At 35.4% G+C, this 57,671-nt stretch carries 56 protein-coding genes and 2 pseudogenes (2 of these 58 only partly in view); 38 read left to right on the top strand and 20 right to left on the bottom strand.

The window, feature by feature from the left end; genetic code table 11:
* From C1724_RS08085 to C1724_RS08060, 7 genes are all read left to right on the top strand, one after another.
* A protein-coding gene (locus C1724_RS08085; protein WP_102346171.1) for a sensor histidine kinase crosses the window boundary here: on the top strand, window positions 1–1,286 show its 3' portion. It extends 121 nt beyond the left edge of the window; 1,286 of the gene's 1,407 nt are visible here — the last part of the coding sequence; the start codon falls outside the window, past its left edge; the stop codon is at window positions 1,284–1,286.
* A 17-nt stretch (window positions 1,287–1,303) separates the two neighbouring features.
* Complete coding sequence (locus C1724_RS26045; RefSeq protein WP_258000310.1) at window positions 1,304–1,435, top strand: hypothetical protein; 132 nt, start codon at window positions 1,304–1,306, stop codon at window positions 1,433–1,435.
* 276 nt (window positions 1,436–1,711) lie between these two features.
* Window positions 1,712–2,626, top strand: a complete 915-nt coding sequence (locus C1724_RS08080) for a C40 family peptidase (RefSeq protein WP_102346170.1) — start codon at window positions 1,712–1,714, stop codon at window positions 2,624–2,626.
* A gap of 145 nt (window positions 2,627–2,771) precedes the next feature.
* Window positions 2,772–3,872: a GerAB/ArcD/ProY family transporter gene (locus tag C1724_RS08075; RefSeq protein ID WP_102346169.1), complete on the top strand. Its 1,101-nt coding sequence runs from the start codon at window positions 2,772–2,774 to the stop codon at window positions 3,870–3,872.
* A complete protein-coding gene (locus C1724_RS08070; RefSeq protein ID WP_258000309.1) occupies window positions 3,869–5,419 on the top strand; it encodes a spore germination protein in 1,551 nt (516 codons plus the stop codon). The genes C1724_RS08075 and C1724_RS08070 overlap by 4 nt, the downstream gene beginning before the upstream one ends.
* Window position 5,420: 1 nt before the next feature.
* Entirely contained in the window at window positions 5,421–6,587 is a 1,167-nt protein-coding gene (locus tag C1724_RS08065) for a Ger(x)C family spore germination protein (protein ID WP_180994176.1), read from the top strand.
* A complete protein-coding gene (locus C1724_RS08060; protein ID WP_102346167.1) occupies window positions 6,587–6,793 on the top strand; it encodes a hypothetical protein in 207 nt (68 codons plus the stop codon). The genes C1724_RS08065 and C1724_RS08060 overlap by 1 nt, the downstream gene beginning before the upstream one ends.
* Before the next feature lie 91 nt (window positions 6,794–6,884).
* Here the strand turns inward: C1724_RS08060 and C1724_RS25530 are convergent, their stop codons facing one another.
* The 10 genes from C1724_RS25530 to yidC form a co-directional block, all read right to left on the bottom strand.
* Complete coding sequence (locus C1724_RS25530; RefSeq protein ID WP_180994175.1) at window positions 6,885–7,049, bottom strand: hypothetical protein; 165 nt, start codon at window positions 7,047–7,049, stop codon at window positions 6,885–6,887.
* Complete coding sequence (locus C1724_RS08055) at window positions 7,049–8,296, bottom strand: Ger(x)C family spore germination protein (RefSeq protein WP_102346166.1); 1,248 nt, start codon at window positions 8,294–8,296, stop codon at window positions 7,049–7,051. Before C1724_RS08055 ends, C1724_RS25530 begins: the two co-directional genes overlap by 1 nt.
* The gene (locus tag C1724_RS08050; RefSeq protein ID WP_102346165.1) at window positions 8,293–9,384 is read right to left on the bottom strand and encodes a GerAB/ArcD/ProY family transporter; all 1,092 of its coding nucleotides are present in this window, start codon (window positions 9,382–9,384) and stop codon (window positions 8,293–8,295) included. The genes C1724_RS08055 and C1724_RS08050 overlap by 4 nt, the downstream gene beginning before the upstream one ends.
* 16 nt (window positions 9,385–9,400) lie before the next feature.
* Window positions 9,401–10,846: a spore germination protein gene (locus tag C1724_RS08045; protein ID WP_102346775.1), complete on the bottom strand. Its 1,446-nt coding sequence runs from the start codon at window positions 10,844–10,846 to the stop codon at window positions 9,401–9,403.
* Between the two features lie 411 nt (window positions 10,847–11,257).
* Complete coding sequence (locus C1724_RS08040; RefSeq protein ID WP_258000308.1) at window positions 11,258–12,226, bottom strand: copper resistance D family protein; 969 nt, start codon at window positions 12,224–12,226, stop codon at window positions 11,258–11,260.
* A gap of 132 nt (window positions 12,227–12,358) precedes the next feature.
* Window positions 12,359–12,961: a copper resistance CopC family protein gene (locus tag C1724_RS08035; RefSeq protein WP_102346163.1), complete on the bottom strand. Its 603-nt coding sequence runs from the start codon at window positions 12,959–12,961 to the stop codon at window positions 12,359–12,361.
* Between the two features lie 733 nt (window positions 12,962–13,694).
* Window positions 13,695–13,787 (bottom strand): hypothetical protein, encoded by a 93-nt coding sequence (locus C1724_RS26365; protein WP_374703446.1) that lies wholly within the window; start codon window positions 13,785–13,787, stop codon window positions 13,695–13,697.
* A 69-nt stretch (window positions 13,788–13,856) separates the two neighbouring features.
* Complete coding sequence (locus tag C1724_RS08025) at window positions 13,857–15,242, bottom strand: HAMP domain-containing sensor histidine kinase (RefSeq protein ID WP_102346162.1); 1,386 nt, start codon at window positions 15,240–15,242, stop codon at window positions 13,857–13,859.
* Window positions 15,239–15,910, bottom strand: coding sequence for a response regulator transcription factor (locus C1724_RS08020; protein ID WP_102346161.1), 672 nt, complete (start codon window positions 15,908–15,910; stop codon window positions 15,239–15,241). Before C1724_RS08020 ends, C1724_RS08025 begins: the two co-directional genes overlap by 4 nt.
* The gene (gene yidC, locus C1724_RS08015; RefSeq protein ID WP_180994174.1) at window positions 15,907–16,587 is read right to left on the bottom strand and encodes a membrane protein insertase YidC; all 681 of its coding nucleotides are present in this window, start codon (window positions 16,585–16,587) and stop codon (window positions 15,907–15,909) included. Before yidC ends, C1724_RS08020 begins: the two co-directional genes overlap by 4 nt.
* 323 nt (window positions 16,588–16,910) lie before the next feature.
* Between yidC and pfkA the strand changes: the two genes are divergently transcribed.
* Both pfkA and C1724_RS08005 read left to right on the top strand, forming a co-directional pair.
* Window positions 16,911–17,870 carry a 6-phosphofructokinase gene (pfkA, locus tag C1724_RS08010; protein WP_102346159.1) on the top strand — a complete coding sequence of 320 codons (960 nt, stop codon included), beginning with the start codon at window positions 16,911–16,913 and terminating at the stop codon, window positions 17,868–17,870.
* Between the two features lie 189 nt (window positions 17,871–18,059).
* Window positions 18,060–19,541 (top strand): aldehyde dehydrogenase family protein, encoded by a 1,482-nt coding sequence (locus C1724_RS08005; protein ID WP_102346774.1) that lies wholly within the window; start codon window positions 18,060–18,062, stop codon window positions 19,539–19,541.
* Between the two features lie 79 nt (window positions 19,542–19,620).
* Here C1724_RS08005 and C1724_RS08000 read toward each other — a convergent pair whose 3' ends face one another.
* The gene (locus tag C1724_RS08000) at window positions 19,621–21,246 is read right to left on the bottom strand and encodes a helix-turn-helix transcriptional regulator (RefSeq protein WP_258000370.1); all 1,626 of its coding nucleotides are present in this window, start codon (window positions 21,244–21,246) and stop codon (window positions 19,621–19,623) included.
* Between the two features lie 309 nt (window positions 21,247–21,555).
* Here C1724_RS08000 and C1724_RS07995 point away from each other — a divergent pair, with 309 nt between their 5' ends.
* From C1724_RS07995 to C1724_RS07960, 8 genes are all read left to right on the top strand, one after another.
* The gene (locus C1724_RS07995; RefSeq protein ID WP_102346157.1) at window positions 21,556–22,341 is read left to right on the top strand and encodes an SDR family oxidoreductase; all 786 of its coding nucleotides are present in this window, start codon (window positions 21,556–21,558) and stop codon (window positions 22,339–22,341) included.
* 21 nt (window positions 22,342–22,362) lie between these two features.
* On the top strand, window positions 22,363–23,409 hold the full coding sequence (locus tag C1724_RS07990) for a zinc-dependent alcohol dehydrogenase (RefSeq protein ID WP_102346156.1): 1,047 nt from the start codon (window positions 22,363–22,365) through the stop codon (window positions 23,407–23,409).
* A 35-nt stretch (window positions 23,410–23,444) separates the two neighbouring features.
* Window positions 23,445–24,314 (top strand): transketolase, encoded by an 870-nt coding sequence (locus C1724_RS07985; protein WP_102346155.1) that lies wholly within the window; start codon window positions 23,445–23,447, stop codon window positions 24,312–24,314.
* Window positions 24,314–25,279 carry a transketolase family protein gene (locus C1724_RS07980; protein ID WP_102346154.1) on the top strand — a complete coding sequence of 322 codons (966 nt, stop codon included), beginning with the start codon at window positions 24,314–24,316 and terminating at the stop codon, window positions 25,277–25,279. Before C1724_RS07985 ends, C1724_RS07980 begins: the two co-directional genes overlap by 1 nt.
* A 185-nt stretch (window positions 25,280–25,464) precedes the next feature.
* Entirely contained in the window at window positions 25,465–26,460 is a 996-nt protein-coding gene (locus C1724_RS07975; protein WP_102346153.1) for a sugar ABC transporter substrate-binding protein, read from the top strand.
* Window positions 26,461–26,569: 109 nt separating this feature from the next.
* A complete protein-coding gene (locus C1724_RS07970; protein WP_102346152.1) occupies window positions 26,570–28,048 on the top strand; it encodes a sugar ABC transporter ATP-binding protein in 1,479 nt (492 codons plus the stop codon).
* A gap of 16 nt (window positions 28,049–28,064) precedes the next feature.
* Window positions 28,065–29,072, top strand: coding sequence for an ABC transporter permease (locus C1724_RS07965; RefSeq protein ID WP_102346151.1), 1,008 nt, complete (start codon window positions 28,065–28,067; stop codon window positions 29,070–29,072).
* Window positions 29,073–29,076: 4 nt separating this feature from the next.
* Complete coding sequence (locus tag C1724_RS07960; protein ID WP_102346150.1) at window positions 29,077–30,027, top strand: ABC transporter permease; 951 nt, start codon at window positions 29,077–29,079, stop codon at window positions 30,025–30,027.
* Window positions 30,028–31,973: 1,946 nt separating this feature from the next.
* Here C1724_RS07960 and C1724_RS07950 read toward each other — a convergent pair.
* The gene (locus C1724_RS07950) at window positions 31,974–32,774 is read right to left on the bottom strand and encodes an SDR family NAD(P)-dependent oxidoreductase (protein WP_180994173.1); all 801 of its coding nucleotides are present in this window, start codon (window positions 32,772–32,774) and stop codon (window positions 31,974–31,976) included.
* 185 nt (window positions 32,775–32,959) lie between these two features.
* Between C1724_RS07950 and C1724_RS07945 the strand changes: the two genes are divergently transcribed.
* A complete protein-coding gene (locus C1724_RS07945) occupies window positions 32,960–33,862 on the top strand; it encodes a LysR family transcriptional regulator (RefSeq protein WP_102346147.1) in 903 nt (300 codons plus the stop codon).
* Window positions 33,863–34,222: 360 nt separating this feature from the next.
* On the opposite strand, the gene C1724_RS07940 is transcribed toward C1724_RS07945, so the two are convergent.
* A complete protein-coding gene (locus C1724_RS07940) occupies window positions 34,223–34,693 on the bottom strand; it encodes a nucleoside deaminase (protein ID WP_102346146.1) in 471 nt (156 codons plus the stop codon).
* A gap of 226 nt (window positions 34,694–34,919) precedes the next feature.
* Here C1724_RS07940 and C1724_RS07935 point away from each other — a divergent pair, with 226 nt between their 5' ends.
* The 5 genes from C1724_RS07935 to C1724_RS07915 all read left to right on the top strand — a co-directional run bounded on the left by C1724_RS07935 (window position 34,920) and on the right by C1724_RS07915 (window position 40,679).
* Entirely contained in the window at window positions 34,920–35,981 is a 1,062-nt protein-coding gene (locus C1724_RS07935) for a YeiH family protein (RefSeq protein WP_180994172.1), read from the top strand.
* Between the two features lie 231 nt (window positions 35,982–36,212).
* The gene (locus tag C1724_RS07930; protein WP_258000307.1) at window positions 36,213–37,925 is read left to right on the top strand and encodes a WG repeat-containing protein; all 1,713 of its coding nucleotides are present in this window, start codon (window positions 36,213–36,215) and stop codon (window positions 37,923–37,925) included.
* Between the two features lie 269 nt (window positions 37,926–38,194).
* On the top strand, window positions 38,195–38,902 hold the full coding sequence (locus C1724_RS07925; RefSeq protein ID WP_102346143.1) for a DNA alkylation repair protein: 708 nt from the start codon (window positions 38,195–38,197) through the stop codon (window positions 38,900–38,902).
* Between the two features lie 100 nt (window positions 38,903–39,002).
* Window positions 39,003–39,596, top strand: coding sequence for a YdeI/OmpD-associated family protein (locus tag C1724_RS07920; RefSeq protein ID WP_102346142.1), 594 nt, complete (start codon window positions 39,003–39,005; stop codon window positions 39,594–39,596).
* A gap of 168 nt (window positions 39,597–39,764) precedes the next feature.
* Window positions 39,765–40,679, top strand: coding sequence for a VOC family protein (locus C1724_RS07915; protein WP_102346141.1), 915 nt, complete (start codon window positions 39,765–39,767; stop codon window positions 40,677–40,679).
* A 136-nt stretch (window positions 40,680–40,815) separates the two neighbouring features.
* Here the strand turns inward: C1724_RS07915 and C1724_RS07910 are convergent, their stop codons facing one another.
* Window positions 40,816–41,178 carry a winged helix-turn-helix transcriptional regulator gene (locus C1724_RS07910; protein ID WP_102346140.1) on the bottom strand — a complete coding sequence of 121 codons (363 nt, stop codon included), beginning with the start codon at window positions 41,176–41,178 and terminating at the stop codon, window positions 40,816–40,818.
* Between the two features lie 154 nt (window positions 41,179–41,332).
* Here C1724_RS07910 and C1724_RS07905 point away from each other — a divergent pair, with 154 nt between their 5' ends.
* On the top strand, window positions 41,333–42,547 hold the full coding sequence (locus C1724_RS07905; RefSeq protein ID WP_102346139.1) for an MFS transporter: 1,215 nt from the start codon (window positions 41,333–41,335) through the stop codon (window positions 42,545–42,547).
* Window positions 42,548–42,589: 42 nt separating this feature from the next.
* The gene (locus C1724_RS07900) at window positions 42,590–43,432 is read left to right on the top strand and encodes an aldo/keto reductase (RefSeq protein WP_102346138.1); all 843 of its coding nucleotides are present in this window, start codon (window positions 42,590–42,592) and stop codon (window positions 43,430–43,432) included.
* A gap of 167 nt (window positions 43,433–43,599) precedes the next feature.
* Here the strand turns inward: C1724_RS07900 and C1724_RS07895 are convergent, their stop codons facing one another.
* Entirely contained in the window at window positions 43,600–44,124 is a 525-nt protein-coding gene (locus tag C1724_RS07895; protein ID WP_258000306.1) for an MSMEG_1061 family FMN-dependent PPOX-type flavoprotein, read from the bottom strand.
* 53 nt (window positions 44,125–44,177) lie between these two features.
* Window positions 44,178–44,567 (bottom strand): annotated as a pseudogene (locus C1724_RS07890) (FecCD family ABC transporter permease); the annotation flags it as partial.
* 1 nt (window position 44,568) lies between these two features.
* On the opposite strand from C1724_RS07890, the pseudogene C1724_RS07885 reads away from it, so the two are divergent.
* The 3 genes and pseudogenes from C1724_RS07885 to C1724_RS07875 form a co-directional block, all read left to right on the top strand.
* Window positions 44,569–44,994, top strand: a pseudogene (locus C1724_RS07885) (ABC transporter ATP-binding protein); the annotation flags it as partial.
* A 190-nt stretch (window positions 44,995–45,184) separates the two neighbouring features.
* A complete protein-coding gene (locus C1724_RS07880; RefSeq protein WP_102344757.1) occupies window positions 45,185–45,730 on the top strand; it encodes a helix-turn-helix domain-containing protein in 546 nt (181 codons plus the stop codon).
* Entirely contained in the window at window positions 45,631–46,557 is a 927-nt protein-coding gene (locus tag C1724_RS07875) for an IS3 family transposase (RefSeq protein WP_142386531.1), read from the top strand. The genes C1724_RS07880 and C1724_RS07875 overlap by 100 nt, the downstream gene beginning before the upstream one ends.
* 93 nt (window positions 46,558–46,650) lie before the next feature.
* Here the strand turns inward: C1724_RS07875 and C1724_RS07870 are convergent, their stop codons facing one another.
* Window positions 46,651–47,829, bottom strand: coding sequence for a SpoIID/LytB domain-containing protein (locus tag C1724_RS07870; RefSeq protein ID WP_258000369.1), 1,179 nt, complete (start codon window positions 47,827–47,829; stop codon window positions 46,651–46,653).
* Window positions 47,830–48,093: 264 nt separating this feature from the next.
* Between C1724_RS07870 and C1724_RS07865 the strand changes: the two genes are divergently transcribed.
* The gene (locus tag C1724_RS07865) at window positions 48,094–48,288 is read left to right on the top strand and encodes a DUF6440 family protein (RefSeq protein WP_102346135.1); all 195 of its coding nucleotides are present in this window, start codon (window positions 48,094–48,096) and stop codon (window positions 48,286–48,288) included.
* 480 nt (window positions 48,289–48,768) lie between these two features.
* Here C1724_RS07865 and purF read toward each other — a convergent pair whose 3' ends face one another.
* Complete coding sequence (purF, locus tag C1724_RS07860) at window positions 48,769–50,148, bottom strand: amidophosphoribosyltransferase (protein ID WP_180994171.1); 1,380 nt, start codon at window positions 50,146–50,148, stop codon at window positions 48,769–48,771.
* 294 nt (window positions 50,149–50,442) lie between these two features.
* Here purF and C1724_RS07855 point away from each other — a divergent pair, with 294 nt between their 5' ends.
* The 6 genes from C1724_RS07855 to C1724_RS07830 all read left to right on the top strand — a co-directional run bounded on the left by C1724_RS07855 (window position 50,443) and on the right by C1724_RS07830 (window position 53,620).
* Window positions 50,443–50,667, top strand: coding sequence for a hypothetical protein (locus C1724_RS07855; RefSeq protein WP_102346134.1), 225 nt, complete (start codon window positions 50,443–50,445; stop codon window positions 50,665–50,667).
* Window positions 50,668–51,032: 365 nt separating this feature from the next.
* On the top strand, window positions 51,033–51,494 hold the full coding sequence (locus C1724_RS07850; protein ID WP_102346133.1) for a UPF0158 family protein: 462 nt from the start codon (window positions 51,033–51,035) through the stop codon (window positions 51,492–51,494).
* 116 nt (window positions 51,495–51,610) lie between these two features.
* A complete protein-coding gene (locus tag C1724_RS07845) occupies window positions 51,611–51,901 on the top strand; it encodes a plasmid pRiA4b ORF-3 family protein (protein WP_102346132.1) in 291 nt (96 codons plus the stop codon).
* Entirely contained in the window at window positions 51,876–52,148 is a 273-nt protein-coding gene (locus C1724_RS07840; protein WP_102346131.1) for an IS1096 element passenger TnpR family protein, read from the top strand. Before C1724_RS07845 ends, C1724_RS07840 begins: the two co-directional genes overlap by 26 nt.
* Before the next feature lie 717 nt (window positions 52,149–52,865).
* Window positions 52,866–53,042: a glycine zipper family protein gene (locus C1724_RS07835; protein ID WP_258000305.1), complete on the top strand. Its 177-nt coding sequence runs from the start codon at window positions 52,866–52,868 to the stop codon at window positions 53,040–53,042.
* A gap of 182 nt (window positions 53,043–53,224) precedes the next feature.
* Window positions 53,225–53,620 (top strand): VOC family protein, encoded by a 396-nt coding sequence (locus C1724_RS07830; RefSeq protein ID WP_102346130.1) that lies wholly within the window; start codon window positions 53,225–53,227, stop codon window positions 53,618–53,620.
* A gap of 132 nt (window positions 53,621–53,752) precedes the next feature.
* Here the strand turns inward: C1724_RS07830 and C1724_RS07825 are convergent, their stop codons facing one another.
* Window positions 53,753–54,265, bottom strand: coding sequence for a DUF2269 family protein (locus C1724_RS07825; protein WP_102346129.1), 513 nt, complete (start codon window positions 54,263–54,265; stop codon window positions 53,753–53,755).
* 657 nt (window positions 54,266–54,922) lie between these two features.
* Between C1724_RS07825 and C1724_RS07820 the strand changes: the two genes are divergently transcribed.
* From C1724_RS07820 to C1724_RS07810, 3 genes are all read left to right on the top strand, one after another.
* Window positions 54,923–55,348 (top strand): DoxX family protein, encoded by a 426-nt coding sequence (locus tag C1724_RS07820; protein WP_102346128.1) that lies wholly within the window; start codon window positions 54,923–54,925, stop codon window positions 55,346–55,348.
* Between the two features lie 78 nt (window positions 55,349–55,426).
* A complete protein-coding gene (locus C1724_RS07815; protein ID WP_308410494.1) occupies window positions 55,427–56,275 on the top strand; it encodes a DUF3231 family protein in 849 nt (282 codons plus the stop codon).
* Between the two features lie 153 nt (window positions 56,276–56,428).
* Window positions 56,429–56,998 carry a dihydrofolate reductase family protein gene (locus tag C1724_RS07810; protein ID WP_102346126.1) on the top strand — a complete coding sequence of 190 codons (570 nt, stop codon included), beginning with the start codon at window positions 56,429–56,431 and terminating at the stop codon, window positions 56,996–56,998.
* Window positions 56,999–57,524: 526 nt separating this feature from the next.
* On the opposite strand, the gene C1724_RS07800 is transcribed toward C1724_RS07810, so the two are convergent.
* Window positions 57,525–57,671, bottom strand: partial view of a DUF1398 family protein gene (locus C1724_RS07800; protein ID WP_180994170.1) — the end only. 237 nt of this gene lie beyond the right edge of the window; only the last 147 of its 384 coding nucleotides appear in the window; the start codon falls outside the window, past its right edge — the gene reads right to left on this strand; it ends in the stop codon at window positions 57,525–57,527.

Genomic DNA, 57,671 nt, shown 5'->3' with positions numbered 1-57,671 from the left:
TGTACGAACGTATTGATGACTTATCAGCAAAATATGCTAGGTCTATTGATGATATCTATGATCCTACCTTTTCTAGCTTTTTTAATGCAATTGCTGAGTTGACAGATACGGAAATTTTAATTATATCTTCCGATCGTAAAATCATTTCTAGCTCAGGTTTCTCCGAATTTACACAAGGACAAGCATTACCAGAAAGTCATCCATTTATGAATGATTTAAGAGTTGACGAACCAGGACAGTACAAGGACAGAGTCACAGATAATCATTATTTGTATTCAGGAAAACAAATAAAAAATGATAATGTAGTGCATGGTGTAATTCTTGTATTTACTTCGTTGGAAGATATTTATCAATCTATTGCTTTGTTTCGTCAGTCATTGATGTTATCTGTTACGGGTGCAATTATAATAGCATTGGGTTTCACTTACATCGTTTCAAATAGGTTATCGCGTCCGTTGCTTGAGATGGAGAAGGCAACAAGAAATCTCGCTAAAGGAAAGTTACATACGAGAGTAGTAAGTCAATCAAAGGATGAAATCGGTTTATTAGCGGACGCGATCAATGATTTAGCAGTAGAATTATATGATTATCGGGAAAACCGAAAGGAATTTTTAGCATCTATTTCACATGAACTTAGAACCCCTATGACTTATATAAAGGGGTATGCCCAAGTCATTCGAAATCAATTATATGAAACAGAGGATGAGAAAGAGCGATATTTACTAACCATTGAACAAGAATCGGAAAAAATGTCTCGGTTAATTGAAGATTTATTTGAATTATCAAAAATGGAATTAAATAAACTCGATATTCAAGTTGAATGGATAGATGTGATCGAGGTCATGGAACGTGCCATTTGGAAAACAAAACAAAAAGTAAGTGAGAAGAATCTTAAACTAAAGTTTAACTTTGAGCCGAATGTAGCACTTTTACATGTGGATGGATTTAGATTAGAGCAGATTTTTATAAATTTAATTGAAAATGCTATCCGCTACACGAATCAAGGACAAATTGATATTAATATTTGGCAGAGTAAGAAATCTGTAAAAATTACAGTGCAGGATACGGGAAAAGGAATACCAGAAAAAGATTTACCATTCATATTTGATAGATTTTATCGAGTAGAAAAATCACGTTCGAAGGAATATGGGGGAACAGGACTCGGCTTAGCAATTGTAAAAAATTTAACCTCGTTAATGCATGGACAGATTGAAGTGAAAAGTGAATTAAGCAAAGGAAGTTGTTTTACGTTTACTTTCCCTGTGAAAATGGAAGAAAACAATTAATTTTCTGAGGTGATCGTGTGTTTACTAACAGTAATCGAACAATTTCAATGGTTGATATTGTGAATAAACTAAAATTAAAAGGTATTAAAGTAGAACTTACAAAAACTAAAGCCCATATCATAAAAATAGATAAAAGATTAGTAAATTAAATACTATATTACGGATTCTATATTTTAACCATCATAACTCTAACTTTTGTTTGCGGTGTGATGGTTTCTTTTTTGTATAATATTTTCTAGTAAATATTTGAATGAGAGCGGAAGATAGAAAGAATCATGATTGGAAAAAAATATGAGGCGATTTTAAAAAATTTACAAGAATGTTACAAATATAAGAAATTCTCGTTTCTTACAAAATTTCTTCACATTTTTCTGATAGAATAATAGATAATTCAACAACAAGAAATTTGGAGGTGATCACCGAAGATGAAGAAGATATTTTCACTTGTCGTAATGGCTATTACAATTTGTTTTTCTACTACAATCGTTAACGCAGAAAGTACAGCTGACAGCCTCATTAAAAATTCAAAAAAATATATAGGCACACCTTATGTATTTGGTGCAAAGTCACCATCAGCTGGGTTTGATTGTTCAGGGTTTGCTCAATATGTGTTTGAGGAAAAAGGCATTCAATTGCCAAGAACTACAAGCCAGCAATTTAAGGCAGGTAAGGCAATAAATAAAAAAGATTTAATAAAAGGGGATTTGGTGTTTTTTCAAACATATAGAACTGGTCCATCTCATTTAGGGATTTACATAGAAAACAATAAGTTTATTCATGCATCAACTTCTAAGGGGATAACAATATCTTCACTGAATGAAAGTTATTGGAATTCACGGTACATAGGGGCCCGAAGAGTATTAACTTCACAACAGATCATAGATGTTGAGAAAATTTTTAATGACGTATCATCGCAATATTGGGCTTTTGATGAAATTAAGGACTTAAAAGAAGATGGAATTGTTAGCGGTGATGGGAATGGGTTTAATCCTGAAGACCCCATTACGTATGAACAAGTAAAGACAATGATCACTAGATCATTAGGTGAGAAAGAATTCCCAAGTGATATTGAGTTAGAAGAGAAAGATTCTACTGATCAATTAACTAGGGAAGAAGTATCGGCTATAATTAATACGGCATATGAATTGGAATCAAATTCAAATAATGAAAATGATGTTGAATTTAATGATATAAATGAATCAGATAAGTATTATAGTGATGTTCAAAAGGCAATCTCAAGTGGATATATTGGTGGCTATTCCGATAATACCTTTAGACCACATAAATTAATCACAAGAGCAGAGTTTGCGGTTATCTTATCAAGAGTAAAGAATATCTAAGTTTCTAGATCAGAGGGACAGGTCCATTGGCTCAACAAACGAGCCAATGGACCTGTCCCTCTGGTTTTTATTTTGTTGGGATTAATCTAAGTATTTAATGACTATAACTAGTAGTACTAACTTAACTAAGTATTGAGGTGCCTTCATGGAAAAGATCAAAATTACTAAGATACAAGCCTTAATGCTAGGAATTTCAAGTATTACAGTAACTGGCCATCTTTTGTTTATTCCTGTAATAATTGGCCATGCTGGTCGAGATAGTTGGATTTCTTTAATACTTGCTATAATTCCGGCCATCCTAACTGGTTTTATTGTCGCTCTTTTATCACAACGTTATCAAGGTTGTACTATGGTTGAGTATTGTCAATTGATACTTGGAAAATGGTTGGGTAAATTGGTCGTAATCACTTTTTTGATATATTTTCTTCATGAAGCTAGTTTATCTATTAGAGGATTTGGAGATTTTTATACTACTGCGGTTACACCGCGAACACCTATTTTAGTTTATTTAATCGCTATACTAATACTTGCTGGATATGCGGTGCGCTGTGGTCTTGAAGTAATTGCGAGAACGAATCAGGCGATCCTTGTCTTTTTAATACCCATAGGGATTTTGGCCTCTATCCTTACACATAAGGATAAGGATTATCGTAATTTCCTGCCAATTCTAGAAGACGGAATGGGTCCTGCATGGAATGGCACTCTTTCAATTATTTCATTATTTACCTCGATTTTTGTTTTAGGTATGGTTTTTCCTTTTGTGAATGACACAAAACAACTAAAAAGGTACTCCATCATTACAATGTTACTCCTGATTATTATGTTTATTGGTCCAGTTACGGGCGTTGTTGCAATTTATGGGGAAGAAAGAGCACAGGGCCTTTACTTTCCTACCTTCCTACTATTAAGAGATATAGAAATAGGCGCATTACAAAGATTGGACATCTTAGGGATCCTTCTTTGGTCATTAGGATCTTTCACAAAAGTGTCTTTATTTCTGTATGCCATTGTTCTTGGTATAGCCCAGTTATTTAAGATGGAAAACTATAAAATTTTGGTCGTTCCTATTGGAGCACTGCTTGCCATCGTTTCTATAGTAAATAGTGAGGATTTGATAGGAGTTTTCCGCTTTTTAAAAGATTACTATCCTTATTATGTTACATTTGTTGGATTTATTTTACCTCTTGTCTTACTAGTTATAAGCCAGTTTAAAAAGGCAAAAAGAAAGGTTAGAGGGGCGGAATGATGATGTTTAGGAATTGGGAAAAAGCTAAACAAACGAATTATAAAAACTCTAAAAGCGATCAAGAAAATCCATTACTCCTGTCTGAGCTTGATAAAAATATTAAAAGATATAAAGAATTATTTGGTGATGATTCTGATTTTTCCATTAGGTATCTGCAAGGTGATAATCGGACAATTGCAATTATGTTTATAGATAGCCTGGTGGAAAAAGATACAATCGACCACTATGTAATCCATCCCTTAAATCGTCAACTTACTAGTGAAGTATTTACTTTTGACAATCTTATTTTGTCTATAACTAAATTGAAGGAATTGACCAAACATAAAGAACTAGTTGAACATCTATTACTAGGCTATACAATTATTTTGATGGATGGACAAACAAGAGCTTATGCTGCAGAAACGACAGGTGGGGAAAGAAGACCTGTTTCAGAATCTACCGTAGAGACGGTTGTCCGCGGACCCCGTGAATCTTTTAATGAATCGATGATATCCAGTATTGGATTAATTAGAAAAAGGTTAAAAACACCTAAGTTAAAGGTATATAAGAAATCCATTGGTAAGGAAACTAAAACTTCCATAGCTGTCCTTTCAATAGATGGAATAGCCAAAGATAAAATTGTCAAAGAAGTTATTTCACGTATAGACAAGTTAGATATAGATGGCATCCTTGAATCACTTTATATAGAGGAGATGATTGAAGATCCTAACGGTTATACACCATTTCCAACGGTTTTTAACTCAGAAAGACCCGATCGAATCGCAGCTGGTTTATTGGAGGGTAGAATTGCCATAATCGTTGATGGAACTCCTGTTGTACTATTGGTTCCTGCAACAATTGGTCTTTTCTTAACATCTAACGAAGATTATTATCAACGTTATGATTTTGCAAGCTTTATGAAAATGTTGAGGGGATTTACTTTTATACTATCATTTATTTTACCAGGATTATATGTAGCTTTACTCACTTACCACCAAGAAATGATACCGTCTCCATTATTAATAGCGATCACTGGACAGCGAGAAGGGGTACCCTTTGGTATTGCAATAGAAATTGCAATAATGGAGTTTACCTTTGAAGTTTTAAGGGAAGCGGGGCTAAGATTGCCGAAAACCGTTGGTGCAGCGGTTTCGATTGTAGGTGGTTTAGTACTTGGCCAAGCGGCAGTTGAAGCGGGTCTGGTTGGTCAAGCAACCGTTATTGCAGTTTCGCTAACGGCTATATGTTCCTTCACAACACCTTCTTACAATATCGCAATCACTGCAAGATTAATAAGATTTATCTTATTAATTTTATCTGCTGTTTTAGGGGCATTTGGTCTGATTTTCGGATTACTCCTCTTATTCATTCATTTAAATTCTTTACGATCATTTAGCGTACCTTACTTATCACCTGCAGTTCCTTTTCATAAGGAAGATTGGAAAGATTTATTTATTAGAGTTCCTTGGTGGGATATGAATCAAAGACCAGATGAGATTACAGATGATAATCAAAATAGGATGCCAAACCCAAGCGAAGACCATCATTTTAACGGGAGAAATAGATAGTATGAAGTATAAGAATTGTTGGTTAGTTGTTTTCTGTTTATTCTTTTTAAGTGGTTGTTGGGATAAAAAGGAATTAAATGAAGTAGCTGTGGTGATGGGGGTAGGTGTTGATAAGGTGGAAGAAGAATATAAAATAACAGCTCAAGTTATTAAACCACCTTCTGGAGAGAAAGGTGGTAGTGGCTCCGAGTTGCCTACCTGGAGTGTTTCTGCAACAGGAAATACAGTTATGGGTGCGATTAGAAACTTAAATGAGTTGTCTCCACGTCGTTTTTATTGGGCGCACTTACAAATAATTATTTTCGGTGAAGAACTAGCAAAAGAGGGAATAGGGCCAGTAATTACATGGTTTGAAAGAGATAGTGATAGTCGGGCAGGAGCACTGGTTATTGTGACCCAAGGTACTGCAGAGGACTTATTAAACAACAAAATAGAGCTAGGCGATGTTCCAGCAAAATCGATGGCTGATCTGATCGAAGGATCGACGTTGAGACAAATAAACGTAATGGAGGTTAAGCTAAGAGACTTGATGACAATTCTCGCGACCCCCGGTATAGAGCCGGTACTAGATGTAATTAATCCAAAGAAAATTCGGGGAGAAGTAGAAACGTTTGAGTTAGATGGTGTTGCGATCTTTAACCATGATAAGTTAAAAGGTTATGTTACTGGACCTGAAACATTAGGGATAGAAATCATAAATAACAAGTTGAATTTCTCTATAATTGAAGGTATATGCCCTGAGAGTCAAAAGGAAGATGAGTTCTTTGCATTTCAAATTACTGATTTTCAAAGCAATGTTCTACCACAAGTGAAAAGCGAAAAAATTATTTTTAAGGTAGATGTAACTTTGGAGGGGAATTTGCTTGACCAGACATGTAACATCGACTTGTTAAGGAAAGAGCAATTAAGATCAGTGGAGAAAGAAATTGCTAAAAACCTAGAAGAGAATGTAGTTAACGAATTTCAAATTGCTAAAGATATGGATTCTGATATATACGGGATTGGGAGAGAGTTAAGACGATTCTATCCTGATTATTGGAGCGAAATCCGTGATTCGTATGCATACTTAGATCGTGTGGAGTTTGATATAAAAGTGAAGTCTAATGTAAGGAGAACTGGGTTAATCATTGAGCCAACACAAGTAAAACTTAAGGATGTGCCTGAGTAATGGACACTTTTTTATTATTCATCCTCTTTATCTCCATCTCCTTTATGGATTATCGCCGTATGATGAAGGCAAGAAAGGTGAAGGCATTGGTTATTTATACATGCTTCTTAAGTTTTGCCTTTATCATGAGTGAATTACACATTTTAGAGGTGAAGGTAATTGGTTTAAACCAGATTGTTTCTTCCGTAGTCGAATTATTTATTTAAATAGCACCACATAATGCTATTCCTTTTCCGAGTGCCTAGTCACTTTAATTGGATGAACTGTGCATTGGGGGGAATCCCCCCTAATATCTTTTCATACTGTCAAGATTATGTATGGACAAAAGAGCGCAACGAGGATTAGAACGATGATTGTAATCCCGCCAACTTTATTTTTTTCCTTGAACACTTTTATGCAATGTATGCTTGTATATATAACAACAACTATACCTATAACATACGTTAAAAATGCTAACATCATTAGTCTTGTACCTCCGAAAAATTAGTGCTTCTTAATAACTTTCCGAACTTTAATTTTTCTAATTCGACCTCAATTATAATGTTTGCATTAGGGTAGATCTTCTTATTCCAATCAGCTTGTTCATACTCTTCTATGGATGTGAAATATTTTCTTATATAGAGAGACCAATAAAATGGTTCTGTTTTATATTCTTCTTGTGTTTTTTCAATAAACTCTTCATATTTTTTCTTTAGAGTCTTTTCTATTGTTTGTTTCAGCAATTCTCTATTTTCTTTATTAGATGAATAATCGATTAAGCTAGGAACTGCCAATATTTCGATTTGAATTGGAACCTTTACCTTTATTTCTGAAGGTTTATCTTTATGATAAAAAACTTTAATGTCAGTATCTTCCTTTTTGGTGAACCTTGCTGCTATCTGATATTTTTCATTTTTCGGGTCTGGGTAAGTGGCTAATACATCCTGCATTTCTACTGTATTATCTAAAATGTTTGCAATACGTGTCTCTTCACCAGTTATACTATCGATCATTTTACCTTCTTTAAATACTGCAGATCCCATAAACTCAGTATTATTTCCACCTTTGTGTGGAATTTCACCTGCTTTGTAATCGTCCTCATATCTATCTTTTTTATAATTTTTTTCTGTTGTGGCATATATGGCCAGGAATAGGTCTGCGTCTCCTTCTGTAATTTGAAAAAAACGGTGGACGGTGGATTCAGGGATTATTCCTGTTTCTCTTGCCCGTTCGATCATGAACTGGAAATACTTATGCGGTCTCGTTTCCGTTTTAGGTTTATTATTTTTCAAAAATGCACTAGCCTTTTCTTTTGATACAATTATACTTACGTTTTCTCTTAATTGTTTTGTTCGAGCTGCTGTTTCCATTATTTTTAAAAACTCCTCTGAGCGAGCTAACTCTTCCGAAACTACTAGTACTTTCGCAAAGTCCAGAGTAATTTTTCTGCTTACAAATGAGTTTGCAGTATTTTTGGCTGTTACGAAATCATTTGCGGGCAAGGTTACGGTTTCTCTGGACGGTTCATCAGCCCCTCCGCCTTGAGCAGATGTCCCTACTTCCGGGTTTGCTAACTGAAATGTAATGTCGAATAGCCCTTTTTTTCCTGCTGCTTGATCCAATCCTAAAGCGACAACATAGGATTGTTGTTCAAGTTCAATTTTATCGTAACAGCCGGACAACAGGAGTGATATGGATAGAAGTATAAATAGAATTGATGTACTTTTCATGTTCTAGTCAACTCCCCTTTGAATTTAGCAACTACCCATAACATTACCGGGAATAAAACAAAAAAAGGGGTAATAATATTCAAAAAGTTCTCTCTTAGGGTTAGCGTATTTATAATCGGACCATTAGGTAGCATACCAACAGTTAGTGAGATGAATCCTAAGATAAAAACCAAAGGTTCGAATTCTTTAATTTTAAAAATCGCGCCAAAGATCCATGCAGCTACATAAAGGTATAAAATGAAACGAATAAATGCAGCCAGAATCCAAAAGGTCATAAAAAATGTTTCCAAATTCGTGAAAAATGTCCCCACGTTAACATACTGTGTAATCTCATGATAGGGAAACGCAATTTTTGCGATGGATTTATAATCAAAAAATGTACAATAAATTAAATAAAATAACGTTAACTCAAACAAAGCAAAAAATGTTCCAAATAAGTATCCTTTGTGGAAACTTTTTGTATCTTTTACAAGAGGATAGGCTATTGTAATGATAAACAAATCACCGAAGATAGCTCCTTTTTTTACACCATCCATTACAATGTCCTTAAATCCACCTCCAAAAATAGGGAATATTCTTAACCAAACCACATCTTTCATAACAATAACAATAAGGAGAAGGAGGGATATTTTGATATAAGGCAATACAGCCCAAGCGGTACTACCTATAGTTTCAAATCCTTTCTTAGCTCCAAATGCGCATATAAGCATAAAAGTTAAATATAATGCTATCTCAGGAGACTCCTCAAAATACAAGATACTTAGTGTTTCAACATAATTTCTACTGTCAATGGAAAGGGCGGAAAAAGTTGTAAGAAAAAAAATAAACGAAACGAAACTTCCGATCTTTGAACCTAAAATATGTCGGGTTAATTCAACAAGATTTTTGGTTTTATACCTTTCTAGCAATTTTAATAGTAATAAAACAGAAGGGAATATGATGACGAAAGAAATAATAGGCATCAACCAAAAACTATTTTTCCCTGTTTGCGCATATATAGTTGGTGTCATGTCAGAAAGCTTAATGCCGATTAATATTGATATGATGGCAAACATCTCACGTGCTTTTAGAGTTCCTTGTGCTTTCATGGAATTATCCTTCCCTTTATTGCTTCCTCATGTCCTTTGGTCTGATATTCCCAGGTCTCCAAAGTTCATTGCCAATTAACTTTCGAAGTAAGGTATCGTTTGATGATTTAAAATGTGGAGTTAAGGGTGATAGATAGGGTACACCAAACGACTTAACAGAAATTAAATACATAACCCATAATAAAAAACAACCTGTCAAACTAAAAATGCCAAAAAGCATAGAAGAAAAGATGAACAGGAAGCGTGTGATACGAACTGAATAGTTAAAGCTAATATCTGGAATGGCAAACGATGAAAGACCGGATAAAGCTGCAACAATCACAATAATTGGACTAATTATATTTGCCTCAACTGCTGCCTGCCCTAAAATTAATGCACCGACTATTCCAATTGTAGGACCTAATGGAGAAGGTATTCGGAGCCCAGCTTCTCTTATTAATTCAAAAGCAAACTCCATAATTAACACTTCAAAGGCGACAGGGAAGGGAACCTTTTCTCTGGAACTAGCAATTGCCAACAATAGATCTGGTGGTATCATCTCGCTATGAAAATTCGTTAAAGTTATATAGATGGATGAAATAAACATTGTAATGAACATCGCTGTAAATCGAATCAACCTGGCAAAGTTTCCAAACATAAAACGTAAATAGCGGTCCTCTGGTGAATGAAAAAAGGACCAGAACGTAACAGGCAATATTAAGCAAGCTGACGAATTTTCCATGAGTAGAACAATATAGCCATCTTCTAAATAGGAAGCAGCTCTATCAGGTCTTTCTGTATAAAGCAAGGTAGGTAAGATAGAAAAAGGTTTATCTTCTATGTATTGTTCAAGTATTTCTATATTTCGTACACTATCTGTGTTAATCCGTTTTATTCGACTTTTTACTTGGCCCAACACTTCACCATTCGCAAGGTCTTTTATATACATAACTGTAACATTTGATTTAGAACGCTTACCAACACTTACTTTTTCCGCTATTAAATCGTTGTCATGGATCCTCTTTCTTATTAGAGATAGGTTAGTATTTAGAGATTCTGTGAATGCCTCTTTTGGGCCTTTAACAAGATTCTCATTTTGGGATTGCTCAATATTACGATGTTTAAAGTTGGAAACATCAAGGACATATGCCTTTTTTTCATCTCCTTCTCTAAACAAAATGGCTTTACCATTAATCAAGCCCTCTGCAATATCCTCGAAATCATATGCCTCTTCTATCTTTTCAATCGTTACGATGGAGTGTACATCGTTTTTGTATTGTGCAAACAAGAGTGGTTTTATGATGTTGTTTTCTATTTTTACAGTATCCACTGTGGATGAGTAAAAAAACAAAACATGTTTCTGATTACTTGTAAACTCCCGCATTGAAAAGTCTGTATTCATACCGTAGGAGAATATATCTTTCACCTGGTCAACATTGGTTTCCATGTTTTTGTCCAAGGGTGATTCTAAATTTTCGTTCATCGATTCTTGACTCTTTCTAAATGAAAACAATATTCTTCACATCCTGAAGTTAATCCAATCCTACATTTTTAGTATCTTTCAAAACACAATTTTTATGTTGAAAGATTACAATCTCCTAAAGAGACCACAGGGACAGGTCCCGTAGTCAGTTAAGAATTATATAAACGCTCCAGATTACTTATCCCTTATGAGGTTTACATTTTTTATCAACTGTAAAACTCTTGAAAAGGGCCGATAGTAAAGAACAAATTTAAAAAAGCTCAGTTATAAAAGTGAAATACTGAATGGAGTTGTAGTGGGAGATAGTATGAGAAAAACATTAACGTAACGGGCATGGCGCTTCCCTTTAGGCACCGCTTTACAGAATTTTTACTCCAGGGGGGTAGGGTCAGTGGACCTGTCCCCCTGGTACTAGATTAAATGAATGCTGAGGATTAATGATAGGTAAACACAAACCACTAGTAGAATACTCGTCAAGAATGAGACTATGGCTGGCATTTTTTTGATATAAGACATCACAATCATAGCGCAGGAAAGAGCTGCTAAAACGCATAGAGAAAGGCTAGTTGGGTTGGGTTCAAGTTGAACAGTCGTTTCTGGCTGAAACTGACCTTGATATAACAACAAAAATATTCTAGAAACCTCTTCGCTTGATACGTTCATTTCGTGGGGCGGTGATTGTTGTCCTAATACCGATGTTACTGAAAAAATAAGCAAGATGATCATACTTTCGGTTCTTGCCCAAGGTATTGGATTATATTGTACATCATTCATTAATTTCTTTTTAATAAGAAAACCGTTTATCATTGCATAGGTAAGTAAAGGGATAATCAAGATATGTTTAATTAATAATGCTTGTCCATACGGAATCATCCAAGAAGTAGGGTACTCTTTCAAATCAACTACGAAAGTCATGATAATAAGCCCTGTTACAATAGTGCAGACAAGGCAAATTACTGCAACAGGGGTGTACCATTTTAAAAAATTCAACCAATTCGTGTGATTAAATGAAAACCAACTAATGACAAATAGTATCCCGATCCAAACACTAACAGCAGTAAAATGTGTAGTGTGATTGAAGAAACCCCATAGCTGTTTATAGGCGGTGGCATGACTTGACCAACCCAATGCAAGAATTAATATGAATGTAAGAAAAATTCCAATCCAAGCATTTAAAGGTTTATTGCGATAATCAAACCAAATGACAAACAGGAATAAAATGATCGATGGTATAAAAGTAAATAGCCATGCTTTTCCGACTTCAAATGTTAGAAGGATAGATGTCAATGTTTGTATAAATCCAATGTTTGGAGATAAGTATAAAACTAATTGTAAAACGGGAAAAAATGAAAAAATAGCTATCCCAACTATAGATGCCAATATAGTACCCTTTGGTATATTAAAATCTGGTCGATGTGTGTTCGGTACAAGGTATAAAATAAAACTACCCAAAGTTATTGAAAAGCAAAGGTATAACAAAGCCTGACTAATGAATCCAATGAAAAGCATCTGCTATTTCTTCCTTTTTAAAATAATGATAAAGCTGCCTACAACAAGAATAATTAATAAACCGATTAAAATTGGAATGATATTTGATGGCTTTTCAGTACTCTCCGTTTCTGACTCTGTTTCCTCATTTACTGTATCTTCTTGAGTTTCCTTCTCAGGGTCTTTTACTATATCTTTTTGAGTTTCTTCATCATTTGCAGGGGTCTGTGTTTCTTCTTCAGGATTAACCTGCTCATCTGCATTTGTTTCAGTAATAGGTAACTGAACAGCAAAAGAAAATTCTCCTTCAATCGGGTGACCGTCAGCACCAATAATGTCCCAATTTACATGGTATTGTCCATTCTCTAACGGGTTGGCTAGTTGTCCTACCATTGTATTCTCATTGATCACGATCTCTTCTACATCAAAAGTATTTCCAACTGAATTAATAAGTTCAAATGTACTGCCTTGTTCAATCTTTGTTTCAAAAGTTAAAGCAATCTGATTCAATTTCTCTTTAATGACTTCACCATTTTGAGGTGAAGAGCTTTCTAATCCAGTGTGTGCAAAAGAATTATGTACAAATGCAAGGAAAAACACACAGGTAAATAATAATACTTTATTCATAGTAGATCCTCCAAATAGTAGTAATAATTGAACTTATTGTATCAAAGGGAAAAGTAATATACAAAAATTTAGAGCAAATCATTTTATCGGTCGAAATTAGGAAGAGGAACGAAATAGAAAATAGTAGGCACGTATTCAGAGTTTTATAAAACTCTGAATACGTGCCTAGAGTAATGATCTAAGGATATTTAGATGTAAATCCGGTGACTTACATAGATAATAAGTTAAGATTTATGACTAAAATAACTGTCCATTAAAGATTGGAAGATTTCTATTGATTGAAAACTGAATAGTGATAATGCAGTTAATGAGAAAAAGCCTATGGCAATAAAACGAAAAAGCATCAATTCCATTCCCTCCTTGGCATTATAAGGCCTACAATTATAAGTTCGGAACTGTATTCAGAAATAATAATTATAGACAAGCATTAAAATGAGTTAAGATAAAAATCTTATATATTTATTAAACATTATTAATATGAAAAACTATTTAAAAGAAGATTAGAATTAGATTAGAAATTAATATTGAAAATTTAATTTTGGAATTAATGGTAAGGGGGAAGTCATTGGAAAGTGAATCTGTTATTTTCAGAAAATATCAGAGGTATGAATAGTCATACCTCTATTCTGTACTTAATTTAATGGGGGCATCCCTTGGCGTAATTGATCTACCATTATGGCTATCGAAGTTAGCTGTTCATCATTGAGATTAAACGCATCTTTAATTTTCGTTTCTAAATTATCTTTACTCTTCGTTTTCCCACCTCAATTAAAGCAATTAGTGCAAAGCTGCATTGCACTGTTTTTGCAAATTCTCGTTGGGTCATGTTGTATTTATTTCTAATAAATTTAATAATTTCTTTGTTCAATATAAACTTCCTTTCAATCTTTGTTACTTATTTCATATGAATTGGAAAACCAAGAATGACTGTTGTTCCTTTGTTTAACTCACTCTCAATCGTGATTGTTCCGTCAAAGTTTTCAACGATTTTTTTAGCTATTGATAGACCTAGACCATTCCCACCTTTGGCACGACTTCTCGCTTTATCCACTCGATAAAACCGGTCAAAAACAAATGGCAACTCTTCCTTTGGAATACCCTCACCATGATCACGCACATATAGAAATAATTTTTGATTTTTAACTTCAGAATCTACGAGTATCCTTTTATTACTTTGCGAGTACTTTATAGCGTTGTCCAAGATGATGATCAATAATTGTTCAAAATGTTGTTGTACTCCGTGAAACTCTACATTTGTTTTTTTATAATCCATAATAAATTTAAAATCAGGATAAAGCGTTATAAAGCTATGAATAACATGGTCAATAATAAAGTTTGGGTTAAAGGTTTCTTTTTTTATTTGAGTGGATTCAACTCTTGTCAAATCCAATAAATTTAAAACTAAGTCTTTTAGACGTTTTACTTCATAGAGGGATGATTTTAACGATTCATCTAAAATTTGGGCATCTTTCTTTCCCCATCTTTGAAGCATTGACAAGTGACCTTCTAAAATTGAAATGGGAGTACGCAGTTCATGTGAAGCATCTTCAACAAATTGTTTCTGTTTATTAAAAGAGTTTTCTAAATCATCCATCATCTGATTAAAAATTCTAGTTAATTCAGTTATTTCATCTTTTGTATGAAATTCTGGAACTCGTTGTTTTAATCCTTTAGCTTTAATTTTTTGCATGATTGCACTTAAAACTTTAATGGGCTTCAAAATTTGATTGGCTATGATTATTCCACCGATACTACTTAGCAAGATGGCACCAAGAACTGCAAGCACCATCATGATCGATAGATGATGGAATAAACGAGTATAGCTTTCTAAATTCCTAATAATTTCAACAGACCCGTGAAAATCATGGTGGTTAATATCTTCGGTATAGATAATATAATGATCGGTCTTGTTTTTTATAAATGTTACTTCATTCAATTTAGGTATATATGACAATCGTTCTAAAAATGGATCATCTGTAATAGTGAGAATGGTGTTATCGTTTTGGTCTACAATTTTTATAAGTTCATTTTTTTCATTAACATTTTCTAATAGCTGTTTACTTTGGATAATGGTTTCTTTACTTAATTCGTCATGAGCTAATACGTAAGCTTGTACCTCACGCATTTTTTCAATAATTAATGTCTTTTCATGATTTAACATCCAATTTTTCAAGAAAAAGTACTGAAAGATTGCAAAAAATGAAAATAGTAAAAATAATACTACTGACGTCCAAATCGTGATTTTCCACTTAATTGGAAAGCGAGAAAGGTATGTTTTCATGACCGCATCACATAGCCAGTGCCTCTAACCGTTTGGATGATACTTTCTTCATCTTTATAGTCGATTTTACTTCGTAAATAGCGAATATAAACATCGACAACATTTGTTTCAGCCGCAGCATCATAGCCCCAAACTGTTTCTAACAAGATTTCTCTTGTTAGAACTCGGTTAATATTTTGCATGAAAACAAGCAGTAAATCATACTCACGTTTTGTCAATTCGATGATTTGCTTTCCGCGTTTAACAATACGTGCATCTATATCAATTTCGATATCTTTAAAAGATAGGACTTTGTGTTGATGCGAATCTTGTTGTTTCCGTCTTATAACAGCACGAATTCTAGCTAATAATTCCTCAATTGCAAAAGGTTTAGAAATGTAATCGTCAGCTCCAGCATCAAGACCCGAAACACGATCTAATACACTATCACGCGCAGTAAGCATAATTATGGGTGTTGTCTTTGAGGCGCGTATTCTTCTACAAACTTCCATTCCATTTAGTGAAGGCAACATGAGGTCTAATAAAATGACATCAAAGTCTTCATTTAAAGCCAGATCTAGGCCAACTCTACCATCATAAGCAGTTTGGCTTGTATAGCCTTCGTAATTTAATTCTAGCTCAATAAACCGAGCCATATTTTTTTCATCTTCTATGATTAGTATGTTCATGCGTTCTCCTCATTTTTAAGTGATAATGCTTTTCGAAAAGGACCTATAGAAAATATATATAATTGAAGGAAGTAAAATAGATTTCCGGTTATCCAATATAACACTAGTGCAGCAGGTGCTTTTAATGCAAAGAATAGAATCATAATTGGCATCACATACATCAAGGTTTTAATATTTGTAGGATTTGAATCTTCTCCACGTCTCAATGCTTTAGTTTGAATGAATGTTGTAAATGCTGCTAAGAATGGCAGAATAAAAAGTGGATCGGGTGTGCCTAATTGAAACCACAAAAAGCTATGTGTTGCTATTTCTTCAGTTCCTCTAATTGCATAAAAAAAGCCCATTAGGATAGGCATTTGAACCAATAATGGTAAGCAGCCTGAGTTTAAAGGGTTAAAATTATTTTGTTTATATAGTTGCATAAGCTCTTGTTGAAGTAGCAATTGCTCTTGTGGATCTTTGGAAGAATGTTTTGTTTTAATTTCCTGTAATTGTGGCTGCATCTTTTTCATTTGAAGTTGTGTTTTTTGTTGATTAATTGTAATAGGCAACAATACACAACGTATCAGGATCGTTAGAACTATAATACTCATTCCGTAATTATCGTGGAAAAAGGCAGCAAAAAAATTAAGCAAGTGTGAGAATGATTGCACAAAATAATGTTCAAAAAACTTCATAGGTTTCTCCTTCTTTTTAATCATCATAAGAAAAAAACTTAAAAAGAACATGAAAAAAAGATTAGAATTTAATGAGAAACCATAAAAATATCCGTTACATAAGTCCTACTATAATCTTTCACCTTATTGTGTCCAATAATGATTTAGATATCAATGAAAATTAAATGACTTTTAAAGAGGTGAAGAGAAAAGGATGCCGTTAAATGATCTAGAGTTTTATAAAAAAAACACACCTATTTAGCAAGTTAGCTCATTGTTCAAGTTAATCATTTAAAATATAATCACAATATTTAAATCTTTTTATGTTGTGAGGTGAAGGATGTATGAAAAAAATTGCTGTGTTAACAAGTGGCGGTGATGCTCCAGGAATGAATGCTGCGATAAGAGCAGTAGTCAGAAAAGCTTTATTTCATAGTATTGAAGTTTGTGGAATTTATCGCGGTTATTCTGGTCTGATTGATGGTGAAATTGAGTTATTCAATTTAGGATCAGTGGGGGATATCATCCATCGTGGTGGGACGATTTTGCATAGCTCAAGAAGTGAAATGTTTAAAACAGTGGAGGGGCAAAAGCGAGCAGTTGAAAATTTATATAAGCACGGGATTGAAGGTGTAGTTGTAATTGGTGGCGACGGATCTTATCGAGGAGCTAAAGCGCTGAATGAATATGGAATTGCTACAATAGGCGTACCTGGAACAATTGATAATGATATTGGTGGTACTGATTTTACGATTGGGTTTGATACTGCACTAAATACAATTATTGATGCCATTGATAAAATTCGAGATACTGCGATGTCACACGAAAAGACCTTTCTTATTGAAGTGATGGGACGTGAGGCAGGGGATTTAGCATTGTGGAGTGGATTAGCAGGTGGAGCAGAGTCCATATTAATTCCAGAGAGTCCAATTCGTATAGAAGAAATTATTGAAAGACTTGATTATGGGATGAAACGAGGGAAACATCATAGTATTATTATTGTTGCAGAAGGAGTGGGCAGCGCTGCAGAAATAGGTGAACGAATTAATAGCCTAGCAGATTTAGATACCCGTGTCACCACACTCGGTCATATTCAAAGAGGGGGAAATCCCACTGCATTTGATAGAGTTCTAGCCAGTAGACTTGGAGCTTATGCAGTAGAATTATTAAAGGAAGATAAATCCGGTTTAGCAGTGGGAATAGAAAAAAATGAATTGGTATATTATTCGTTTGATGCTATTCTCACAAAAGTTCATAAACAGACAGCAGATCTGTATAATTTAGTCCGTCAGTTATCCATCTAATATAAAAACAGACACCTATTCCTAAAAAAAACACACCTAGCCTGAATTAATTTTCAGTATAATCAAAATATACAAAAAACGTATAGAAATATCCATATACTTACGTAAAAGTATGTTTAGTTCTATAACGTATGTAAGCGTATACAATATTATTTTGAAAGGGTGGTTGAATTGCAAAACACAGAAAGTATGAACAAAAGTAAGAATGAATGGCAAAACTTTGAAAGTATCAACAAAAGTTTTATTAATGGAGAATGGACTGCAGGGGAGAGCAATCGAACATATGATATTACTAATCCTTTTGATGACTCATTAATAATGACAGTCCCTTTAGCGACGAAAGAGCAATTATCACAAGCTTTTGAGGTTGCAAAGGAAGCTCAAAAAGCATGGGGAAAGAGCACAGTAGAAGAACGTCGTGATGTTTTGCATAAAGCTGCTGACTATTTAAAAGAAAATCGTGATGAAATTGTTAGTATAATAAGTCGTGAAACAGGTGGCACCATTTTAAAAGCGAATGTTGAGTTGCATTTAACGCTTGAATTCCTTGAAGAATCTATTAAATATGCAGATGAAATCCATACATTTAAAGAAGTACCAGGTCATGTAGAAGGAAAGCTAAATCATATTCATCGTATTCCGTTAGGTGTTGTTGCTTCTATTTCACCATTTAATTTTCCTATGAATCTATCAATGCGTACGATTGCACCCGCCCTTGCTTTAGGTAATAGTGTGGTTCATAAACCAGATATTCAAGTTGGTCTAAGTGGCGGAATTATCCTTGCAAAAGCGTTTGAACATGCAGGGCTACCAAAAGGTGTTCTTAACGTAATAATGACAGACATTGAAGAAATTGGCGATGAAATGTTAACGAATGCTAACTCTAAATTAATCAGTTTTACTGGTTCTACAGCTGTAGGACGTAAAATTGGTGAAATTGCTGGACGTAACTTAAAACGTGTTGCTCTAGAGCTAGGTGGTAATAGTCCACTTATCGTATTATCAGATGCGGATGTTGAGCGCGCTGTTGATGCAGCAATTTTTGGAAAGTTCATCCACCAAGGCCAAATTTGTATGATCATTAATCGTATCATTGTTCATCAAGATTTACATGATGAGTTTGTTGCGAAGTTCGTAGAAAGAGCAAAAGCACTTCCTTACGGAGATACGAGCGATCCGAAAACTGTAATTGGTCCACTAGTTAACAAAACACAAATGGTTAAAGCGCTAAACTTTATTGAGGAAGCGAAAGCAGAGGGAGCAACAGTTGCACTAGAGGGACAACGCATTGGAAATGTATTGACGCCTTATGTCTTCACGAATGTTAATAATTCTAGCAAGCTTGCACAAAGTGAATTGTTTGCACCAATTGCAACTATTATCAAAGCAGAAACAGATGAGCAAGCGATTGAAATTGCCAATGATACAGAGCATGGTTTAAGCTCAGCCATCTTTACAAGTAATTTAGAACGCGGAGAAGAGATTGCATTACAAGTTGATGCAGGTATGACGCATATTAATGATCAAACAGTAAATGATGCGCCATTCATTCCATTTGGAGGAAACAAAGCTAGTGGCTTAGGCCGTTTTGGTAATCCATGGGTAGTAGAAGAATTTACTGTAACCAAATGGGTATCAGTTCAAACAAAATATCGCCAATTTCCTTTCTAAGTAATTGAAATGCGCAAGAGCTAAATTGGCCCAATTAGTACAAATTTTAATTTTTAATATACAGTAAAAGGAACGATTACTAAATCGTTCCTTTTATTGTGACGAATTCTGTTTTTCCATGTATTTTTTTATACTGCATAGGAGTTAGGCCTGTTACCTTTTTAAAAGTTTTAGAAAAATGTTTAACTTCAAAAAAGCCAACCTTAGCAGCGACCTCAGCTACTAACAAATCGTCAGAAGATGAAATTAACTCTTTTGCTTTTTGAATTCTATAGGCAACAAGGTATTTGATCGGACTAATCCCCATTTCCTTTGTAAACATTTGACTTAAATAGGAGTTGCTAATATTTAAACGTTCAGCAATTAAGTTAACCGTTATATCATCCGCATAATGATTATGAATAAATTCAATTGCTTGGAGAACAAAGGAGTTTTTGACCATCGAGCTATTAGAAAGTTTACCTTTGAGTAATAGTATATTTTCGATAGTATCATTACACATTTGTTCGATCGACATATAAAATAATTCTCGGGGGGAATAGCTATCGCCAAGATTTTTGTTATATAAGCTATTAAATTTGCTTGTCAGTGCACTTAAAAGGGAGGTTTGACAGTAATAAAATAAATTATAGCTTAGACTTGGTTTTACATATTCTAAAAATAGTTTTCTCGTTAATTCAATTAGTGCAGGATCAGCGATATTAAGATGAATTAATTCTTTTATTTCTCTAAGAATTTCATCAATGACCTTATAGTCAATTTCCTTTTTTACAGAGTGGATGTACTCTTGAGTAATTAAAGGTGCATCTTGGCAAAAGAAATAATAAATTTGTAGTCGATAAAACGCTTCATATCCATCTCTAATATCTTCAATATTTTTAATATAGTTACTTCTAAACTTTAAAGCTGTTTTCATGTCCAATACTTTATTAAGTTTATTCGTAATTTCTGAAAGAACTTGCTGTCGAGTGGCTTCGCTCTTTGAACGATCAGCGTTAATGATAATCCCTATTAAAAGCGGATTAATATAAAACGCTTCTCCTCCATGATACGAATCCAAAACATTCTGACATTCCTTTACAAATTCTTCTCCTACAAAATAATAAATGTTTTTATTAAGATCATGATCTGAATATTCAATATCCATTAAATTACAAATATACAAATAATATCCTGAGCATTTTAGATTAAGATTTGCTTTTTTCTTATAATATAGGAATTCATCATATGTAGCTCCTCGCAAAATGTCCTTAAGATACTCTGCTTTTTCTAATGTTTTAATCCTAGTATTCATAATCAGATTTGAATCTTTTGCTCCGCCAATGGTATTAAACTTACAATTATATTTTTCAATTAAAGACAGCTGAAAGAAATGTTTTAAACGGTTAAGTAGATGTTGATTTGGGATGCTAGTAACCGAGAAAGCGATTTCATTTTCAGGATTTAAATGAAATGCAAGTAGGGTTGGAGATATATTGGCGTGCATTAAATCAACAAAAAGATTTTGAACTTTGCAAATGGGATGGGTGAGTTGAAAAATAATTATATCAGCTTTTAATTCAATTGCTTTATCAATGCAATTCTCATAGCAACTAGTGGTGTAAGAAATAGAAAATTCTTTACTATTTATAGCAGCGTACTCATTAATGGTTGATGAAATTTCCTCATCGGCGCACAGTATGATTGATAGACTGATATGGACCACCTCCAAATAATAAATTTATTTTACAATAGATTTATTATTTTTTCTATAGTGATAAAAGTTTAAATTATCCCAAAATTTAAAAAATGACACTTATTCCTAAAAAATGCACACCAGAATTAAATAAAAATTCAGTACAATAAATTTAACAACAAGTTACAGTAATGCAAAAAGTAATTAAGAAGTGTTGTCAAGAATGCAAAAAGTTAATGTTTATCAATACAATGTAAACGCATTCATTTGTAGCGAAAAATAGCAGCAGCAACCATTATTTCTTTGTAGAAAAAAACCAAGAAAACGGGGAGGTTAAGTATGGAAAATAACATACGTGATTTTTCATTAGATCTATTTTCATTAAAAGGTAAAGTTGCAATTGTAACGGGTGCTAATCAGGGACTAGGAATGGCATACGCAGTAGCATTTGCAAAGGCTGGAGCGGATTTATTTATACCTCATCTAACAGATGATGTTTCAGAAATTACAAAATTAATTGAAGAAACTGGACAGCAAGTAAAGTTTCTACAAGGTGATTTGACAGATAAAGATTATATTCAAGACATAGTTGATACATGTATGAGGGAATACGGAAGAATTGACATTCTTGTAAATAATGCAGGAGCAAGTAAGTTTGGTGAATTTAGAGAATATCCAGATACAGCTTGGGAAAAGATCATGGATATTAACTTAAATGCGGTCTACTACTTAAGCCATAGAGTGGCAAAGGAAATGATTCAAAAAAGGTCAGGTAAGATTATTAATATTGCCTCAGCCTTAGCTTTCACAGCCGATAAAAAATGTCCGCCATATACAACAAGTAAGCATGGCATAGTTGGTTTAACTAGAGTGTTTGCAGCTGAAACAGGTCAATACAACATTCAGACAAATGCAATTGCGCCAGGTTTTCTCGTGACAGAGGTTAATAAAGAAATTAGTCAAAATAAAGAGTACTACAACAAGATAAATGACCGTATTCCAGTAGGGCGATGGGGCGATCCGTATGATTTGATGGGAACAGCATTGTTTCTAGCAAGTAGTGCATCGGATTATATTAACGGATTTACGATTAGTGTTGATGGAGGTTTTGCATCAACAATTTAATAAATAAATGGGGTGTTACTATTGAAAACGATTGCAGTTACTAAAATTGGTAGTTTAAAAGATTCAAATGAAGAAACTAGGGGGCGAGTAGAGGTTTTAGACTTCCCGGAACAGGAACTTGGAGAAGAAGATGTAAGAATTAAGATAGCTTATTGCTCCATTTGTGGTTCAGACCCACATTTAGTTGAAGGAATCTTTGATCTCGAGCCGCCATTTGGCCTGGGTCATGAAGTATCAGGAACAATTGTGGAACTTGGCTCAAAAGCTACGAAAAAAGGATTAAAAGTTGGCGATCGCGTTGCAGGTAATTTCCTGAAGTTTTGTGGAACATGTTATTACTGCTTAGATGGAAATGAACAATTTTGTGAAAATATCCATGATTATAATCGACCAGGAATGGCCGAAACAATTGTTTGGCATGAGTCACAGGTTTGGAAACTACCAGATGATGTCTCTTTAGAAGAAGCTTGTTTATTAGAGCCGGTTTCGATTGCTGTGCGAATTGTGGATAAAGCAAATATGAAGGTTGGACAGCGTGTAGCTATTTCAGGTGGTGGACCAATTGGACTATTAACCTTACAAATGTTTAAACATTTTGGTGCTACCTCATTAACGCTCATTGAACCTATTGAAGAAAGAAGAAATCTAGCAAAGCAATTCGGAGCAGATTATGTTATTGATCCGATTAACCAGGATGTTCAAGAAGAATCTGCAAAAATCAATGACGGCCGCGGATTTGATGTAGTTATTGAAGCATCGGGCTCTCCAAGAGCTGCAACTGTTGCATGTGATATTGCCTCTAGGGGAGGTACAGTTCTTTATATTGCAATGTTCCCGAAAAATTACGAAATGCCACTCAATTTGTATGATAAATGTTATTTTAACGAGTTGACGATTTCGGGGATATTCGTTGCACCTTACGCCTTTCCAAGAGCAGTACAAATGCTCCCAAAACTAGATTTAAAGCCTTTTACACAAAAAGTATTTCCGCTTTCACAAGGCGTTGAAGCATTTGAAATCCATATGAGTGGGAAATATCCAAAAGTATTAATTAAATGTGATGAATAAAGCTAATAGATTCTATGAAAAGGGGTTAATGATATATGGGAAATGTTGATATCGAATTAGTAAAACAGCTTGAAGACAAAGCGATTGATATTAGAAAGGATTTATGTACCTATATTTATCGTATAGCAACAGCCGGTCACTTAGGTGGTGAGTTGTCGATGGTTGATGTTGCTGTCGCACTATACTATAAATATATGAAGTATGATCCATCAAATCCCGAAATGCCTGATCGCGATAGACTTATTTTAAGTAAAGGACATTGTGGTGAAACATTATATACAATCTATTCAGATTTAGGTATGTACACAATGGATTATATGGTTGAGCATTTCAACACACTTGCCACTGGGAAATTTAGTATGCATCCAAACCGTAAATACATTGAAGCAATCGAAGCATCTACTGGGTCCTTAGGTCACGGCTTACCAATTGCGACAGGGCTTGCTCTAGGTGCAAGAATGTCTGGAGAAAAATGGAGAACCTTCTGTATTCTAGGCGATGGTGAGCTTCAGGAAGGAACAAACTGGGAAGCATTTATGGCAGCAGGCCAATACCAATTAGGGAATTTAGTTGCGATCGTGGATAAAAACGATTTACAAATGTCGGGCACTACTGCAAATACTGTATCAGTGGATCCGCTTGATGAGAAATTAAAAGCTTTTGGATGGGATGTTGTTGAAATAAATGGTAATGACATGGCAGAGGTTTGCGAGGCATTAGAGTCTCTTCCTGAATCTGATCCTTATATAAGAAGAAAGCCTATAGCTATTATTTCAAATACAGTCAAAGGTGCTGGTGTAGCATTCATGGAAAATGTGATTGGCTGGCATGCAGGATCTTTAAGTAAAGAGAAGTTAGAGGAAGCAATTGAGTCAATTGAAAACACAAGGAAGGTGAGACAATAATGACGACAAGAGTAACATTAAATTTTGACCAAATTTTATCATCTGCTCGAGAAGTGTATGGTACCGAATTAAGGAAAATGGCAGAAGAAGGATTAGAGTTTGCATTTACTTGCTCTGATAACGTAGCACCTTCTTCTACAGTAGGTAAGTTTATGGCTGATTATCCTGATCGTTGCTTTAATGTAGGGATTGCTGAAGCGAATCAAGTAGGAATATCTGCAGGATTAGCTTTGTCAGGAAAAGTTGTTTTTGCACAAGTATTTGGACCATTTCTACCATTAAGAGCAGCAGATCAAATCCATGCTGATATTGCGTATAACGATGTACCTGTTAGATTAATAGGGACACATGCTGGTGTTACATCAGGTGGAGGTCCTACACATAATGTTATCGCTGACCTTGCCTTTTACCGGGCAGTACCAAACTTAACGATTGTTTCTCCTGCCGATGCCAATCAGTGTGCTAGGGTTGTGAGAGAATCCATGACATATCCGGGCCCAATGATAATTCGTATTGCTCGTGGAGCAGAGCCGGATGTATATGCTGATAACAATTATGAATTTAAAATTGGCAAGGCAATCAAAATTAAAGAAGGCTCTGATTTAACATTGATTGGTACAGGTAGTAGTGTCTACTGGTCATTAAAGGCTGCTGAAGAGCTAGAAAAGCAAGGGATCAAGGCGAGAGTGCTTGATATGCATACCATTAAACCGTTTGACAAAGAAGCTGTTCTTCAAGCTGCAGCTGAAACAGGATGTATTGTTACAGTAGAAGACCATAGCATTCATGGTGGTCTTGGTGGAGCCGTTGCTGAACTAATTGCCGAGTCTGATATACCTTGTAGATTTAAAAGAATTGCTCTTCCAGACGAGTTCTGTGTCCTTGGTGAGCCAGATGAAGTCTATCGTTATTATGGTATGGCACCAGAAGGAATCGCTGAAACAGTAAGAGCTTTCTTGAGATAAACAGTTTGATCACTCAGCTAGTAATTTAAAGTTGCTAGTTGAGTGACTTACAAAAATTGAACAAGTTCTGAACAAAAATAGTTCTCTAGTAGAAACTGAAAACGTTTACGTAGGATCGTGTGGAAAGGTTATAAAGTCTCTAAAATTCTAAAAATCTTGATACTACTATTATTGGGGGAAATAATGTGAAAAAAACTTATTTGTTAATGATTGCAATTTTGACAGCTTTCGTTTTATCAGCGTGTGCTGGACCACAAGAAAGTTCACCGAATACAGCCCCGGCCAATACAGCTCCAGCTGAAAAAGGGGAAGCTAGTGACTCTGATTTTGTAATTGGTGCATTGTGGTCTGCAACTTCTGTACCACCAGTACAAGTCATTAAAAATAGAATTGAAGAAGTTGCCGCTGAATCAAATGGGACAATTGTTAATATGGATGCTCAATTCGATCCGCAAACACAAGCTACACAAGCTAGAAACTTAATTACTCAAGGTGTTGACGCTGTATTTGTTAACGTAATCGACCCAGAAGGTATTGTACCAAGCGTTAAAGAATTAAAAGATGCCGGCATTCACGTTATTATAGGAACGCTGCCTGTTTCACCTTCTGCAGACGAGTATATTACGTCGTTTGTAGGTCCAAATAATATTAAAGCTGGTAATCTTGCTGCAGAATTAATGCAAGAGGCGTTAGGAGAAGCGGGTGGAAAGGTAGCCATTATTGAAGGTGATCCAGGAATTACGGTTACAGAACGCACAGCAGGATTTGAACAAGCTTTAGAAGGAACAAATGTGGAAATTTTAGAAAAACAAGTATCGCAACAATGGGATCGTTCGAATGCTTTAGCGATTATGCAAAACTACTTAACGAAGTATCCTGATCTTAATGGTATTTTCGTACACAATGATGACATGGCAATGGGTGCTATTCAAGCTTTAAAACAAGAAGGTAAGCTAGATCAAGTTACAGTAATTGGGCTGGGTGGTACTTTTGAGGCAGTTGATGCAATCAAAGCAGGAGAAATGTATGGCACGGTAACAGAAGACTTAGTTTGGACTGCGGAAATGCAAATGGAGGTTGCTCAAAAAGCGATTAATGGAGAACAGGTAGAAAAAGTTATCGATGTTCCTGTAGGAAAACTTACAAAAGACAACTTAGATAGTTTTACTCCAACTTATTAATAAAAACCTAGTTTTGGTGAAACCGCAAACTTTGTAGGAAGGGCTTTTATTAAAGGAGCCCTTCTGTTTTATATACTTTTACAAGTAAAAAGAAGAGTGGGTGATCGTAATGAGTATTTTGCAAATGAAGGGGATCAGTAAATCATTTCCAGGAGTAAAGGCACTGCAAAATATAGAACTAGAGGTTCGTAAAGGGGAAGTTCATGGTTTACTTGGTGCGAACGGCGCCGGGAAATCGACATTAATGAAGGTGCTTTCAGGGGTTATTCAACCAGATGAGGGTGAGATTTACTTTAAGGATGAAAAAGTAAAGTTTTCTTCTCCACTAGATGCCCAACAGAAAGGAATTGTTATCATTCACCAGGAACTTAGCCTTGTACCAATGCTATCAGTCGCTGAAAATATATTTTTGGGAAGGCTTTTCGGCAGTAAATATAATGTAGATTGGAAAGAAGTCCATGAGAAAGCGACGTATTATTTAAAACAGGTCGGAACAGATATCAATCCATCTACGATTGTAAGAGACCTTAGTGTAGCTCAAATGCAGCAGGTTGAGATTGCCAAAGCGCTTTCCTTTAATGCCGATTTAATTATTATGGATGAACCTTCTGCTGTTTTAAGTGGAGCCGAATTAAAACAATTATTTGAAACGATTGAAACATTAACCGAAAAAGGGGTAACTGTCATTTACATCTCTCATCGCCTAGAAGAGATTGATCGCATTTGCAATCGCTTAACGATTATGCGGGATGGTAAAGTTGTGGACACTAGAATTGTAAAAGAAACAACTAGAGAAGAGATTATTAAAGGTATTGTAGGCCGAGATCTAGATGAAGAATATCCAACAATGGAAACGCTGGAGCCTGGTGAAGAAATATTGTCTGTCAAAAATCTAAGCCTAAAAGGTAAACTGCGAGATGTAAGCTTTCAGTTAAAGAAAGGTGAAATTCTAGGTATTGCTGGTTTAGTAGGTGCGGGTAGAACAGAAATAGCTCGTTGCATATTCGGCGCTGATAAGTTTGATGAAGGAGAAATCGTTTATAAAGGTAATACTATAAAAATTTCCAATCCAAAAAAGGCAATTGAACTGGGAATAGCTCTTGTTCCAGAAGATAGAAAAGAACATGGGCTTATTACAAAATTTCCATTAAATATGAATTTTACAATGGCAGCATTGAAAAAGATAAATAAGTTTGGATTCATACGGTGGTTTAAGGAGAATGAGGCCTCTAAAGCGTTAGTAGAAAAGCTTAGTATTAAGACACCATCCATTTATCAATTAGCTTTAAATTTAAGTGGAGGTAATCAGCAAAAGGTAGTGGTAGCCAAGTATTTATTTTCGGATGCTGATATTTTAATACTCGATGAACCAACAAGAGGTGTGGATGTTGGGGCAAGAAGAGAAATTTACTCTGTCATTCAAGATTTAATTAAGAATGGAAAATCCGTTTTGTTAATTTCATCTGATTGGCCTGAACTTATTGCTTTAAGTGATCGAATTGTTGTTCTTCATGAAGGCAAGGTAAAAGGGGAATTGGCAGGATCTGAAGCAAGTCCTGAAAAGATCCTTCAACAAGCGCTAGTTTAAGAAAGGGGTTGAAACAGTGGAAACAGTAGGAGCGGTTACTGAAAAAAGGAATGAAAAGTTGATCCAACGAATGAGGAATAAAGTGGATTTAGCGGATGTAGGTCCAATTTTGGCACTACTTATTCTAATGATTATTGGTTCAATTTTATCACCAGTATTTTTTACAAAAGGAAATCTTTTTAATATACTTACGCAAGTTTCTGTCCTTGGTTTAGGTGCCATAGGAATGACATATGTCGTTATCGGAAGGTTTTTTGACCTATCTGTAGCAGGGATGTTGTCGTTAGGTGCTGTATTAATTGTTGGATTGCAGCCTTATTTAGGTACAATTGGAGCACTTTTTGCTGTTATTCTTGTTGCATTAGTAGTTGGTCTCATAAATGGTACGATTCTTCAATTTATTAAGGGTGATTTTGGTGCTTCCATCATGATCACATTTGGAACTGGAACGATCCTTGCTTCACTTGCCCTATTGTATACCGGAGGTTTTACACTAAAACCTCAACAAGACGCTGTCTTTGCATGGTTTGGTAATGGTTCATTTTTAGGTATACCTGCACCAATCGTAATATTAATCTTCTTTTCTATTATTTTGCATGTGGTGTTGAAGTATACAACGTTTGGAAGATCGATCTACTTAACAGGTGCAAATCACGAGGCCGCACGTTTGTCGGGCATTCCTATTCATCGCATACGAACGATTACTTTTATGATTGCAGCAGTACTAGTTTCGATCGGTGGTTTAATTAAAAGCTCCCAAACCTTGAATGGTTCACCGGTAGTAGGTGTGGGATTCGAGTTAGATGTTATCGCTGCTGTTGCTATTGGCGGTACGAGTTTGGCAGGCGGAGCAGGAAATATTACTCGTACATTAGTTGGAGTACTTATCATTGGTGTACTTAATAATGTGTTTGTCCTTATTGGCTTAAGCAACTATGACCAAATGATGGCAAAGGGCTTAATTATCGTTGCTGCACTTTTACTTGATAGACGTAATGAGACAAATCTAATGAGGAAGGGGTGAGAAAATGTCCATCTTAAAAACTATTTATAGCCAAAAGGTGTTAGTAATTTTAATAGGAATGGTCATTTTCGCTTCAGTAAGTTCTCCTTATTTTTTGAAGGTACAAAATTTAACTTACTTAGTTACACAGCTTAGTATCTTTGGAATCATGGCTTTAGCTATGACTTATGTAGTATTAAATAAAGAATTTGACCTTTCAATTGGTGCTGTAATGGCGTTTTCAGGTATTTTCATGGTTAAATTGATTCCTCATACTGGGACCATCCTAGCCATCATATTAACACTTCTATTAGGTGTAGTTATTGGGTTAATTACAGGATTTTTAATAGCTTTCCTAGGATTAAATTCATTTGTTGTTACCTTGTGTGCGATGTTTTTTTATAACGGTCTTGCTTTATCGGTTTCAGATGGACGTCCGGCAAGTGCACAAGATCCAATATTAAATTATATTAGTGCAGGCACATTCTTAAGTATCCCGAATTTGATTGTCATGCTAATTGTTCTTTCAGTAATAGCAGATTATATCTTACGAAAAACGAAATATGGTCGCAATATATACGCAGTTGGTGGAGATGAACAGGTAGCAAGACTTACCGGAATTTCAGTAAGATTTTATAAAATTAGTGTATTTGTAATTTCCAGTGTGGCTGCAACACTTGCAGGAATTTTATTAACGGGCATGTTAAATTCAGCGTCTCCATTTGTTGGAAGTGATGCAGCATTAACCGTTATCTCGGCTGTTGTTATTGGAGGTACTAGTTTAGCAGGGGGAGAAGGTAGTATTCCGAAAACATTAATGGGTCTGTTTATTTTAGGAATACTTGATAATCTACTTGGCTTATTAAATGTTCATTCATTCTATCAAACGTTCATTCTAGGCGCGCTATTAGTATTTGTAATTGGCTGGGATTTTTATTCTCGTAGTAAAAAACAAGTATTAGCAGCCGCACATTAATGATAGCATTCGGTCAAAATGATGGTGTTCCATAAATATGGGCACCTTTATAAAAATGATCTAGATCGGCACTTTACAACAGGGATTGTGGACTTTGCTAGGACAGAAATGGGCTGAAGTTTGAATTTTGAGTTTGGGTTTTGAGTCAGAATCATGGTTGGATTCTGACAGGAATAGGCTTGAGTTTCAGTTTTGAGTCAGAATCAGGGGTTGATTCTGACAGGATTTGGTTTAAGTTTGGGTTTTGAGTCAGAATAAGGGGTTGATTCTGACAGGATTTGGTTTAAGTTTGGGTTTTGAGTCAGAATAAGGGGTTGATTCTGACAGGATTTGGTTTAAGTTTGGGTTTTGAGTCAGAATCAGGGGTTGATTCTGACAGGATTTGGTTTAAGTTTGGGTTTTGAGTCAGAATCGGGAATGGATTCTGACAGAATTGGGCTGAAGTTTGAGATTTGAGTCAGAATCATGGTTGGATTCTGACAGGATTTGGTTTAAGTTTGAGATTTGAGTCAGAATCATGGTTGGATTCTGACAGGATTTGGTTTAAGTTTGAGATTTGAGTCAGAATCATGGTTGGATTCTGACAGGAATAGGCTAGAGTTTCAGTTTTGAGTCAGAATCAGGGGTGAATTCTGACAGGATTTGGTTTAAGTTTGGGTTTGAGTCAGAATCAGAGGTTGATTCTGACAGGTTTGGGTTTAAGTTTGAGATTTGAGTCAGAATCAGGGGTTGATTCTGACAGGATTTGGTTTAAGTTTGGGTTTGAGTCAGAATCAGAGGTTGATTCTGACAGGTTTTGGTTTAAGTTTGAGATTTGAGTCAGAATCAGGGGTTGATTCTGACAGGATTTGGTTTAAGTTTGGGTTTGAGTCAGAATCAGAGGTTGATTCTGACAGGTTTGGGTTTAAGTTTGAGATTTGAGTCAGAATCAGGGGTTGATTCTGACAGGATTTGGTTTAAGTTTGGGTTTGAGTCAGAATCAGAGGTTGATTCTGACAGGTTTGGGTTTAAGTTTGAGATTTGAGTCAGAATCAGGGGTTGATTCTGACAGGATTTGGTTTAAGTTTGGGTTTGAGTCAGAATCAGAGGTTGATTCTGACAGGTTTGGGTTTAAGTTTGAGATTTGAGTCAGAATCAGGGGTTGATTCTGACAGGATTTGGTTTAAGTTTGAGATTTGAGTCAGAATTATGGGTAAAATCTGACAGGAATAGGCTAGAGTTTCAGTTTTGAGTCAGAATCAGGGGTGAATTCTGACAGGATTTGGTTTAAGTTTGGGTTTGAGTCAGAATCAGAGGTTGATTCTGACAGGTTTGGGTTTAAGTTTGAGATTTGAGTCAGAATCAGGGGTTGATTCTGACAGGATTTGGTTTAAGTTTGAGATTTGAGTCAGAATTATGGGTAAATTCTGACAGGAATAGGCTGGAGTATGAGATTTTGAGTCAGAATCATGTATGGATTCTGACAGGAATAAGCTAGAGTATGAGATTTGAGTCAGAGTCAGGGGTAGATTCTGACAGGATTTGGTTTAAGTTTGGGTTTTGAGTCAGAATCATGGTTGGATTCTGACAGGAATAAGCTAGAGTATGAGATTTGAGTCAGAGTCAGAGGTAGATTCTGACAGGATTTGGTTTAAGTTTGGGTTTGAGTCAGAATCAGAGTTTGATTCTGACAGGAATAGGCTAAATTTTGAGTTTCCAGTCAGAATCAGTCTTTGATTCCGACAGTTTTAGGCTTAAGTAACGGTATTAACAAAGCAAATCGTGGTAGATAAACTGATGGGGATTTAACGGTATTTCTAATAAAGTGATAGTCGATGGGTTTTCTGCAGTTTGGAAAGTATGGTGTAAATGGAAAGAAAATGTCTGTGATGTTGAGGAATAATTTTAACCACAGACATTGCTTTTCCAAATACACCGTCATAGTTAATTGATCTGGCAACTTATCCTTAGTTTGCTAAGGAATAACCGCCATCAATAGTAAATACTGCACCGGTTATTTGTTCACTAGCTTCGGATGCAAGATATACAGCCATTGCGCCAATTTCAATTGGTTTTCCCCAACGTCCTGTTGGTGTACGCTCTGTCCAGTAATTGATAAGATTTTGTAACTCATCGCCATCGATAGGTGGAGTAAGGTCACTTTCTGTATATCCTGGTGCAATAGCGTTCATACGAATCTTATATGGGGCCCATTCATGTGCTAACATTTTCGTCATTCTATTAGCCCCAGCTTTTGCTGCACTGTACGAAACCATTTTTTGAGGTAGATTTACAATTTCCGCGGCATTTGAGGTTATGTTAATAATGCTGCCCCAACCTTGTTCTTTCATATGTTTACTAACTAAAACAGACATGATAAAAGGTCCGGTTAAATCAACGTTTATTACATCATGCCAATCTTGAAAATCATTTTCATCTGCATTCATAGCTTCAAAAAATCTTGCAATACCGGCATTATTTACAAGAACATCAATTCTGCCGAAATCATTAATTATTTCGGCTACCACTCTTTCTGGGTCACCTTTTTTTACAATATCACCTTGGTAGAATCCAACTTTAGTATTATATTTTTCGTTGAGTTCTGTGGCCACTTTTTCACCTTTTTCAGCATTTCTAGCCATAATGGCGACGTTTGCGCCACATTGACAAAAGGCATCAGCAATACCCAAGCCAATACCTTGGTTACCACCAGTAATTAAGACATTTAACCCTTTTACACTAAATGCATCTTTCATTGAAGTTATCATTTCGTTCCCTCCATTCAAATACGTAGTGAAGTAAATTGTAGTCATGTGTCTATTAAATAATGTTTTATAATATTTCTTACTTTCTATTATATATAGAGTCTAATTTGTATAAAAACAGAGAATAGTTGTAGATCAACAACTATAAGAAATATAGAAGTCAAGATTTATATTAGGTGGTGAGAGGATTGGATATTAAACAAATTAAGTATTTCCTTCAAATATGTGAAAGCAAAAGTTTTTCGAAGGCAGCCCAACATCTCTATATTACGCAACAGGGGTTAAGTAAGGCTATCAAAGTACTTGAAGAAGAATTGGAGGTTCCTTTATTTTACAGAACAAAAGCAGGGATACTATTAACTGAGTATGGCGAATGCCTAAGGAGTAAATCACAAAATATACTAAAAGAGTCTAATATACTAATGGATGAAATGGATAAATTAAAAGGTTCTAATAATAGTATAATTAATGTGGCATTTGCGTTTGGTGTACTAAATGCTCTTCCAACTAACTTCGTAACAACTTTTCGCGATAAATATCCGAATATCCAATTAAATATAAAAGAATATCCCGATTATGATTGTGAGGAAACGATACGTAATGAAAAAGCAGATATTGGTTTTACTATTTCGCCAATAGATAGTATAGACATGGATTATTCAGTAATTAAAAGTGAAAAAGTATGCTTATTGGTTAATAAAAAGAATCCTTTATCAGAAAAGGCTTTTGTTGATTTTGGTGAAATCAAGAATGAAAAGATCATTATTGTAAACGAAAACTTTAAGACCTATCATAATTTTATTAGTCGTTGTAGAAAAGCTGGTTTTGAGCCTAATATAGACCTTTCAACAATGGAACTAATTTTAGTTCATAATCTAAGTATCGCTAATTGTGGGGTGGGGGTAAGTGTAGAGTCGGTTTCTAATCAGATTCCTAATGTAAATGTAGTAAGATTTAAAGATGAAAACTTTACATGGGAAATCTGCTTGACAACCAAAAAAGGAAAATCTCTTACTGCTGCTACAAAAAAATTTATGAAGTATACTCTTAAGATGAATGAGATTGAAGCAAATATACCAGTTTATAAGTAAATAGCTCTGTAAAATGATTAAAAGAGAACACTCAGTGTGAGTCTAGTTTCTACTATAATTAAAACTACAGATACTCTAAAAAAAATAACAAATCACCAATTGTCCAGAAAACGAACGATTGGTGATTTAAGTTTGTTGGGAGTAATAATAATGGTTAATGCACAATTATCTCAATAGTGCTATTGGAACTTTCCTCTTTCGTACGACCATGATTGAGCGATGACATTTAATAAGCGGGCCATTAAAGCTTTCCTGTTTGTTTCCAAATTTGTGTCTTTCAAATAGAGGTATAAACGCAGTATATAAATAGAGGTTCGTAGATATTTTTTTCAGTAAGAAGTGGGATTCATTCAAGATTTATTAATACTCTCTCTTAAACTTCGATTCTTTCCATTCTTTAAAGGGTAAGTCATAGTTATTTACCATGTATTGTTCCATCTTAATTTTTCGTTTTATTATAGGTAATGCAATTTCCTCATAAATAAAATGGTCATCAAAACCGATTGATGCAGCATCTTCTTTGGTACATGCAAAATACACAGCTTTAGGTCTTGCCCAATAAATAGCGCCTATACACATTGGACAAGGCTCGCAACTCGTATAAATTTCACAACCAGTTAATTGGAAATCCTTTAAATACTCACATGCAGCTCTAATGGCTTGGATTTCAGCATGTGCTGTGGGGTCATTAGTTTCTGTTACTTGATTTTTCCCTTCACCAATAATTTCCCCATCTTTGACTACTAAAGCACCAAACGGGCCTCCTGTATTGTTTCTTACATTTTCATAAGCCATATCAATTGCTTTTTTCATAAACAAATCGTTTGGCAATGAATTCCCTCCTTTTTAAATAATAAAGTATATTCCTGCTCGAAAAAGAAAATGCAATACTCTGACCAGGGGGACAGGTAACGTGGGTTAATTAACTTCTAACGAGTTAATACTAGTAAACCTGACCCTCCAGTTTCAAAAGGAAAAGTAAAAGATTATTAATCCATTTCTGGATAAAAAGCCCATACTGATGGTAGAATTAATTGGAAAGGTACAGGAGGCTATAATGGCTGATATACAATCACAGCATATAAAAATGGTTTCTAGGTTAGGTAAGGTGGAGGTTTTAAAAAAATTGAAATTTGGGAAGTATTTATCTGGGATTCTCCTTGTATTTGTCTTAGCCTATATCGCACACACTGTTGGGAAGGAGTTACCACTAATTGGATCAACGGTAATGGCTATTTTGCTAGGAGTACTTATGAGGAATTTTTTAACGATACCCGTGATATTTGATGCGGGCATTCAATATTCTTTAAAAAAAGTTTTAAAATATGCAATTGTTTTGTTAGGTTCAAGTCTTAATTTATATCAGGTATTAATTATTGGAGGTTCTTCTTTAATTCCAATTGTAATTACAGTCATTTTAGGAATTTTATTAACTAGTTTTGTAGGAAAGCGACTTGGGTTATCAGGAAATATTTCTCCACTCATTGGTGTGGGGACTGCTATTTGTGGAGCCACAGCTATTGCAACTATATCACCCATAATGAAAGCGAAGGAAGAAGAAACAGCTTATGCCATTACAACGATTTTTATTTTTAACGTTATTGCAGTAATCGCGTATCCATTAATAGGAGCACTAGTCGGAATGCCGAATGAAATATTCGGAATGTGGGCGGGAGCGGCTATTCATGATACGTCTTCTGTTGTAGCTGCAGCATTCGCTTATAGTAACGAGGCAGGGGAGGTTGCAACAGTTGTAAAATTAACTCGTACACTATTTTTAGTTCCATTAGCAATAATTATTGGTGTATGGGTAAGTATCAAAAATAATAAAGATATAAATGAAGGTTCAAAAATTAAACTTCACAAAGTGTTTCCTATGTTTTTATTCGGATTTTTGGGAATGTCTTTGCTTAATACAGTCGGTTTTTTTAGTGCTAGTACGGTAGAAGTCATTACAGTTATCTCTAAGTTTATGATCCTAATGGCCATGGTTAGTGTCGGGCTTAGTGCAGATATTAAAAAAATTAGGCACTTAGGAATGGCGCCGATTTATACAGGATTATTTGCATCTGTTCTAGTAGCAGTAGTAAGTATTGCAATTATTTATCTAACCTACTAGCATCTAAAAGTAAACAACAAGTAAACCTAAATACACCTCGCGGATAGTAGGGTGTTTTTAGGTTTACTTTGTTCTAACTGGTTTATTAACAATTATTTTACAGGTAAAAGATAGTCTCTTAATTAATAGTTTATTAACACTTGTTACGTCGTCGGGTATAGTGTGAGTCAAGCACCAATTCCAGCTTTCTCTTCATATCCTAATTACATAATGGAATGAAGGGGGATAATGGTGGAGAAAAAAAAGAAAAGTTTAACATTGTATCCTGCATATTCACGAATCGTCAATGGAGAGAGATGGGGATATATTAATAGTAAAGGGAATTTTATGATTCAGCCTCAGTTTGAACTTGCTCTTGATTTTCAGGCTAATGATCTTGCGGTAGTTAAAGAAAATAAAAAATTCGGTGTGATTAATAAATCAGGCCATTTTATTTTGAAACCACGGTACGAGGCGATTCAACCGTTTTCTGAGGGGCGGGCTGTTGTAAAGGATGCTCAGGGTTATAAAGTCATTGATGAAAGAGGAAACATTGTGACTTCACAGACTTACCGCTTTATCGGGACTTATGAAAATCAACGGGCTTTATTTAGTAAAATAGGCGAAACAGGACGATCCATTTATGGTTATCTTGATCTGCAAGGAAATGAAGTAATTCCAGCACGATTTTTAGCAGGAGAAGATTTTAGTAAGGACAAAGCACTTGTTAAGATTGCTGATAATGAATATGCCTTAATTGGCAGACATGGTCAGATTCTTCAAACATACCACTATCCCTTTGTTGGGAATAGAGGAGATGGTTTACTTGCTTTCCGTGAAGAGCAAGGGGGTCCAGTTGGCTATATAGAAGAAAATGGAAATATTGTCATTCAACCACAGTTTACTAATGCTCAGCCTTTTGAAAATGGAGCTGCCGTTGTCTACTCAAGTGATACCATGCATACTGGACTAATCAATAAAAGTGGATCCTTTGTGATCAAACCGCAATACGAACTTATTCATATGTTAGGAGAAGATAGAGTCTCTGTCGGCAAGAAAATCGAGTCTGATCTTCCGTTTCCTATTTTCGGTAATGTGTTTGCAATTGCTACTGTCGATGGACGTTTTTTATCAGATTTTGAATATTATGATGTGTTGGATTATGAAAAAGGTTTTGCATCTGCGAATAATGGAGAAGAGGCTTTTTTTATAAACAAGCAAGGAAACATTGAGCCTTCCCTTCCGGTTGTAGAAGGTACGGGAACCTTGTACTTGGAAGAGGAATTAATTAAGGCAAATGTAGATAAAAGACTGTTTTACTTAGATTATGATGGTAATATAGTTTGGCTTGAAAATTCAATATCTTTACGACACAGTTCAGTTATTGTGATGGAAATTAAATATAAACCTAACAAGGATTATTTGGTTTATTATCCGCGTATCGTAGGGATGGAAAATAAAGTAGCCCAAGAATCAGTGAATGAAAAATTAAAGGAGATTGCTCAAGTTATCGATATTCCAAGCGGAGTTCAACTATCTGGCAGCTATGACAGTGAGTTTGAGGTTACTTTCTTTAAAAAGAACCTTTTAGTGATCCGTACTGAGAGCTACGATTACCCTTTTGGTACGCCACACGGAATGTTTAGTATCAGGCATAGCCATATTAATTTACAGAACGGAAATTTTTATGAATTAAAAGATTTATTCAAGGAAAATAGTGACTATGTCAATGTACTAGGTGATATACTCCAAGAACAATTGAGGATGATGGAGGACCCTCCATTTCCACCAGAATATATCAAAAACGCAATCGATGAAAATCAATCTTTCCATATTTCTGAGAATACACTAAACCTTTACTTCAGAGCTGCTCCTGCAATCGGATTTCCTTCATTCGAAATTCCTTTTAAAGAAATAAAAGACATTATTAATACAAAAGGAGAGTTTTGGCAGTCTTTTCATTAATATAAAATATTCCCACAATGAGTTTTGTATGGCGCGTTGATCACGATTAAAAGACCAAGAAATATTTAATAAAATAGTAAGATGAAATTCATAAAATTTCAGGTGACTACCGTAAGAGTAATTAATAACCTATTATACTATCATCAAAAAACTTCAGTGCCGGCCCTCCGATATGCTAAGTGTACGTACATCGGGGGCAGGTACTTTTTTTAATAAAATAAGTGAGTTACAATAAATGGTAGTAATATAAAGGAAGGACGTACAATACGATGGAATTCGAAACAGTTATGCAAGAGCTTGAAGCTCTTGGTAAGGAACGAACGAAAAAAATATACATATCCAATGGTGCGCACGAGCCACTTTTTGGTGTGGCTACAGGTGCTATGAAACCAATTGCAAAGAAAATAAAAGTAAATCAACGTTTAGCTGAAGAGCTTTATGCCACAGGTAACTATGATGCGATGTACTTTGCGGGCATTATTGCCGACCCAAAAGCCATGACAGAATCAGATTATGATCGATGGATGGATGGAGCGTATTTTTATATGCTGTCTGATTATGTGGTGGCCGTAACGTTATCAGAGTCGGATATTGCACAAGAGGTTGCTGATAAATGGATCGCAAGCGGTGAAGAGCTGAGAATGTCAGCAGGCTGGAGTTGCTACTGCTGGCTGTTAGGGAATTGCAAAGACAGTGAATTTTCTGAAAGCAAGATTTCCACTATGCTTGATGCTGTGAAACAGTCGATTCACGATTCTCCAGAACGAACAAAATCCTCTATGAATAATTTTCTTTATACAGTGGGAATTTCATTTTTACCGTTACATGAAAAGGCAGTCGAGACTGCAAAGGAAGTAGGGATAGTAGAAGTCAAGCGGGACAAGAAAAAAAGCAGTTTCCTAAACGCTTACGAAAGTATCCAAAAAGAAATCGATAAAAAGAGACTTGGTTTCAAACGCAAATATGTAAGATGTTAAAATTAGTTTCGAATCGAACACGTATGGGGGACGGGCAGGGACCGCTGTATATTACCTTGACTGGCAGAGAATTGAAAAATTGAAGAGGGGTGGTCCTTTAATGGCAACTAGTAATATGAATCCAAAGGTTGATGAATTTTTATACAAAGCTAAACAGTGGAAGGAAGAATTTGAAGAGTTGAGAAAAATCGTTCTTGACTGTGGGCTTACTGAAGAATTGAAGTGGAGATTGCCTTGTTATACATATCAGAAAAGTAATATCGTAATCATTCAAGGATTTAAAGAATACTGTGCGCTTATGTTTTTCAAAGGTACGTTGTTGAATGATCCCAATGGAATTTTAATTAAACCTGGGGAGAACTCGCAGGCGCAGCGCCAGATTCGATTTACCAAAGTGCAAGAAATAGTTGAAATGGAAACGATCTTAAAAGCCTATATTTATCAAGCAATTGAAGTTGAAAAAGAGGGTTTGGAAGTGAGTTTTAAAAAGACTGCAGAATACATAATACCTGAAGAACTTCAAACTAAATTTGAGGAAAACCCTGCTCTGAAAACTGCTTTTGAAGCCTTAACGCCGGGACGTCAAAGAGCATATATTCTTTATTTTTCTGCACCCAAACAGTCCAAAACTCGACTATCAAGAATTGAAAAATATATGCAGCAAATTCTTAATGGTAAGGGATTAAATGATTAATGAGAAATTAATCTTGGTTAAAGGCAGACTGTTCGACCATTGGGGGAGATAAAAGGACAGCCCGAAGAGCCTAAATTTGCATTTAAAGGCCTTTTTGTGAAATTGGAACTAGGTTGTGTTCTTTTTATGTTTTATAAAATTCATAAGAAAATTAGAGAGGTATAAATTATGTCAATAACAAATCAAAAAATTGTACCACATTTATGGTATGACAAAGAGGCAAAGGAGGCAGCGGAGTTTTACACTTCTATTTTCCCAGAATCAAAAATAACGGGTGTTAGAACAATTCACGATACACCATCAGGCGACTCCGATATTGTCTCATTTGAGCTTTGGGGGCAGAAGTTCATGGCAATTAGCGCTGGGCCGCATTTCAAGCTCAATCCTTCGGTGTCTTTCATCGTTAATTTTGACCCATCGCGCGTAAAAGATGCCAGTGAAAAAATTAATGAGGTTTGGAACAAATTGTCCGAAGGCGGCACTGCGTTAATGCCGCTCGATCAATATCCATTTAGTGAGAAATATGGCTGGATTCAGGATAAGTATGGTTTATCCTGGCAGTTAATGCTTACGGATTCAGAAGGTGAAGAGCATCCAGAAATTGTTCCGTCACTTTTGTTTGTCGGTGATCAATGCGGCAACGCGGAAGAGGCAAAGAATTTTTATTTATCCGTCTTTAAAAACACCAAGCAGGGACATATCGCCCGCTACCCGAAAGGCATGGAGCCTGACAAAGAAGGAACAATTATGTTCTCTGACTTTATGCTTGAAAATCAGTGGTTTGTCGCAATGGATAGCGCGCATGAGCATAAATTCAGTTTTAACGAGGCACTTTCCTTTATGGTGTACTGTGACACACAAGAAGAGATTGATTACTACTGGGATCGGCTTTCTGCGGTTCCTGAAGCCGAGCAATGCGGCTGGCTGAAAGATAAATTTGGCGTATCCTGGCAAATCGTTCCGAGTGGGATGGATGAGATGATGAGCAAGGGGACACCAGATCAACTTGCTCGACTAACAAAAGCATTTCTTAAAATGAAAAAATTTGATCTTGTCGAATTAAAGAAAGCATACAAGGGATAAGGGATACAACCTATGAGTATTTCTTTCGTTCCTTCTGAATAAAGTCGAATATAGGGGCACAAAACACTAGTGTTAGTGTTTTGTGCCCCGTCTAATTAAGTTATTGGAAATTTTGAGGTTAAGAATTCAGATCCTATTAATTATTTAAGATACTTTCTTCTAAAACTTCTGATTTGTCACCGTAAACTTTGATGATATGTTTTTCTCCCCAAGCACATAAAGAACTTAATATATGTTCTAAACTCTGACCATATTCGCTTAACTCATATTCTACTTTTGGAGGTACTTGATTATAAACAATACGATTGATAACCCCATCATCTTCGAGTTCGCGGAGTTGTTGTGTGAGCATTTTTTGAGTGATGTTTGGCATTAGCCGTTTTAGTTCGCTTGTTCTTTTTTTTCCATGTGTTAAATGGCAAAGAATTACGCATTTCCACTTCCCGCCGATTACCTCTAACGTAGCTTCAACTGATATATTGTATTTCTTTTTGTTCACGATTTTCCTCCTCCTTCTAATGGGCACCTAAAAGTACCTATATTACTTTTTGGTGTCTATAGCACTATAAAGTACGTACTTTTTCTTTTGAATTATATATATCATAATAACATTTGCCGGCGAAAAATTACCACAAATTTAGGGAGGAAAGACAATGTTAAAGGAAAGTAAGAGTAGTCTGTTCGGATTACTTGCCTTGGCGGTTAGTGCTTTTGCGATTGGTACTACAGAGTTTATTAGTGTGGGCTTATTACCACTTATCGCAGATGATTTAAATATATCAGTTAAAATGGCTGGGCTTACGGTTTCAATGTATGCTCTTGGAGTTACATTTGGGGCGCCCATCCTAACGTCATTTACTTCATCCATGTCTAGAAAAACGTTGCTACTTTGGATCATGATTATTTTTATCATTGGAAATAGTATTGCAGCTAGTGCTACCAGTATAGGGGTCTTATTGTTTGCTAGGGTCCTATCAGCATTCTCTCATGGAGTGTTTATGTCTATTGGTTCGACGCTTGCAGCTAGTTTAGTTCCAGAAGATCGAAGAGCAAGTGCCATATCAATTATGTTTACGGGATTGACGGTTGCTACCGTTACTGGAGTGCCATTTGGAACATTTCTAGGGCAACAACTTGGCTGGAGGTTTGCATTTTTAGCAATTGTATTGATCGGTATCGTTGCTTTACTAGCTAACAGTATTTTAGTGCCATCTGGATTGAGAGGAGGAGTGCGTTCGACTTTTTCAGATCAACAAAAACTACTAAAGAATCGACGTTTGCTGTTAGTATTCGCAATCACAGCTCTAGGCTATGGCGGGACATTTGTAGTCTTTACCTATTTATCACCTTTATTACAAGAAGTAACGGGCTTTAAGTCGGAAACAGTAACTATAATTCTATTAATCTATGGGATTGCCATTGCCATTGGAAATATGTTAGGTGGTAAATTAGCTAATCAAAATCCAATTCGATCCTTGCTATATATGTTTATCGTCCAAGCAATTGTTCTTTATATACTTTCATTTACTGCTCCATTTAAAATTGCTAGCTTAATAACGATTTCAATTATGGGGTTATTTGCATTTATGAATGTCCCTGGTTTGCAAGTTTATGTTGTTATGCTAGCTGAAAGATTCGTTCCAGGAGCTGTTGATGTTGCTTCTGCGATCAATATCGCTGCATTCAATGCGGGTATTGCTATTGGATCGTATTTAGGAGGCCTAACAACTGAATCGATAGGTCTCATTCACACAGGATGGCTAGGTGGACTTATGGTTACTTTCGCAGTGATCTTAACAATATGGAGTGTTAGTTTAGAAAACAAAGATCTTAGAAGAGAATCAGCAAAGCTAAAAAATGCTTGCTGAGAAGTTTAAAAAATAAAAAATTAGTAATGGAGGATTAACATAATGATCAATCATATTAAAGATACAACAACATTACAAAACGGGGTAAACATGCCATGGCTGGGGCTGGGTGTATTTAAAGTAGAGGAAGGACCAGATCTAGTTCAAGCAGTTAAAACGGCAATTGTTCATGGATACCGCAGTATTGATACAGCAGCTATTTATGGTAACGAACAAGGTGTGGGCGAAGGAATTGTTGCAGGGATTAGGGAAACAGGTATAACAAGAGAAGATTTATTTATTACATCAAAAGTGTGGAACGATGATTTGGGGTATGATGCTACCATCAAAGCATTTGATACAAGTTTAACAAAGCTGGGCCTAAGCTATTTAGATCTTTATTTAATTCATTGGCCTGTGGAGGGAAAGTTCGCTGAGGCATGGAGAGCGTTAGAAACACTTTATGCAGAAGGCAAAGTAAAGGCAATTGGTGTTAGTAATTTTCATATTCATCACCTAGAAGAGTTGATGAAAAATGCATCTATTTTGCCTATGGTTAATCAAGTTGAACGTCATCCTAGATTAACACAAAAAGAATTGCTGCAGTATTGCCAACAAAATGGGATTCAATTGGAGGCATGGTCCCCATTGATGCAAGGTCAAATCTTAGATCACACAGTCTTGGTATCAATTGCTCAAAAATATAAGAAATCCACTGCTCAAATTATTCTGCGCTGGAACTTACAAAATAATGTAGTGATCATTCCTAAATCTATTAGAGAACAACGAATCATTGAGAACTCAAACCTATATGATTTTGAATTAACGATAGAAGAAATGGAACAGATTGATAGCTTAAATCAAAACAAAAGAGTGGGGCCAGACCCGGATAATTTTGACTTCTAATTCGCATAATCTACAAATTTTATTAGGAATGAAAATAAAAACCATAATGGACGAAATCCATTATGGTTTTGTTTATAATTTTTAAGTTTACTAGACTATTTCTTTACTTCGACACCATTTATTTTTAGATGAGCATGGAATATATCAAGGCCTAATGGTATTGCATCTTAGTTTGGCCATGTATCAGGGTTCCAAATTTTTGATTTTTTCAGAGCTCGAGAGCAATGAATAAAACATTCTTCTACATCTACTCCAATCGCTAGTAATGGAGGTTTCCCGTTAATGCTCATTGTGTCTAAGATTTCTTTATTTTTAATAATGGTTGCTTTTCCATTTATACGAAGAACCTCATCCAAACCCGGAATTAGAAAGACGAGTCCAACATGTGGGTTTGATAATATATTGATAAATGAATCTACTCTTCTATTACCTGGGCGATTAGGAATAACTAATTGATTTTCATTTAAAATAATAATTTCGTTTGGTAAATCACCTCGAGGTGAAACGTCACATTTTCCGTCAGCCTTAGAGGTCGAAAGGAAAAATATAGGTGACAACGAAATAAATCTTTCACATTGTTCATCTATAAAGGTAATTTCCTTTTTTATGACATACTCGTGAGGAATTCCGATTATTTCTCTTAGTTCTTTCTCCGAAGTAACAGCTTCAGTTGAAAAATTGATTTTCTCCATTTTCCTACTTTCCTTTCTATCTTAGAATCTTTTCTACTTTTTATACGATTTTCTTAAACTGTCTTGACTAATAAGTAAATGAAGTATGGAGCACCTAAAATTGAAACCACTAATCCTACAGGTAACTCAACAGGTGCCATAATTACTCTTCCTAACGTGTCTGCTGATAGAAGTAATAACGCACCAATGATAGCTGTTAACGGAAGGAGTTTCGTATTTCTTGCACCTATTAGACGTCTAGCAATATGTGGTGCGATTAATCCTAGAAAAGTAATGCCACCACCGACTGATACACAAACGCCCGCTAATGCAACTGAGACAATAAGTAAAATTCTTCTTTCCTTTTCAATTTGGACACCCACTCCAGTAGCTACTTCATCACCTAAATGTAAAACATCAAGAAATCTAGCTTTATATACTGCATAAGGGATTAGAATTAGTAGCTATAAGTTTCGGACGGTAGACTCTCTTTCAGGCGGCCAGCGACAACGTGTGTGGATCGCGATGGCACTTGCTCAAGAAACCGAAATTATCTTCTTAGATGAACCAACAACTTATCTTGACTTGGCACATCAATTAGAAGTCCTTGAGTTGCTGAAGGACTTAAATATGACACAAAATAGGACCATTATTATGGTTTTACATGATTTAAACCATGCAGCTCGCTTTTCACATAATATAATTGCACTGAAAAATGGCAGTCTGATCAAAGCAGGAACAGTTGAAGAGGTCATGCAAAAAGACATTCTGAAGAGTGTATTTAACATTGACGCTGAAATCGGCCGTGATCCAAGAACAGATAAACCAATGTGTACAACATATGATTTGATAAAGGAAAATGTGGCCATGGCCCACGGGGACAGGAACTGAGGTGCACCCCAAAAGTTAGAGTCAAAAAAACTAATCTTTTGGGGTGTTTATTTTGGCTAAAAAATATAGTGATGATTTGAAATTAACGGTGGTTAGAGAATATCAAGAAGGAAAGCTAGGGATAAGACCCCTANATGAGGTGCACCCCAAAAGTTAGAGTCAAAAAAACTAATCTTTTGGGGTGTTTATTTTGGCTAAAAAATATAGTGATGATTTGAAATTAACGGTGGTTAGAGAATATCAAGAAGGAAAGCTAGGGATAAGACCCCTAGCCAAAAAACACGGGATCAAGTCTAAATCACTAGTTAACAGGTGGATAAAAATATATGAGAAATTGGGTGCTGATGGATTAAAAAGGAAGAGGAAGAACAAACCTTATTCTGTTCAATTCAAGCTAGATGTATTAAGCTATATGAAGAGAACAGGTTCTTCAGAAACGGAAACTGCCCTTCACTTTGGAATAACAGAACCTACTACAATAGGTAGGTGGAAGAAAGCTATTTTAGAGGGGAAAGATGAAGGCCTGAATAAACATAAAGGTAGGCCCTCCATGTCTAACAACAAGAAAAACGACAAAGAAATGACATATGAACAAAAGCTGGAAAGAGAGAACGAGCTCCTTCGTTTGGAGGTAGAATATTTAAAAAAGTTGCGAGCTTTTCGGATGGACCCCACGGGCTCTCTCGAAAAGCACAAGCAGCAATATCATTCGAACTCAAAGAAAAGTTCAAACTAAAAGACGTATTACTAATCGTTGGTATTCCAGAGTCTACTTACCACTATCAAATAAAAGCGATGCAAAAAGAAAACCCAAAACAAGACCTAGAGGATTGTATTCAATCTATATTTGACGAGAATGACAGTAATTATGGGTATCGTCGTGTTCAATTAGAACTGAAGAACCGAGGAATTAAAGTGAATCATAAAGCTGTGCAGCGTATTATGGGAAAGCTCGGTCTTAAATGTAGCAAATTTAGTAGAAACACACGAACGTACAGTTCTTATAAGGGGAATGTAGGGAAAGTTGCAAAAAACCGTATAAATCGTCGTTTTAAAACCAGTGTATGCCATCAGAAGTTAACAACTGATATCACAGAATTTAAGTGTTTAAATGGTAAAAAGCTTTATCTGAGCCCTATTATGGACTTATATAACGGTGAAATTCTTTCTTATGGGATAGGTACTAGTCCAACTTTGGATCTTGCGATCAGACCCCTTAAAGAGGCACTTGAAATTGTAAGAGAATCAAAGTTTAGGACAACGATTCATTCTGATCAAGGATGGCAATATCAACATAAAAAGTGGGGTAAGACACTTAAGGAAAGTAAGGTTTTTCAAAGCATGTCTCGAAAGGGAAACTGTTTGGATAACTCCCCTATGGAGAACTTCTTTGGCATTCTAAAACAAGAGATGTATTATGGAGAGGCATTGTGTACGGTTGAAGAGTTAAGCGAGAGAATTAAGAGATATATAGATTACTATAATAACAAACGTATTAAGAAAAAATTGGAGGGAATGAGTCCAGTTCAATACTGTACTCATACCAGCCAACTAGTTGCATAATAAAAACTCTAACTTTTGGGGGTCAGCTCATACGGTGGCCCATTGGTAATTCACTGGGCCAGTGTACCTGTCCCTCTGGCTCTCCCTGGCTCTTTAGTTAACTTTCACTTCTGTGCCAGGGTAATAATGTTGAATAATTTGCTTATATGATTTGCCTTTTTCAGCCATTTCGTTTGCACCCCATTGACTCATTCCAACACCATGGCCATGTCCTTTGCCGCTTACTGTATAAGACGTTGGATTATTTTCAAACGAGCTTATTAAATAACTTTTAAAAATGCCTCCACCTATCATAGGTCGTATCTTTTTTAATTCAACATCGTCTAATGAGACTTTTTCAAATAAAATGGTGCCATCAATCAATCTTCTCATAAATTCGATTTGGATCGAACCCTTCAACGCCCTATTGGATTCATTTTTTATATGATCGATAGCAAAATAGGGAATGCTCAATATTTTAATTTCACCAGCATATCCTTTTCGATCAAGCCAATTTTTTATAGAAGAGGTAATTTGACCATCTTTTTCTTCTATTTCATCCCACCAATTCGAACTATCCCAATTTATTTTATCTAAATCTATTTGCGTTTTATTTAATGTAAAGTTCCAAGGTTGAATGGGATCATAAGGATCTTGTTTGATTGGTAAATAGGGGATTGGTTTTCCACCCCATACGTTTTCGTTACTTTCTGTCATCCCGCCATTACTTGCAGAATAAAAAGCACCAATTGGTTTATCGTTAAAAGTTATGATTTCTCCCTTGGTTTCAATAACAGCCCTTTTGGTTTTAGCGAATTGATTGTACCCTCCGTATACTTGAAATTGAATGGTATCGTCAAGTTTGGGATTTAGATGTGTGATTGTATATGTACGGGCCGCTAAAGTTTGCGCTTTTAAAGCCTCTATATTCCATTCAGGGAAAACTTCAAATGGTACCACACCAGTTAAGTAATCTTCTAATAGTAACTGATTGACTGGTCTTATGTTTTTTTTCTCTTCGATATTGAATTCTACTGCACCCATATAAGGTCTTCCATCAATATATAATAGATGATTTTCATCATAAGAAGATGGATATAAAATAAATGGACTAGCTAGTTCTGTTTTTGTCTCACCATCATTAAGAAACATTTTCCCTCCTTTTAACGAAAGTGTATATTCGTCTCCTTCCTTAAACTTCAATGTTGGATCTAACGTTAAATAGTCCCCTTGTAAGCAAAGTGATAATTGGTATGTATTTCCGATATAATTTTTTAATTTCACTGAAATCATTTCTTCGGCCAACACATCACCTGTGAACGATAGTAAAAAAACTGTGAAAATCATGATAATTAGAGTTTTCATAACCATATTATTTTTAATATAGTTAGTGATTATTCCTAAAGATCCATTTTCGATGGAACTGGGAGTGGAGATTACAAAGTAATTTTTTATTTTGGTTGCAAAAAGGTCTTTAAGAGTTTAGAAGGACAATGGGTTGCAATGATAAAATAATACTTAAGATACACATTCTTTAATTCAAGGAGGATTTAAGAGATGTTTGGTAAAAGTTCGAATAAAAGATTTGAGGTTATTCACAAAGAAAAAATAGGCGCTTTAGCAGGTTGTAAAGTGCTGGTGGATAAAGAAACAGGTGTTCAATATTTATATAGTTGGTACGGAGAAAGCGGTGGAATAACACCGTTGTTGGATAAAGAAGGAAAGCCAATTGTTAGAGCTAATAATAAATAAGTTTAAATTTTTTTAAAAATATTTTTCCACTAATTCAATAAACGGGTGCGTAATTTCAACAGGGGCATTCACTAATTTCTTAACAAAGTAATCAGTTTTACTTGAATAGGTTAGTTGTTATTGAATTGAGCAAAAATGGATTTATTGTAATTACTGATTCAGATGTCGGTTTAATCTCTACAAAAGGAGTGATATTGTATACCGTTATTTTAATATTAATAATACTGCATGTTTTGTGTTTTCTTAATAAGTAGGAACTTCAGCACAAGAGAAAAACATTAAATCTAAAAGGATTGCTAATCGTAGCAATCTCTTTTAGATTGATGTAGTTTTTCATCGCCATTAAACACAATTTTAGTTAGCTTATTATCACAACAATTAACACTCGTTTTAACAACATTATTAAACCTGTGACATTAAAAATTGGCACCCACAAAACTGCACTTTATAAAAAAAGCTTTGCGTATCTGCCCCAGTTGTTTATTTTAAATACGTTTTGGTTGGATAAGCCCCACTAAAACAGGCTATACAACGACTGCTAGTATCTGCAAGATCTACATCAACTGCCTCTAATAACCCTTCGGTGCTCAAAAACGCTAATGAATCTGCTCCGATAACACGTCCCATTGCTTCTTCATGTTCATGTTTGTTTGCAAAAAGTTCTTCTTTTGTTGGCATATCCACACCATAAAAACAAGGGTTTTTTACCATAGGGGAAGTAATTCTTACATGGACCTCCTTGGCGCCTGCTTGGCGAATCAGTTGGATAATTCGCTTACTTGTAGTTCCCCGGACAATCGAATCATCGACAAGTACAACCCTTTTTCCCTCAAGAATTTCCTGAACGGCACTTAATTTAAGACGGACAGCTAAATCACGCAATTCCTGAGTTGGTTCAATAAAGGAACGTCCGGCATATGGGTTTTTAATGATTCCCATTTCATACGGAATTCCTGATTGTTGAGCAAAGCCAATAGCAGCTGGAACACTTGATTCTGGAACGGCAACCACAACATCAGCTTGGGTTGGGTGTTCTTTTGCTAAAATTTGACCTAATTCTTTCCTGATGGCTAATACACTTCTTCCGTGAATCACACTATCAGGGCGGGCAAAATAAACAAATTCAAAAGAACAAAGGGAAACTTCACCTTTTTCGGCAAATCTTCCCGTTTTTATTCCTTGTTCGTCGACAAGAAGCCACTCTCCCGGTTCAACATCTCTCCAGAATTTTGCATCCACAGCATTTAAAGCACATGTTTCCGAAGATACGATAATGGATTCCCCAATTTTTCCTAGGCTAAGGGGCCGTAACCCATGACGATCGAGGGCAATTAGTATCTGTTTTTCTGTCATGATAAGCAAAGCAAATGAACCATCTAGCCGCTTAAGGACCTCTGGTGCAGCTTCTGTAAAATACTTTTTACTAGAACGGGCCAGTAGGTGAGCGATAATTTCCGTATCAGTTGTTGTCTGAAAGATGGCACCTTGTTGCTGGAGAACTTTCCGTTCGATAGTAGCATTCACTAGGTTACCGTTATGAGCAATCGCCAAATCGCCCTCACTGTATTTAAAAACTAGGGGCTGAGCATTTTGGAGTAAGCTTTCGCCAGAGGTGGAATATCGTACATGTCCTATGGCCATATTTCCACTAAGCCCATCTAAAATGTCTCGAGAAAATACTTGGGTTACCAGACCCATTCCTCTATGATGTCTAAATGTTTTTCCATCGCTTACAACAATCCCGGCACTCTCCTGTCCACGATGCTGAAGGGCATGAAGGCCATAATAAGTTAAATCAGCTGCTTTCGGGTGATTAAAAACCCCAAATACTCCGCATTTCTCTCGCATTTCTGTATCCATTTGTATTAGCCTCCCGTAGATCATCATTCTTTTATTTTTATCGAGAGATGAAATATTATCCTATTAAATTCGGTCAGTCAGATGACCTGTCCCTGTGGTTCACCTTTTTGTAAGGATTTTTCTATTTATATATTGTGAAGGTGTATCATCAGCCCTACTAAGTTATATAAAATTTTTGGAGGAGTCTAAAAATGAGTGAGATGCTTAGAAATAACCAAAGCCCTTTTAATGTATTGGTGGATGAAGTAGATTCATTTGAATCCATTCATGAAAAGTTTCTTGGTTGTACGAGCAATGACAATGACAATTGAGCGGGATATACGAAACTGGAATTATACAAAGGCCATTCTTACTAACTGTTATTCTAGTGGTATTAAAACGATGGATGATTTAGTGGAATTGGAGAAAAAGAAACAATTACAGTCAACGTACAGGTTTTCTAATAAACGTAAAGATCCAATAGAGGCTCTAGAGGAATATAAACGTAAAGTCAGGTTAGAAAGAGAAGAAATAATATGACCCAAAAACATATCTAGCTAAAGAACCATAATAATCTAATGATTATAGACTGACATTAATAAAAACATTATTTAAACTAAAATGTGAACTGGTACACATTAGCAGGACTAATACAGATGATATTTAATTTTTCACAAATGGAAAAGATGTTTAAACATGATTTATATTCATAGTAGGCGGTGGTAGGGCTTAGGTGAAATAGTTATAAGTTCTCATAGGTAAAGGTTAAGCTGTTAATGGCGCACGTTTTGCCAAAGCACAGTTGTCAACTTTATCGAAAGTATTTTGAAGTCAAATTTTCCGTTTGTATTAACGACTTACTGAATAGAAATTTAAATTTAATTTATACCGAGGAGGCAAGATCAATGCAAGTAAAGTTGGAAGACATTATTGAAGGAATGGAGATGCAATCAGAGGAGACTATATCTTACCTTAATCTTGAAACAGGGGAACTTGTTTATGTCTCACGTGAGGCATTGTTGATTGCGGAAGATGGGGAGGATTATGATCACTTACCTGAATGGCAGCAAGAAATTGCGAAGATAGCGTATGACATTGTTGATAGCTTGGGGAAGTATGCTGAACTGCCTACTAAATTCGAAATTGATGATTATGAAATTATGGAAAGGTTTTGTTATAGTATTTCAGATGATAACATACAAGGCAAGCTACTAAATGCCATTAAAGGAAAAGGAGCATTTCGGCGCTTTAGGGACAGTGTTGAGCACTTAGGAATAATTAACCAATGGTATACTTACCGTGATATTAGTTATAAGGAAATAGCCAGGGAGTTTTGTGTAAGTAAAAATATCGGCTATATAGAGTAAGTTCAAGTTTCGATAGTTAATTCCTATTTTTTGACTGGCACTGTCAGTGAAATAATTAGGGAAGGTGGCAGTGTCATGAAAGCAATTGTAAAAACAAAGTTAAGGATGTAGGGAATATGATATTTCAACTAAAAATTACATTAAAGAATTCAAAACCACCTATTTGGAGGCGGCTTGAGGTCAAAGACTCAATGACGTTTCACGAGCTCCATCAAGCAATTCAAATTGCTTTTGAATGGTTGGATAGTCATCTGCATGGATTTGATATCAAAAAATCAAATTCGCATCAGGTACTTGATTTCATATCGATAGGGCCGATTGAAGAAGAAGACTATGGAATGGCAGGTTTTGAATATGATGAAGAGGAAGTTTTACTGAAAGATGTATTTAAAAAAGGAGAAAGATAGAGTTTTATATACATATGACTACGGTGATAATTGGGAACATGATATTGTTCTTGAGAAGATACTTCCTGAGGAACCTGTTACATATTATCCACGTTGCACTAAAGCTATGCGAGCAGTACCAGAAGAAGATAGTAGATTCAATTATGTAGTAACAGGTATCGTCACAGAGACGATCAACCAAAAAGAAGTATTGGCAGCAATTAATGAAGAGCTTGTTGATCAATTTGGTAATGAAAGTGATCGGTGAATGCATCAATCAATCTGTCACAGATACTAGTATTGAGAATAACCTCAAACAAATAAATAGTATTCCAAGGGAGATTTGGGTAAAAGAGGAAATTGCCCTTTACATAAAGCCAGTTGCTAACAAATTAAATATTAACATTGCCATTGCTTGATAACGCGCGTGGTGAAATGGATATGCTGATGTTTATTTAGTTTAGTTCTTGATTTCTGAGGGACATAGGGAGAGTAAGGACGATGAACTTTTCTCTATGTCCATTCATTATGAAAATAAATCAATTAATTGCCAATAATATTAACTGTTTGGTGCCTTCAGATGGAAGAACCAGCATGCTTAACAGGTGAAAAATGTGTCAAGGTTAATGATAAAGAGAAAAAAGAATTTAATTGTAAATAGAATGACAAAGTAATAGTTCTCTTATAAGGAGACGATGTATTGGAAAACCATGTAGATGATATAAAATCAATCCTAAGGAAACTCAGGAGAGCCATTAGTAAAGAATTTTCAAAACAGCTTGATTTAGATAAATGTGAATGAGTTATTGAAAAGCTTGGTACCTTTTCCGCAAGCTGTAAGGATTGTCAGCAATATCTGATTGAATTAAAGGATACTTTCATACAACTAGGAGCGGAATTTGACCGGATAGATGAAACTGACTATAACCAATACAAACAATCTATCAATGATATTGTCTCACACCTCCAAAAGAAACATAAGTTAGTGACAGAGGGATATTATCTAACAATTTTCATGTCCGTGGGGATAAGCTTTGGGGTCCTTTTTGGATTAACTATCTTTGATAATATTGGATTAGGAATACCAATTGGAATGAGTATGGGTATTGCAATCGGAGCGGGCCTAGATGCAGATGCTAAGAAAAAGGGTAAAACAATATAGACTAGGATTTATGGTTCCTTCCCCTCCACTGGGACGTTAATGGTGTAGTGAACCGAGGGGTAGGACTTTTTTTCTACTGTATGTTTAAGGGATCTTTTAATTCCGAGGAGTATGAACAGGATTAATAGAATACATACTAGGTCTATGGGAAAATAAACTTTGCTTGCAATTAGGAGGAAATCATGGGAAGACTTGTGCATTTCGAAATTCATGTGGATGACATGGAACGTGCTAAAAAGTTTTATGGAGAAGTATTCGGATGGACATTTGAAGATTGGAGCGATTTTGCAGGCATGCCTTATTTTGGGGCAGTGACTGGTGATGCAAAAGAACCTGGAATAAATGGAGCTTTGATGAAACGACAAAGTCCTCCACCAGAACCAAATCAAGCTTTGAATGGCTATGCTTGTACAATGGGAGTGGAAGATTACGATTCAATTGAGTCTAAAATCCTAAATAATGGTGGGAAGGTCGCGCTGCCTAAATATGCTTTGCCTGGAATGGCGTGGCAGGGATATTATATGGATACCGAAGGAAATATATTTGGTATTCATCAACCAGACGAGAATGCAAAATAGTCCATGTTGGTCCAGAGGGATGGTCCAGAGGGACAGGTTCATTGACCGTTTTAGAAAAGCCATAACAGTAATGTAGTTAGCCGCTGGAGTATGGTTTATCTGAGTCAATGGACCTGCGTCCTAAAGTAAAATTTAACTTGGTTTTGAAGGAAGCTTTTTATTCTTCCAAGGTTTTAAATACGAAATAATAAGTATGAAAATTGTAACTAGAACTTGTAAATAGACCGCGAATTGTCTTATCTCGTGATTTTGAATAAAGATTGGATTAGTTAATGCCATTTCTTTTTGAGTTTCCAATAATTCCATATTAGCTAGCATTAACTTGTCTATAACAAAAATCCCAATGATTGTTTGAATCAAATAAAGAACAAATTTTACACCAACCCATCGATGCTTAAAAAAACCCCAGTTAGTAAAAAATCCGTATGTAAAACCCACTAGTAATGTTCCAATCGCCCCCCATCTAACAATATTATCGCTGATGATGACAATGTTTTTATAGCCCAGGTAGGACTCATCATAATTTGTGAAATCAATATGAAGATTTAAAGCCAAAGAACTTAAAATTCCTCCGAAAAATAAGACTACTAGAAAAACGTGGATTATCTTTAGCCACTTCATACCTTTAGGCCCAATTTTTTTCATTCTCCTACCCTCCAAAGTATCTCTCTTGTTTTTATTTAAAAAACTTTTTTTTTATCAAAAAGTGCCTTACCCTTTCTTCTACACATCATTATAATAGGGGGCTGAATAATCTATAATGAGCCGAAGTCTTAATTCCCTCTACTTCTGTGGTCTTATTTTGAGAAACTTTCATTTTGAATATCGTGGGGGAATGTTAACTTCGTGGGCTTTGTTGAGGGCTACTATAGTTTAGGTAACAGTTTTTTTCAATTTCAAGTGCACAGCTTTTTTTTTAGAGCTGGAATCCATGTACACTTAAATAGTTTTCAAATATTGAACTTTATTTCATATTAACAAAAAATAATTGACAGTCATTTTTATGTTTGGTATTTTATAAGAGAACAAAGATTCATAAAAGAAAACTTTGAAAAAGCAAATATTTTATTATTTATAAAGTTATATATGAGGAGGTTTTACAAATGGAAACTGAAATTAAATTATGAACTTCGCTGTATTAACAATATGATTTTGAGAAAAGGCATGTCGTATTTTTCGATAAGCAAGGGTAATTTTACAATGAAAAAAAGAGGGAATTATATATTTTTTATCATTTACCTCGAATTAGTAATAATCAGTACTGAGATTTATAAATAAACCATAAATGAGGAGAGAACAACAATGACATTAAAAAACGAAATCGGGGCATTCATTTTACGAGTTACATTAGGCGCATTATTTTTGGTTCATGGAATTGTAAAGTTTCAGGGTGGAATTGAAAATATCGTAGGTTGGTTTAGTAGTATTGGATTGCCAGGATTTATGGCTTATGGAGTTGCATGGCTTGAAGTTATCGGAGGTATTGCCTTAATTATTGGATTTGCCACTAGGATTGTAGCTGCTTTGTATGCACTATTAATGATTGGCGCAATACTAAAAGTAAAACTTTCCGTGGGTTTATTGGGTAATGGACAAATGGCAGGTTATGAATTAGATCTGGCATTTATGGCAATGGCTATATTTCTAGCAATCACGGGTAGTAAGTTTTTGTCAATAAATCAACTGTTTAGCCAGAAGGATTCTAATCAATCAAATAAAGCTGCTTAAGTGAGTGGTCCAGGGGTGGTCCATGGGGACAGGTTCATTGACCGTCTTAGAAAAGCCAAACTAGGAATTAGTTAGTTACTGGACCATGGTTTTCTAAGTCAATGGACCTGTCCCTCTGTCCTTATCCCTCTGTCCTTAGGATTTACCGATAATGACTTGGTGCTAACTGCTCCACGTCTTTTTTCTGATGTTTTATGTCTACATTATTTAAATATTATGTCTATTCATGGCTGTCATGGGTATAGTGGGGCAGTTACTACATGTTCTCGTTCTGACGTCCGTGCTTATTTTACTAGATGTAACGTTTCTGCAGTAGAATTATGTAATCGAACGAAGGACGTTTTGTTAGAAAAAGGGTTATACTACCGTTCACCAGTGGTTTTACCACCTGAAAGTTCAGATTTTGTAAAAGATCATAATTTTTTAACGGGATGGTTTGGAGATAAAAGACCATTAAGTTGTATAGAAATTACTGACATTTATTTTAATCTAAAGAAAAGTATTATGGCAAAAGCCTTAATAGTTGCTTTTAGTCAAGTGGCCAAATCAAAGAAAATTCGCGACTTCTTCTTAAAAGCAGAGAATGCTAAAGAAAGTAATATTCAAATGTTCCATGAAATTTTGAATGTAGAAAACCTGCCCACCCCACCTACTTTTGAGGCGGAAATCACCGATTCCACGACAGCTCCTTTTTCTGATAAACTTATGATGTTTCAAATTGGTTTTTTGTTCTCGACTGCAAAGGTATATTACGGTACGGGGTGGGCGTCCTCACCAAGGAGAGACCTTACACCTAAATACATAAAAGCGATCTCAGGGGATTTATTAATCGGAAATAATTGGATGGATCTAATGATTAAGTATGGTTGGCTTGAGCAACCTCCTTTAGCGGAGGACCGAAGTGAGTTAGCAATGACCAAAAAATGAGAAAATTTTATAATAAAGATTAGTCTAAATTTGACCTTTTAAAGCACTAAAAGAATTTGTGAAAAAGTAGAACTGCGCCTTCCTTGACAGGTTGAGAGAAGAAACTTTCTACTGTAAAATAGGGAAAATAAACGAAAAATGGGAGAAAGAGTTATGTCCACTAACGTAAGAAAAAGAAGAATACTTTTAGATTTAGCAGTTACTTTAGATGGTTTTCTTGAAGGGAAAAATGGGGAAGTTGATTGGTGCATTATGGATTCCGAGATGGGGTTCAATAATTTCCTAAATCAAATCGATACTATTTTATATGGAAGAAAAAGCTACGAATTATGGGGACAGTATACTCCAGAAAAACATTCTGATACAGAAAAAGAAATGTGGGAAATCATTCAAAGTAAAGAAAAGTATGTGTTTTCTAGAACACAAAAAGGGACTGATAATAAAGCGGCGGTTTATATAAACGATAAAATTCACGAAGAAGTAAATAAATTAAAAAGTAAGCCCGGTAAAGATATCTGGCTATATGGAGGGGCAGGTCTTATTACAACTTTTGTAAATCTAGGACTTGTTGATGAATTTAGATTATCTATACATCCTGTTATTTTGGGAGAAGGAAGACCTTTGTTTGTTGATATAAAAAAGAAACTCAACCTCAGACTGGTTGATTCAAGAACGTTTTCCTCTGGAGTTGTTCAACTCATCTATCATATTGAAGAGAAGTAATTATAAAATTATAGGAATGTTGATTATACAACGGGTGCATTTACGGTTTAGGATTGTATAAGAATAGACAAAATTCTATCTTAGTAAATTTCTATTTTCTAATATAAAAGCCTACTCTTTACAAGTCCTATTAATTTTCTTGTTTCTTTTCCCTTAATTCTTTGCTATTTCTTAATTGACCGAAAGTAAATAACTATGCCTACTAATACCCACATAACCAAGTAAGATACTTGTAAATTATGAATGAAATGATAAAACAATAGCCCAATTACAGGTATTTCAAATAAATTTAATACATTTACAATCCAAAACAGAAACAAGTGAATAGTTGTTTCAAACATAGTGATGAATGCAAAACCAATAAAAAATAGAATGTGAATAATTATGTTAGGTAACATCATATCAGAGTTGTCCAGGGGGACAGGTTCATTGACCCTGCTTAAAATAGCTATACTATTAAACCAATCAGTTAGCCGCTGGACCATGCTCAATTTGAGTCAATGGACCTGTCCCTCTGTCCCTTTCTTTAAACTTTAAGTTGTTCTTCAATTTTTTCTTCTCCAATACCAATATAAGTAACAGTTTTCGCGGGTATGTACACACGATAGGTTACAATTCCGGCCTCGGCAATCTCTTTTAAGAAGTCTATGAAGGGCAGAGAGATGTTAGCGAT

The sequence above is a fragment of the Bacillus sp. Marseille-P3661 genome, assembly GCF_900240995.1.
In the GTDB taxonomy this organism is placed as follows: Bacteria; Bacillota; Bacilli; order Bacillales; family Bacillaceae_J; genus OESV01.
Note: the sequence above shows the minus strand (reverse complement) of the source record. Positions and strands in the feature narration are given on the sequence as shown.

Coding starts and splice junctions, on each gene's coding strand:
- C1724_RS07905 (WP_102346139.1), top strand. CDS start 41,333: ATGTTAAAGGAAAGTAAGAGTAGTCTGTTCGGATTACTTGCCTTGGCG.
- yidC (WP_180994174.1), bottom strand. CDS start 16,587: ATGAAGTTTTTTGAACATTATTTTGTGCAATCATTCTCACACTTGCTT.
- C1724_RS08035 (WP_102346163.1), bottom strand. CDS start 12,961: ATGAATAAAGTATTATTATTTACCTGTGTGTTTTTCCTTGCATTTGTA.
- C1724_RS07865 (WP_102346135.1), top strand. CDS start 48,094: ATGTTTGGTAAAAGTTCGAATAAAAGATTTGAGGTTATTCACAAAGAA.
- C1724_RS07995 (WP_102346157.1), top strand. CDS start 21,556: ATGGAAAATAACATACGTGATTTTTCATTAGATCTATTTTCATTAAAA.
- C1724_RS07840 (WP_102346131.1), top strand. CDS start 51,876: ATGTATTTAAAAAAGGAGAAAGATAGAGTTTTATATACATATGACTAC.
- C1724_RS07950 (WP_180994173.1), bottom strand. CDS start 32,774: ATGATAACTTCAATGAAAGATGCATTTAGTGTAAAAGGGTTAAATGTC.
- C1724_RS07900 (WP_102346138.1), top strand. CDS start 42,590: ATGATCAATCATATTAAAGATACAACAACATTACAAAACGGGGTAAAC.
- C1724_RS08060 (WP_102346167.1), top strand. CDS start 6,587: ATGGACACTTTTTTATTATTCATCCTCTTTATCTCCATCTCCTTTATG.
- C1724_RS07850 (WP_102346133.1), top strand. CDS start 51,033: ATGCAAGTAAAGTTGGAAGACATTATTGAAGGAATGGAGATGCAATCA.
- C1724_RS07920 (WP_102346142.1), top strand. CDS start 39,003: ATGGCAACTAGTAATATGAATCCAAAGGTTGATGAATTTTTATACAAA.
- C1724_RS08020 (WP_102346161.1), bottom strand. CDS start 15,910: ATGAACATACTAATCATAGAAGATGAAAAAAATATGGCTCGGTTTATT.
- C1724_RS25530 (WP_180994175.1), bottom strand. CDS start 7,049: ATGATGTTAGCATTTTTAACGTATGTTATAGGTATAGTTGTTGTTATA.
- C1724_RS07855 (WP_102346134.1), top strand. CDS start 50,443: ATGACAATGACAATTGAGCGGGATATACGAAACTGGAATTATACAAAG.
- C1724_RS08045 (WP_102346775.1), bottom strand. CDS start 10,846: ATGAACGAAAATTTAGAATCACCCTTGGACAAAAACATGGAAACCAAT.
- C1724_RS07825 (WP_102346129.1), bottom strand. CDS start 54,265: ATGAAAAAAATTGGGCCTAAAGGTATGAAGTGGCTAAAGATAATCCAC.
- C1724_RS07960 (WP_102346150.1), top strand. CDS start 29,077: ATGTCCATCTTAAAAACTATTTATAGCCAAAAGGTGTTAGTAATTTTA.
- C1724_RS26365 (WP_374703446.1), bottom strand. CDS start 13,787: ATGACCCAACGAGAATTTGCAAAAACAGTGCAATGCAGCTTTGCACTA.
- purF (WP_180994171.1), bottom strand. CDS start 50,148: ATGGATACAGAAATGCGAGAGAAATGCGGAGTATTTGGGGTTTTTAAT.
- C1724_RS07970 (WP_102346152.1), top strand. CDS start 26,570: ATGAGTATTTTGCAAATGAAGGGGATCAGTAAATCATTTCCAGGAGTA.
- C1724_RS07925 (WP_102346143.1), top strand. CDS start 38,195: ATGGAATTCGAAACAGTTATGCAAGAGCTTGAAGCTCTTGGTAAGGAA.
- C1724_RS08025 (WP_102346162.1), bottom strand. CDS start 15,242: ATGAAAACATACCTTTCTCGCTTTCCAATTAAGTGGAAAATCACGATT.
- C1724_RS07830 (WP_102346130.1), top strand. CDS start 53,225: ATGGGAAGACTTGTGCATTTCGAAATTCATGTGGATGACATGGAACGT.
- C1724_RS07810 (WP_102346126.1), top strand. CDS start 56,429: ATGTCCACTAACGTAAGAAAAAGAAGAATACTTTTAGATTTAGCAGTT.
- C1724_RS07845 (WP_102346132.1), top strand. CDS start 51,611: ATGATATTTCAACTAAAAATTACATTAAAGAATTCAAAACCACCTATT.
- C1724_RS08050 (WP_102346165.1), bottom strand. CDS start 9,384: ATGAAAGCACAAGGAACTCTAAAAGCACGTGAGATGTTTGCCATCATA.
- C1724_RS08075 (WP_102346169.1), top strand. CDS start 2,772: ATGGAAAAGATCAAAATTACTAAGATACAAGCCTTAATGCTAGGAATT.
- C1724_RS07935 (WP_180994172.1), top strand. CDS start 34,920: ATGGCTGATATACAATCACAGCATATAAAAATGGTTTCTAGGTTAGGT.
- C1724_RS08065 (WP_180994176.1), top strand. CDS start 5,421: ATGAAGTATAAGAATTGTTGGTTAGTTGTTTTCTGTTTATTCTTTTTA.
- C1724_RS07895 (WP_258000306.1), bottom strand. CDS start 44,124: ATGGAGAAAATCAATTTTTCAACTGAAGCTGTTACTTCGGAGAAAGAA.
- C1724_RS08055 (WP_102346166.1), bottom strand. CDS start 8,296: ATGAAAAGTACATCAATTCTATTTATACTTCTATCCATATCACTCCTG.
- C1724_RS07985 (WP_102346155.1), top strand. CDS start 23,445: ATGGGAAATGTTGATATCGAATTAGTAAAACAGCTTGAAGACAAAGCG.
- C1724_RS08070 (WP_258000309.1), top strand. CDS start 3,869: ATGATGATGTTTAGGAATTGGGAAAAAGCTAAACAAACGAATTATAAA.
- C1724_RS08080 (WP_102346170.1), top strand. CDS start 1,712: ATGAAGAAGATATTTTCACTTGTCGTAATGGCTATTACAATTTGTTTT.
- C1724_RS07820 (WP_102346128.1), top strand. CDS start 54,923: ATGACATTAAAAAACGAAATCGGGGCATTCATTTTACGAGTTACATTA.
- C1724_RS07915 (WP_102346141.1), top strand. CDS start 39,765: ATGTCAATAACAAATCAAAAAATTGTACCACATTTATGGTATGACAAA.
- C1724_RS07980 (WP_102346154.1), top strand. CDS start 24,314: ATGACGACAAGAGTAACATTAAATTTTGACCAAATTTTATCATCTGCT.
- pfkA (WP_102346159.1), top strand. CDS start 16,911: ATGAAAAAAATTGCTGTGTTAACAAGTGGCGGTGATGCTCCAGGAATG.
- C1724_RS07870 (WP_258000369.1), bottom strand. CDS start 47,829: ATGATTTCAGTGAAATTAAAAAATTATATCGGAAATACATACCAATTA.
- C1724_RS08005 (WP_102346774.1), top strand. CDS start 18,060: ATGAACAAAAGTAAGAATGAATGGCAAAACTTTGAAAGTATCAACAAA.